Raw genomic sequence first — 56,554 nt, 5'->3', positions numbered from 1 at the left:
GAATTGCGCATGGCGCAAGAGGCGCGCTTCCTGGCCGATGCCGGCCATCCGTGCCTGATCGCCACCCGCAAGTTTCCCGGCAGCGCGGTCTGGCGCGCCCGGCTGGCCGCCGAGGGGCTGCGCTGGACGCCGTTCGCGCCGCCCCTGTTCTTCGAACACTGGGCGTGGCGTCGCGTGAATCGATGGCGGGCCCGCTTGTTCGCCGTGCGCGCCATGCGCCGCCACCGCGCGCAGCTGGTGCATGTGGCCCTGTGCTGGACGAACTATGGCGCCTCGGCCATGTGGCTGGCGCGGCAATGCGGGCTGCCCGTGGTGCTCAGCGTGCATGGGACGTTCGCCATGGACACCATCTCGGCCTGGCATGCGCCCATGCTGCGCGATGCGTTCAGCGCCGTCGCGGGTGTGTATGCCGTGTCCGGGTCGGCCATGCGCCACTTTCTGGCCATCTACCGCGACTATCTGCCGGCGACCGCCCGGCTGGCCGTGATCCCCAATTGTGTCGACACCGAGCGCTTCCAGCCGTGCGCCGATGCCGGCCGCGCCGTGCGTGCGCGTTGGCGATTGCCGCCAGACAGTCTGGTGCTCGGCTGCGTGGCCCGGTTGTCGCCGGAAAAGCGGCCATCGCTGGCCATCGCCTTGCTGGCCCGCCTGCGGCAGCGCCACCCCCGGCTGTATCTGGTGTTCGCCGGAACCGGGCCGCTCGAAGGCGCGCTGCGGAAACAGGCCGAACAATGCGGCATGGGGCCGTACGTCGTCTTCACCGGCTACCTGGAACAGGTCGAGACGGTGATGCCCGGCTTCGACCTGCATCTGTTGATGAGTCGTGGCGAGGGGTTCGGCATCGCCACCATCGAGGCGATGGCGTGCGGCGTGCCGGCCGTGGCGACCGATGTCGCCGGCAGTTCCGACATCCTGCGCGACAGCCAGGGCGGCATGCTGGTGCCGCCCAACGATCTGGACGAGGCCGCCATCCGCATCGGCGACCTGTTGGCCGACGCGCCGCGCCGCGCGGCGATGGGGCGCCAGGCGCGGGCCGAAGCGATCGCGCACTACAGCAGCGCCGTGGTCGGCCGGCAGGTGCGCGATTTCTACCGTGGCCTGATCTGACGGCGGCGGCCCGGCCATGGATGCGACGCGCCGCTCCTTCCTGTACTCGTTCGCCGAGAAGTACACGCTGTTGTTGCTCAGTACAGCGGGCTCGATGGTCATCGCCCGGCTGCTCACGCCGGCAGAGATCGGGGTCTATTCCGTGGGCGCGGTGCTGGTCGGCCTGGCCCAGGTGGTGCGCGATTTCGGCGTGGGGCAGTTCCTGATCCAGGAGCGGGAACTGAGCAAGGACAAACTGCGCGCGGCCCTGACCGTGAGCATCGCCGTGGCCTGGCTGCTGGCCGCGCTGGTGTGGCTGGCCAGCGGGCCGGTGGCCGCGTTCTACCGGGAGCCGCGGCTGCGCATGGTGCTGGCACTGTTGGCATGCAATTTCCTGCTGTTGCCGTTCGGCGCCACGACGGTCGTGTATCTGCGCCGCCAGCTGCGTTTTTCCGCCATCTACGCCATCAACACCGTACACAGCGTGGTGCAACTGGCCTGCACGCTGGGATTCGCGCTGCTCGGATGGAGCGCCTTGAGCCTGGCGGCCGCGGCCGTCGCCGCCACCGCCGCCTCGCTGCTGGCCGGGCTGTGCTTCCGGCCCCGTGAACTACCGTGGCTGCCGGGATGGCGCGGCGTGCGGGCCGTGCTGTCGTTCGGCGCGCTGGCGACGGGCGGCGGCGTGATCGATGAGATCGGTGTGGCCGCGCCCGAGCTTATCATCGGCAAGTTCCTCGGCGTGGCCGACGTCGGCATGTTCGGCAAGGCGATGGGCTTGCTCAACGTGTTCAACCAACTGATCACCAGCGCGATCTCGCCCGTCATCTTCCCCTGGTTTTCCCAGCAAGCGCGGGTCGGGACCGATCTGCGCGCCGCCTACCTCGACACCGTCGGCCATATCACCGTGCTGGCCTGGCCGTTCTTCAGCTTCGTCGCACTGACGGCCGGCAGCCTGCTGCGCTTGCTATACGGGCCGCAATGGGATGCGGCCGGGCCTTTGATCCGCATCATGTGCCTGTCCTCGGCCTGCTATAGCATGTTCAGCATGGCCCGCTATCTGTTTGTCGCGCTGGGGCAGGTTGGCGCGCAGGCCAGGCTGGACGCGCAAGCCGTGCCCGCGCGCATCGTCGCGGTGCTGCTGGCCACGCCGTTCGGGCTGGAAGCGGTCGCATGGGCGGTCGTGTTTGGCGCCTTGTTCCGCAGCTGGCTCACCTGGCGCTGCCTGGTCGCGCTCACTGGTCTGACCCTGGTGCAACTGGCCGCCGCCGTGGGGCGTAGCGCGGCCGTCGCTGTGGCGGCCACGGCCGGCACCGTTGCGTTGCTCTGGTCGTGGCCGGACGATCCGGCCCATCCGCTGCCGCGCCTGTTCGCCGGCGCGATGGCCTGCCTGCTGTGCTGGCTCGCCGCCATCCTGTTGTGCCGCCACCCGCTGGGCATGGAGCTCCGGGGGGCGGGCCGCAAATCCTTGAGCATGTTGACCGGGCAGGGGAGAACGTGATGCGCGTGGGCGTGGTGTCCTATCCAATGTTGTTCCAGCGCGAGGGCGGCTTGCAGATCCAGGTGCGCGAGACCATCGCCGCCCTCAATGGCTATCGCGATGCGCAGGCGGCCGAGCTGGAGGTCCAGCTGCTCGATCCCAACCGCCAGCGCCTCGACGAGTTCGACCTGATCCACGTGTTCGCGGCCATCAACGGCAACCATCGCGTGGTCGAGTCGGCCGACGACATGGGCGTGCCCATCGTGCTGTCGCCGCTGCTGTCGCCGGGCTGGAACCGCGCCAACGGCTGGCGCGCCCGGCTGGCCGACCGCCTCACGGGCCGGCTGACCGCCTGGACGGTGCAGACCAGCTACGCGCAGACCAAGCGCGCGCTGCAGCTGGCGCAGCTGGTGATCGCGCTGGGAAACGCGGAACGGGACGCGATCCGCTCCGCCTTCCGTATCGACCCGGCCAAGATCTGCGTGCTGCCCAACGGCATCAGCAGCCAGTTCTTCCAGGCCGATGGCGCCTTGTTCCGCGCCTGTTCCGGCATCGACCGTCCGTTCGTGCTGATGGTCGGCGCCATATCGCCGTACAAGAATCAGTTGGGGCTGGTGCGCGCGCTGGCGGGGACTGGCCTGCCCATCGTCCTGATCGGCCATGCCCAGCATACCCACCAAGCCTATCTGCAACAGTTGCAGCGCGAGCCGCAAGTGCGCTGGCTGGGCGCGTTCGATCATGGCGATCCCTTGCTGGCCAGCGCCTACGCGGCGGCCTCGGTGCTGGCCTTGCCGAGCCAGGGCGAAGTGTTCCCGCTGGCGGTGCTGGAAGCGCTGGCGACCGGCACCCCGGTGGTGATGACCGAGCAGAGCGCGCTGCGGCTGGCCGGCGGCGAGGCCGCGATCAAACTGTGCCGCTGGGACGACGGCCGGGGCCAGCGGGAGGCGATCACCGGCCTGCTGGCCGCGCCACCCGCGCGGGCCGCCGTGCGCGCGCTGGTGGAAGACTACACCTGGCGCCACGTGGCCAGCCGCATCGCCGCCTGTTATGCGAGCGTGCTGCGCACCCGCAGTGAGGCGACGCATGCTGTTTAACTCGTTCGCCTTCCTGTTCGGCTACCTGCCCGTGGTGCTGGCCGGCTATGCGTGGCTGGGCCGCTATGGGCCACGCGCGGCCATGGCCTGGCTGGCATGGGCCTCGCTGTTCTTCTACGGCTACTGGGATGTCCGTTACTTGCCGTTGTTGCTCGCCTCCATAGGCGGCAATTTCTGGCTGGCGGGGCGCATCGTGGCGGCGGCCGGGCCGGCGCGCAAGCGCTGGCTCTGGGCGGCCCTCGCCGCGAATTTGCTGTTGCTGGGCTATTTCAAGTACATGAATTTCCTGGTGGCGGTGGCCGCCTCCGTCACCGGCGGGCACAGCCGGGGCTGGGCGATCGTGCTGCCGATCGGGATCTCCTTCTTCACGTTCACCCAGGTCGCCTTCCTGGTCGATTGCTACCGTGGCAGCGCGCGCGAGCCGGGCTTGATCGAGTATGGACTGTTCGTCAGCTATTTCCCGCACCTGATCGCGGGGCCGGTGCTGCATCACCGCGAGATGATGCCGCAGTTCACCGACCCGGCCCGGGGCCGGCTGAGCGCGCCCGATGTGGCCGTGGGCTTGTCCGTGTTCGTGGCCGGACTGGCCAAGAAGACGCTGATCGCCGACAACTTGTCCGGCATGGTCGCGCCGGTCTTCGCGGCCGGCGCCCATCCCCAGCTGCTGGAGGCCTGGCTGGCCACGCTGGCCTACACGTTCCAGCTGTATTTCGATTTCTCCGGTTACTCGGACATGGCCATCGGCCTGTCGCGCCTGTTTGGCGTGAAGCTGCCGCTCAATTTCAACTCGCCCTACCAGGCGTCCGACATCAGTGCGTTCTGGCGCCGCTGGCACATGAGCCTGTCGCGCTTCCTGCGCGACTACCTGTATCTGCCATTGGGCGGCAATCGACTGGGGCCGGCCCGGCGCTACGCCAACCTGATGGCGACCATGCTGCTGGGCGGGCTGTGGCATGGCGCCGGCTGGACGTTCGTGTTGTGGGGCGGCTTGCACGGCCTGTATCTGGTGGTCCACCATGCCTGGCGCGGCCTGCACGGTGGCGCGCCGCGCTGGTGGCACCGGCCGCTGACCCTGCTCGCGGTCATGCTCGCCTGGGTGATGTTCCGGGCCCCGGACTGGAACACGGCGGTCGACATCTACCGGGCGCTGGCGGGCGGGGCCGGCGTCAGCTTGCCGCATGCCTTGGCCGCGTTCAGCGCGCAATTCGCCGGCCTGGGCCTGGCGCCGCGCTTCGACGGCTTGCGCTGGATCGATTTCGGCGGACTGGGCCCGCCGACGTTGGCGGTGGCCGCCGTGCTGGCGCTGTGCGCGCCCAACACGCAGGAAATATTCTTTTATTATGAGCCTGTTATTGAAAGAATATTTCAGCCTTCCCGGTGGCGCTGGCTGGACTGGCATCCGCGTCCGGCCTGGGGTGTGGCCATGGTCGCCTTGTTCCTCGGATGCTTGCTCAGCATGAACAAGGTCAGCGAGTTTCTCTACTTCCAGTTCTGATCATGTCCAGCTCTCCCCAACCTGACTGGCGCAACTACCTGACCATCGTGTGCGGCGGCAGCGCCCTGATGATCGGCACGCTGCTGTCCTTGAACTACGTGGTCGATCCCTACCTGATCCACCAGTGGGACACGTCCGAAGTCATGCGCTTGCGGCCCGCGCGCGAGAAGCTCAGCGCCTGGGGCAAGACCTACGCGCTCGCCCGGTTCAATCCATCCGTGCTTTATCTGGGCAATTCGCGCACCGAGTTGGGGATGCCGACCCGGCTGCCCGAGTTCGCGGGCATGGATGTGTTCAACGGCGCCTTGTCCGGCGCCTCGCTGGGCGATACCGTGGCCATGGCGCAGCACGCGTTCGCCGTCAGCCGGCCCGGCACCGTCGTCTGGGGCATCGACGCGCCATCGTTTTCGCTGGAGGTCGGCAATACCGATTTCGACCGCGCCCTCGTCGCCCACGGCCACTTCTATCGCTTGCGCCGAACGCTGCTCGACCTGAAGCGGGGCTTGACGGTGGACATGACGCTCGACTCGCTGAGCCAGCTCATGGGCACTTTCGGCGCCGTCTGCCATTCCAGCCTCGCGTTCCGGGGCCAGCGCGACGAGGTATGCATGCGCCGTTCGCGCATCGGTGGTTGGGCCGGTACGCGGGCCGCCGTGGTGCCGCGCACCCGCGAATTCGTGCGCGGCGCCGGCCCCACGCGGGCCGCGGCCCATGCGCTCGAACAGGCCGTGGACGCCATGTGCGAGGCCGGCGCGCGCGTGCGCCTGTACATCAACCCCACCCATGCCATGATGGCGGACGCGCTGTACTGGGCCGGAAAATGGCAGGCCATGGAGGGTTGGCAGACCGGGCTGGCCGCCATGGCCGAACGTCAGCGCGGCCGGGCCTGCGATGTGCGGGTCTACGACTTCTCAGGCTTTAACAGCGTGACGACCGAGGCCATCCCGCAGGCGACGCGCCGCGAACAGATGATTAATTATTGGGAGCCGTCGCATTACCGCGTCAACGTCGGGCGCATGGTGCTGGGCCGCATGTTCACCGACGCCGGCGCCGCCATTCCCGGCGACTTCGGCACGGAATTGACCCCTGGCGCCATGCCGGCCCATCTGGCCGCCATGCGCGCGGCACGCGAGCGCTACCACGCGCAGCATCCGCTGGAGACGGCCATGGCGCGCGACATCGCCGCCGAGCAACTGGCGCTGGCGCGGGCCGGGCGGTTCGGCCCCTAGCGCGCGCGCCGTTGCAGCACGGCGCATCCCTTTTCGCACAGGCGCGACGAGCGCAACAGGTCGGGATAGTCCTGTTGCCACCGTTGCAGGATGGCTTGCTCGTCCACCCGGTCCGCATCGTCAAGGAACACGGCCGCGCGGTCGGACAGGCGCGGGAACAACAGCGGCCCGGCCGGATAGCGCGCCCGCGCCCGCGTGCCCTGGGGCGGGCCGTCGATCACCAGCATGTCGATGTCGGCGGCCGGCACGTCGCCCAGCCCGTACCAGGGCCAACGCTCACCGTCAAGGTCATGCGGCAGCAAGGGCGCGTACAGCACCTCCGCCCAGCCCTGGAGTCCGTGCAGGAGCAACTGCTGGCGCGTCTGCTCGGCATACTGCAGATCATGCTCCAGGCTGTAGACCTTGCCGGCGCCGTTCAGTTGCATGCAGCGCGCAAGCACCAACGTCGACGTGCCGCTGCTGCATTCAACCACGGTCAACGGGATGGCCGAACGCGCATGGCGCACCAGTTCGAGCAGGAAGTCGGGCGAGGCGGCCCAGCCACGCGTGTCGGGCAGGCTGCGGCGCAGGGCCAGTTCCACGTACAGGCCCTGCAAGGCCTCGAGCTGTCGGAACAGGGTGGCGGGCTGGCGGTGCGCCTGATCATGCACGAGATTGAGCAGCACATGGGCTTCCCGCACTTTGCGCAGGTTGTACAGGCCCAGCAGCAACAGCAGGCAGATCAGGGACACGGTGGCATACGGGAGCATGGGTGGCCTTTCAGGATGTGGCGGCGATATGGCTGACGACGTAGCGGTATTTGCCGGAGGCCTCGGCGGCGATTTCGGCCACTTCGGCGATGTCGATGGCGACCTCGGCGCCGAGCCTGGCCTTGAACTGGGCCACGATCGCGGCGCGCGTCTCGTCGGCCAGCGCCGGCACGCAGACCACCAGCACGCGCGTCAGCAACAGGCTTTCCTGCACGATCTTGAATGCCCGCACCTGGGCAATGTCGCGCAGGATATAGATCAGGGCCAGGCCGTGCATGACCGTGCCGTCGTGGGCGATGACGAAATCGGTGCTGCGGCCTTCCAGGCTCTGCAACAAGGGCAGGCCACGGCCGCAGGGGCAGGGCGCCGTGCCCAGCGCGCCCCGGTCGCCCGTCGCGTAGCGGATGAACGGGAAGTCGCCGCTGGCGAGGTGGGTGACGACGATCGCGCCCGGCGCGCCATCGGGCACCGGCTCGCCATCCGCCCCGACGATCTCGACGATGATGTCCTCCGCGCTCACGTGCATGGCGCCCTCCGGGCATTCGTGGGCGATGAAGCCGGCGTCGCGGCCGCCATAGCCGTTGGCCACCGGGCAGCCGAACGCCGTCGCCAGCAGCGTGCGCTGCTCCTCGTACAGGCGTTCGCCCGTGACGAACACGACGCGCACCCCCAGCGTGTCGAGCGCCACGCGCTGGGCCTGCGCGTGGCGGGCCAGATGGCACAAGGCCGATGGATAGCCGAACACCATGTGCGGGCGCAGGCGCTGCAAGCGCCGCAGGTAACCGTCCAGCCGGGGCGTCGACATGCGGAACGCGGGCAGCAGCGTGGTGCGCAGCAGACGGTCGCGCCAGGCCCGCCAGCGGTCCTGCGCGCCGAGCTCGATGGGCGAGCCCCACAGGACGGCCTCGGGGTCGCCTATGTCCACACCCCACCACCGCGTGGCGCGCCACTTGGCGGCCACGTCGTGGCTGACGCGGGCTCGGCCCAGGTGGAAGATCAACGGCTCGCCGCTGGAGCCGCCGGTATTGCAGCGCTGCAAGGGGCCGGCGATCTCGGAGCGGAACGTCTCGCGCCCGGCGCTGATGTCGGCTTTGCGCAGGATGGGCAGGCAACGCAGGTCGCGCACATCGTGCACGCGCGCGGGATCGAAGCCCAGGCGGGCGAACAGATCGCGGTAATAAGGCACGTGCCGGCCGGCATGGCACAGCAGGGCGCGCAGGCGTTGGACTTGCATGTGCCGCAAGGCGGCGGGCGACAGCCACTGGCTCGCCTCCAACGCGGGGAGCAGCGTCGCGCTGGTATGGTGCTTGAGGCGCTCCTGCAGCAGAAACAGCGGACGGGCGACCAGCCGCGTGTACCAGCCGCCCCGTGGCCGGCGCGACAACCGGCGGTACTGCGCCAGCAGGCGCGGGCCGACGTGCTGCCATGTGTAACGGGCGGCCAGCTCGATGCCGGCCGCGCGCATGCGCTGAGCGGCCACGCTGTCGTGCAGGATGGCGCCCAAATGGCGGGCCATGGCCTCGGCGTCGCCCGGCGCGGTGAGCATCCCGGTCACGCCGTGGTCGAGCAGCCAGCCTATCCCGCCCACGTTGGTGCTGACCACCGGCACGCCGCTGGCCAGCGCTTCAAGGACGGACACGGGCAGGTTGTCGGCCAGGCTGGGGTTGAGGACGGCGTCGGCGCCGTGGTAAAGGCGCGCCATGCCATCCTGGTCCAGTGCCCCGGTGAACGATACGGCATCGGCGACGCCCAGCGCGCCGGCCAGTGCGCGCAGCCGCTCCAGTTCGCCGCCCTCGCCGGCGATCACCATGCGGGCATGGGGCACGTCGTGCCGCAGCAGGTTGAAGGCGCGCAGGGCGGTCGCATGGTCGTACACGGGCTCAAGGTGGCGGCACACGGCGATCACGGGACAGGGGCGCGACACCGGAGGACCGGGAGAGAAGCGCGCCAGGTCCACGACGTTCGGCAGGATCATGGCCGACAAGCCATATTGCCCGAACAGCCGGGCCAGGAAGGCCGACGGCACGACGATCGCGTGGGCCATGCCCATCGTGATGGTCACCACGCGGCCGCGTCGGGCGAGGAAGACCGCCGCCTCGCCGCCGTGGTAGTGCAGCAGCACGGCCTTGCCCCGCAGCCGGCCTATCCAGACGGCCGGCGCCGCGTGCAGATGCCAGGCCCAGCCGGAGTTGGCCATGACGTGGACGATGCCAGCCCGGCCTGCCGCGCGCCACAACGCGCGCAGGTACGGCGGCAGGCGGCAGACTGCCCGCAGTCCGCGCACGGAGGACAGCCAGGCCGGCTGGACCGGCGCGTTGGTGCGCACCAGTTCCACCGTGGCGCCGGATGCCGCCAGCAGTTCGGCCAGATGGGCCATCTGGTTGGCCATGCCGCCGGCCGGCGGGGCGCAAGGGCCGACCAGCGCGACAGACAGCGCGCTCATGTCGATTCCCCCTCGACGAGCGCGCCATAGACGGCCGCGTAGCGGGCCACGCTGCCGGCCCAGGTGCGTTCGCGTTCGATGAAGCGGCGTGCGTTCTGGCGCAATCCGTTCCAGCTGTCGGCATGGCGCGCCAGGTGGATGATGCGCTCGGCGAGGGCTGCGCCGTCGCCGGCCGGGAACAGGACGCCGGTCTTGCCGTCCTCGATCAGCTCGCGGTGACCGCCCACGTCCGAGGCCACCACCAGCCGCCCCTGGGCCATCGCTTCGAGCGGTTTGAGCGGCGTGACCAGCTGGGTCAGGCGCATGGGCAGTCGGGGGTAGACCAGCACGTCGACGATCTGGTAATACTCGTCGATACGCACATGGGCGACCCGGCCCGCGAAACGCACGCGGCGCTCCAGCCCCAGCCGCGCGACCTGGGCCCGCAACTCGGCCTCCTGCGGCCCGCCGCCGACCAGCAGCAGTTGCAGGGAGGGCAGCGCCTGCACGATGCGGGGCAGGGTGTCGATCAGCAGCGCCAGGCCTTCGTAGGCGTAGAAGGAACCGATGAAACCGAGCACGAGGCTGCCGGTCAACCCCAGGCTGTGGGCCAGCATGCCCGACGGCCGGGTCGGCGCGCGCAGATGGGCCGCCTCCACGGCATTGGGGATGACGGTGATCTTGGCGGCCGGGATGCCGCGCGCCACCAGGTCGTCGCGCAGGCCGTCGCAGATGGTGGTGACGGCATCGGCCCTGCGCACGGCGTAACTCTCCAGTGCGCGGCTGAGCCGGTAGCGCAAGCCGCCGGCGCGGCTGGTGCCGTGGTCGGCCGCCGCGTCCTCCCAGAATGCGCGCACTTCATACACGACGGGGATGCCCAGCGCGCGGCCCACGCGCAGCGCGGCCAGCGCGTTCAGCGCGGGGGAATGGGCGTGCAGGATGGTTGGCCTGACCTTGGCGGCCACCTGCCGCAGGCGCCGCGTCAGGCCGCGCACCACGCTCCACTGGCGCAGCAGCGGCAGCGCGTTGTACCAGCGTTGCTGCGGCGCCGTGCGGTAGAAGTGCCAGCCGTCGATCTGCTGTTCGGCGGCGCGCGCCGGATCGGCGGCGGCATGTTTGGCGCTGGTCAGGTGGATCGTCTCCCAGCCGAGCGCCCGCTGCTGTCTGAGGATGGCCAGGGTGCGGAACGTGTAGCCGCTGTGCAGGGGCAGGGAATGGTCGAGGACGTGCAGGATGCGCATGGGGATACCCGGCGGTCTGGCTCAGATGGTCTATGATTCAGACATTTGGCGGCCGACGGTTTGCGCTGGATCAGCTTATCCGGCACCAGGCCTCGCTCCACGCTTGCTGCGCCAGCCGCGCCACGGTGTCGTGTGGGCGGGAACGCAACAGTGCCGGCTGGGGCGGTATCCGCAGCGCGTGCGTCGCGAGCTCGGGGAACACTGTGGTGTGGAACCGGTCGCGGTGCCGGCCGAGGAAGGCGCACAGTTGTTCGTAGCGGCGTATCACGTGGCGCCGGGGCACCGGCAGGCGGCCGCCGCCGCGCTTGCGCACCATCTCAAAACTGTGCAGCACGATGACGAACGCCTGCCAGCCGGCGCGCCAGGCCGATTCCAACGCGTGCGTCAGCTCGCCGCTGGAACAGGCGCACAGCTGGGCGTGCCGGCGATGCCCGGGGAAGTCCTGGAAGGATGAGACGGGGAATTCCCACACGCCCTCGATCAACGTCGGCCCGGTGATCGCCTGACCCCAGCCGCCCAACGGGTAGGCCGGCGAGTAGCTGCTGTCGAAGCGCAGACCTAGCCGCGCCAGCGCGCGCAGGGTGGTGCGGTCGCCGCCGAAGCTGCCGGCGCGGAACGCGTGCAGCGGTCCCGCGCCCGCCGCCCGCAGATTATTGATGGCTTGGCCGATCAGCGTGCTTTGCCGCTCCATGGGCAGTTGGCACAGGTACTGGCACGGCTGCGCATAGGGCCGCTCCACCGCCCATTCCGGATGCAGATGCAATTCCACCTGCTGGCCGGCGCCTTGCACCAGACCGACGATATGGCGCAGCGGCGCCAGGCCCGTTTGCTGCACGCACAAGCCTTCCGTGAAATACGAGGCCCGCAGCCCGTGGTGGCGCAGCACGCCGAGCTGGTAGGGCAGGCCGAAGCCGCCACTGTCGGTGAGGCCGTGGATGTCGGCCGCCAGCTCATCGTCCAACCGGGCGTGCGCGGGCAGCGGATGGTGTGGCCAGCCGGCGGCGTTTGGCCACAGTTCCGTGTCCACGGTCAGCAATACTTGCAGGACATGGTGCGGCGTCATGCGGCGCGCCGCGTGGCGGCCTCCGGCTGGTCCAGCACATTGCGCAGGAAGGCGTCGAACATCAGCAGCGACCACAGCGTCGAAGTGAGCGCGCATTGGCCTGCCACCGGCGCTTCGGTCAGCCGGCGCACGTGCTGCATGTCAAAAGTGCCCGAGTCGGCCAGCGGGCCGTCCTGCGCGCACAGGCGCAGGCGTTGCCGCAGCGGGCCGTCCAGCCACGCCGCCATCGGCACGGCGAAGCCCATCTTGGGACGGTGCAGCACGGCGGCCGGCAGGTGGGCGGCCATGGCCAGCTTGAAGATGTATTTGCCTTCACCGTGGTGCAGCTTGAGTTGCGGCGGCAGGCCGGACAGCCAGCCGACCAGTTCGTGGTCGAGCAAGGGCACCCGCACTTCCAGGCCGTGGGCCATGCTGGCGCGATCCACTTTGGTGAGGATGTCGCCGGGCAGGTAGGTCTTCAGGTCCAGATACTGTACTTGCGACAACGGATCGGGTGCGGGACAGGCGGCCGCGTGCCGGCGCAGCACCTCGATCGCGCGGTAGCCGCCGAAGCTGGTCTTGAAGCTGGCACTGAACAGCCTATTCCGCGCTTCGTCGTCCACCAGCGCGATGCTGTGGAAGTAGCCGCCGATCGCGTCGCGCGCCAGCGACTGCAACGTGGCCCGGGCCCGCAATGGACGCGGCAGCCGTTGGGCGTCTGGATAGGCGCGGCCGAGCGCGCCGCACACATGGCGCCGCAACAGGGCGGGGATGCGGTCGCGCCAGCGCTGTTCCCGCACATGCCAGCGGTAGCGGGCGTAGCCTGCCAGGTTCTCATCGCCGCCGTCGCCCGACAGGGCCACCGTGACGCGCTGCCGCGCCAGTTCGCAGACGCGGTAGGTGGGCAGGGCGGAACTGTCGGCGAACGGTTCGTCGTACAAGGCGGCGAGACGGTCGATCAGGCCGGTGTCGTCGCCATCGACGCGCAAGGCGTGGTGGCGGGTGGCGCAATGGGTGGCGACCATCTGCGCGTAGGCGCTCTCGTCGTACTGCTGCTCGCCGAAACCGATGGCGCAGGTGTTGACCGGTTCGCGCGTGCAGCGCGCCATCATGGCCACCACGGCGCTGGAATCGACGCCGCCCGACAGGAAGGCGCCCAGCGGCACATCGGCCACCAGCCGCATCCGGACGGCCTCGGTAAGGCGGGCCGTCAGTTCGTCAGCCGCCTGCGCCTCGCTGGCGACGGCAACCGCCGTGAACGGCACGTCCCAGTAGGCTTGCGGCGCCGCCAACGGCGCGCCCCGGCGCGCGCACAGCGTGTGCCCGGGCGGCAGCTTGCGGGCCTGGGCCAGGATGGTGCGCGGTTCGGGCACATAGCCATAGGCGAAATAGTCCTCCACCGCCAGCGGATCGAGCGTGCGGCGCAGGGCCGGGTGCGCCAGCAGCGCTTTCAGCTCGGAGGCGAACGCCAGTTGTCCGTTGTCGAGCATGGCGTAGTAGAGCGGCTTGACGCCGAGCCGGTCACGGGCGAGGAACAGGGTCTGCTCGCGCCTGTCCCACAGCGCGAACGCGAACATGCCGCGGAAGCGCTCGACGCAGCGGCGCCCCCATTGTTCCCACGCGTGGACGATCACCTCCGTGTCGCAGTGGGTGCGGAAGCGATGGCCGTATTGCTGCAATTCGCGGGCCAGGGCCTGGAAGTTGTAAATCTCGCCGTTGTAGACCACCACCACGCTGTGGTCCTCGTTATACATGGGCTGGTGGCCGGCCGCCAGGTCGATGACGGACAGCCGGCGGTGGGCCAGACCGAGGCCCGGCTCGCGGTGGCTGCCGTCGCCGTCCGGGCCACGGTGACGCATGGTCGCGTTCATCCGATCGAGCAATCCGGCGTCGATCGCACGCATGTCCTGCAGGTCGAACAGGCCCACTATGGCGCACATGGCATTTCCTTCAGCGTGAACGGGGTTTGGGCGGCGCGGACAGGGCATCGTAGACGGCCAGATAGGCATCGGCCATCGCCAGCAGGCTGTAGTCGGACAGCACCAGCCGCCGGGCGCGGCCGCCATGGCGCTGCGCGAGGCCGGGGATGCGGAGGTAGTCGGCGATGGCGTCGGCCAGCGCTTCCGGCGAGCCGGGCGGCACCAGGGCGCCGCTCCAGCCGGCCTGCACGAGGTCCACGTTGCCGCCCACGGCCGTGGCCACCACCGGCAGGCCCGTGGCCATGGCTTCCAGGATGGCGTTGGAGCTGCCCTCGCTGAGCGACGGCAGGACGAACAGATCCATCGCGCGCAATAGTTGCGGCACATCGTCGCGGGCGCCGGGCAGCCAGGCCAGGCCGGCGTGACCGGCTTCGTACAACAGGTCGAGACACGGTTCGCGGCACGGCCCGTCGCCGATGATCATCAGGCGCAGGCGCGCGCGCGCGCCGGGCTCCGACTCCAGCAGTTGCAGGAAAGCCCGCACCAGCGCCAGATGGTCCTTGATGGGCACCATGCGCCCCACGCTGCCGATGACGAACGCGTCCTCGCACAGGAAGCCGGCCGGGCCGACGGCGGCGGGCGGTCCCAGGCGCGGATGGAAGCGCAGGCTGTCGACGCCGTTGCCGATGTGGGTCACGCGGGCCGGGCGCGCGCCGATGGTGCCGATCAGCCATTGCTCCAGATCCTTGCTGACGGCGATGAAGTGGCCGACCAGTGGCCGCAGCAGCTTGCGCAGCAGTTTGTAACGCGGATTCTGGCCTTGCAGGTCGCCCAGGTCGCGTCCATGTTCGCCATGGATGCGCAGCCGGACGCCGGCCGCCGCAGCCAGCAATTGGCCCTCCAGGCTGGCCAGGTTGCGGGTATGGACCAGGTCCGGGCGCAGCCGCTTCAACACCTGGAACAGCCGCAGGTAGTGACCCCAGTCCTTGCCTTCGCGTTTGTTGACGCAGATCACCTCGACGCCGGCGCGCTCAAGGCGCTCCTGCAGGGGGGCACCACTCTTGAGGCATACGATCACGTGCCGGTAGCGTTCGGGCGGCATGTGGTTGATCAGGTTGATCAGCCCATTCTCCATCCCGCCCACACCGAGCTGGTGGATCAGGTGCACGATCAGCGGCGCCGCAGGGCGGGCCACTGGCTCGGCCAGAGGGGCACCGTCATTGCTCGGCATGGCGCAACCCATCGTCGATGGCGGGCAGCATGGCGCGCAGGAAGCGCTCCAGCACGGACGCGGCCGCGTCGGGCGTGTCGTCGCAGGCGGCGAGCGCGATCACGGCGCCGCTCTCGCGCCGCCGCAGCAAGCGGCTCTTGGCCAGCAGCAGCTTGACGACGATGGGGCTGGCCGTGTCGGCGCCATCCTGGCGATACCAGCGCCAGACCAGCAACCGGCGGGTGCCGTCGCGCAGCTCGGTCTGCTCGACGGCGACACGGCGCCCGCCCACCGCGACGATGCGGGTGGCCGCGACACTGGCGTACCAGGCCGACTGCTCGGGTTGGCGCGGCATCGCGTCGGCGGTGAGCGACTCCGCGCCCCGGGGCTGCCGTTCGTACCAGGCCAGTTGCAGCGTGACGCGTGCCGTGCCGTCATCGAAGGCGGCCGCGTAGGGCAAGGCGGTGGCCGCGCGGGGCAGGCGCCACGCGTGCGCGTCCCAGTCGGCCGGGCGCCACGGTGGCGGCGCGGCGGCGATCGCCAGTGGTCGGACCCGTTCGGCGGCCGGCGCGGGCGCGCGCAAGGCCCACGCCAGCAAGGGCCAGCATGCCGTAATGGCGACGCAGAGCGCGGCGGCGGCCCACGCGGAACGGGGCTTGATGGGCGGCGCAGGACAGGGGGCGGCACCGCCGTCGCGCCCCGGCGCGGTGGCGGGAGCGGCCTCCCGCCACAAGCGTCCGACGCCGAACAACAGCAGGCACACGAGGCCGAAGAACAGCCACCCATAGATCAGGTGGTCGACCCCGACGGCGAGCCGCATATCGCTCACGTAACCGAGCAGCACGATCAGATAGGCGCGCACGCCATTGGCCAGCACCGGCAGCAGCATGGCCACCGCCACGAACAGCAGGCGGCGCGATGTCGTTCGATAGTTGAGTCCTGCATACAATATGCCCAGCGCAACCGACGCGATGACGTAACGCAACCCGCTGCAGGCATCGACGATCGACCAGTTGCCGTTCGGCAGGGTCAGATAATTATTCTCGCGCAGCACGGGAACGCCGCTCAGTTGCAAGGCGCCGACGGTGAAGGCGGCCGTGAAGTGGATCAGCGGCGTGACCAGCACCTCGCCGAACGGGACAGCCAGCAACAAGTAACCGAGCGGAAAGGCAAGCACGCGGGCGCAGGCCGCGCCCGCGACGGCGGCGGCGGTCACGGACAGCATGGCCACCACCATGTATTGCTGCAACGACGGCGCGTTGGCCACGGCGCCCAGCAACCAGCCCGCGCCGAGCAGCGCGAGCCCCACCATCGCCCGCGCCGATGGCATGGGCGCGAGATTGGCAAGCAGGTGGCGCCGTCGCCAGACCAGCCAGGCGCTGACGGGCGCCACCAGGAAGCCATGGGCGTAGGTCTGCGAGCGCCACCACAGTGCGACCATGTCGGCCAGGGTGGCGTAGTGAACCGCCATCACGCCCGCGAGCGCGGCCACGATGCTGGCCACGGCGGCGGGCGGCCACGGCTGGCGCGTGTCGGCGGCGGCGAGCGGGGAGATGGTGAGGGCGCTCATGGCAAGGCCGTTTCCCCGGCCGCGCGCACGCCGAGCAATTCCCCGAGCCGGCCCAGGTTGGCATGCCAGTCGTAGCGTTCGAGCACACACCGGCGCGCGGCCCGGCCCATGGCGGCGGCGCTGGCCGGGTCGAGGGCGCGCTGTATCCGCGCGTCCCACTGCTGGACCCGGTCCGCGCACAGCACCGCCTCCCCGGCTGGCATCTCTATCCCCTGCAGCGCGGCCGTGCTGGCGACCACCGGCAGCCCCATGGCCATCGCTTCCAGCACCTTGTTCTGCACGCCGCGCGCAACCCGCAGCGGCGCGACGGCCACGGCCGCATGTTGCAGATACGGGCGGATGTCCGCCACCGCGCCGCTGACGTGGACCCCGGCGATGCCCGCCAAGGCGCGCACCCTGGCCGCCGGGCGGGCGCCCACGATGTGGAAGTGCAGCGCCGGCCGGGTGGCGCGCAAGGCCGGCAGCACGTGGGCGGCGAACCAGCAAACGGCCTCGACATTGGGCCAGTAGTCCATCGCGCCTGTGAACACGAGCACCGTCTGTTCCGCCGGATATGGATTCGGACGGCCCGGGTCGGGCGCGAAATAGGCGGCGTCCACGCCGTTGGCGAAATGCGTGATCTTGTGCGCGCTGTCGGCTGCCCGCGCCCTGAAGAGCGCCGCCTCGGGGGCGGAGACGAGGGTGGTGTGATCGAACTGGCGCGCGATCTGGCGTTCGTATGCCAGCAGGCAGCGTGCCTCGCGGCGGTAGAGCGCGGCCAGCGGCCAGGGGCGCGAGCTGGCGTAGGCCTGCCATTTCTCCGAGTCCACATCGACCAGGTCCATCACCCGGTGCAAGGGGCCGTTTCCGCCATGGGCAGGGACAAACTGGGCCATCGGGCCGGAGAACGCCAGCGCGGTGCCGATCGGGTAGCCCTCCAGCGTCTGATGCACCCAGCGGCGCAGCGTCGCGCTGCGGTAGAAATGGGCGCTGAGCGGCTCGCCGGTGCCGAGCGCCGTGAGGCTGCGCAGCCGGGCCTGCCAAGGCTGCATCGCGACGAAACAGCTGCTTGCGCACAATGCCCGTAGTTGTTCCACGTGGCGCCAGTCGTCCGGCTGATCGACGAAGGTGCCGAGGTGGACGTGGAAATGGCGGCGCAAATAGTCGAGCACATGCCAGGCCCGGATCTTGTCGCCCTTGTTGGGCGGATAGGGAATCCGGTGGGTGAGGTAGAGCAGGTGGCGCATGATCAGCCCAACTGGCGGACGATGTGGGGGCCAAGCGCGCTGGCCAAGCGCAGCGGCAGCCGCTGCCAGGCCCGGATCAGCCACCGGTAGCGCGGATTGAGCGGATGGTTGGCCGGCGGACGGCGCGCGCGGTGCAGCTGGTACTCGTAGTGCAGCGGCTGGGGTGCGAAACCCCAGTTCTTCTTGAAGTCGTAGGAACCCGTGCCGGCCTTGCTGCGCCCGAAGTCGAACCAGACGCTGCCGCGTTCGCACGCCTGGCGCATCACTTCCCAATACATATAGTCGTTGGCGGCCAGCGCACGGGCGGCCGGGCCGCCGCCAGCGTAATAGGGCAGGATCTCGTCGCGGAACCGGAAACTGAGCACGCCGCTGACGGCGCGCCCGTCGTGCTCGATGCACATCACTTCGCAATCGGCGCCAAATTCCTGCCGCAGCAGGCGCAGGTAGCGACGGCTGAACACGGGCGTGCCGAGCCGGTGGACGCTCGCCGCGTAGAGCGCATGGAAGCGCTCCGTGTCGTCATCGAAACAGCTGCGCAGCCCCGCCGCCGCGCCTTTGCGCACCATGGCGCGCTGCTTGCGGGGGATGGCCAGCAGGTTCGCCTCGGGTTCCGGTCGCAGCCGCTTGCGGAAGGTGTGGTACAGCTGGCTGCGCGGCCAGTCCGGATGACGCGGCGCCAGCTGGCGGTATTCGAGATAGTCGACGCCGAGACGGGCTGCCAGCTGCTGGGCCGCCGCGTCCAGCGCGGCGCCCGCCACGTCGTCCATCGCGGCGATCCCGCCGTACACGCAAAACGGCAGCGAAGCCAGGCTGTTGCCGAACAGGGGACTGCGGATCTGGGCCAGCGGCAGGATGGCCCGCAGCACGCCATCCGATTCGGCGTACAGGAACCACACGGGGTGGCCGAACGCCTGTTCGATCACGTTCTTCCAGCCGGCGCGGTGAAAGAACGTGGCCTCGGGGCAAGCCAGCACAAAGCGGTCCCAGCGTTCGGCGTCGGCCGCGCCCATCAGGCCGACGATGGGCGGCGCGGCTATGTGGGGCGGACGATCCGGTGTCATGGCTGCTCCAGAAAAATGGCATCCATCCTGTCCCAGGTGAAATCGCGCAGCAGGCGGACGATGCGGGCCTCCATGCGTTCCAGGTTCAGATAGTGCCGGAAGCGGGTGGACCAGCCTATCCCGTGCTGGCGGGGCTGGCCGGGGTCCAGCTCCCACGGGTGGAAATAGAATATCCCAGCCTGTCCGTCGCGCGAATTGATGCGCCGCAAAGCCCAGCGCGAACAGCGGTAGGGGTAGAGGCGGAAATAGCCACCGCCGCCGGCAGGCACATTGTGGCCGGCCAGCCGCACCGTGCTGACTGGCAGCTCCAGCAAGCCGGCCGGGCCGTCCGGATGGTGGGCGAAACGCGGCGCGGCGGGACAACCGTAGTGGTCGTGCCGGATCGGATACAGGCTGGAACTGTAGCGGTAGCCGGCCGCCAGCAGGCTGTCGTGGGCCCAGGGGCTGCCGGGGCCGATGGAAAAGCTGGGCGCCCGGTAGCCCAGGACCGGCCGGCCCGTCAGTTGCTCCAGTAAATCCTTGCTGCGGCCGACATCGTGCTTGAATTCGGCCTGGCTCATGCCGCTCACGCGCGCGTGCGCGTAGCCATGGCTGGCCAGCTCGTGTCCGCCGGCGGCGATGCGCCGCACCAGGGCCGGGTAGCGCTCGGCCACCCAGCCCAGGGTGAAGAAGGTGGCGTGGCACGCCGCGCCATCGAGCAGGGCGAGGATGCGGTCCACGTTCGCTTCGACCCGGCACGGCAGACGGTCCCAGCTGTCGCGCGCGATGTGCGCCGCGAAGGCCGAGACATGGAAGTAATCCTCCACGTCGATGGTCAGCGCGTTGCGGCGGGCCGGTGGGGCGGCGCGGGTCACGGGGCACGCTCGCGCCGTTGCGCCAGCCACTGGGCCACGACGGCCGCGATGCGGGGCGCGGCCTGGCCATCCCAGTGGCGCGGCACCCGGCCCGCCTTGCCGCCGTAGTGCAGGATGTCGTCGCACAGGGCCAGGATGACGGCCGGGTCGCGGCCGGCGAGGGCGTTGGTGCCTTCGCTGATGGTGATCGGGCGTTCGGTGTTCTCGCGCAGGGTCAGGCAGGGGATGCCCAGTGCCGTCGTCTCCTCCTGGATGCCGCCGGAATCGGTCAGCACCATGCGCGCGCCGCGCGTCAGGCCCACCATGTCGAGGTAGCCGAGCGGCGGCAGGCAGGCCAGCCGGGGCTGGTCGAGCAGTCCGGCCAGGCCGAATTGTCCGACCCTGGCGCGGGTGCGCGGGTGCAGCGGGAACAGCACGGGCAGCCTGGCGCTCAGACGGCCCGCCGCCTCCAGCAGGGCGCGCAGCCGGCGCGGATCGTCCACGTTGCCGGGCCGGTGCAGCGTCAGCAGCGCGTACGGCGCGCCGGACGGGACGAAGCCGGCCAGGTTGTGGCGGGCCAGCACCTGCTCCAGCCCGGGCGCGGACGGCAACAGGCGCAGCAGCGTGTCTATCATCACGTTGCCGACAAAGTGGATGCGGGTGCCGGCGATGCCTTCACGCAGCAGGTTGTCGGCGGCGCCGGCCTCGGTGGTGAACAGCAGTTCGGACAACTGGTCGGTCAGCACCCGGTTGATCTCCTCGGGCATGGCCCGGTCGAAGCTGCGCAGACCGGCCTCCACGTGCAGCACAGGGATGTTGCGCTTGGCGGCCACGAGCGCGCAGGCCAGCGTGGAGTTGACATCGCCCACCACCACGACGGCGTCCGGCGCCTGTCGTTCCAGCACGGCGTCGAAGCGGCGCATGACCTCGGCCGTCTGCACGGCATGGTTGGCTGACCCCACGTCGAGCGCGATGTCGGGCGGCGGCAAGTCCAGCGCGGCGAAGAACTGGGCGTTCATGTCGGCGTCGTAGTGCTGGCCGGTATGGAGCAGCGTCAGGGTGGGCGGGGGATCGAGCTGGCGCAGGGCGGCCAGCACGGGCGCCATCTTCATCAGGTTGGGCCGGGCGGCGACGACGCACAGCAAGTGCGGCGCGGGTGGCGATGCGACGGGCATGGTGCTCGGCTCCTCTCAGAACAACAGGATCAGCGCCGCGCTGGCGGCGTTCTCGCGGAAGTCGCCGCCGGCGTTGCTGCCATGGCGCGTGTGGCGCACGTCCAGCGTGGCCGTCAGCCTCGGCTGCAACTGGCGCGTCAGATTGAGGTTGACGCTGTCGTTGCGGTCCGTGCGGCCCGTGTCCAGCGCATAGGCGACGCTGCGGCTGCCGGCGAGGCCAAGGCTGTCGCGCGGCGAGATCTGCCAGGTCCAGCCGGCCTGCACGGTGCGCTGGCGCGTGCGTTCGTCCAGCGCGAGCTGGCCGGGCGGCAACAGCGGACTGTCGATCGCGCTGTTGGTCTGGCTGGTGCGGCGGGTGCTGTTCAGCGCGATCGCCAGCGTGCTGCGCGGCCCGGACCAGACCGCCGCGCCGTTCCATTGCTTCTGCAGGAAATACTGGTGGCTGAAGTAGTTGACGCTACCGGCGTACGGTCCCAGCAGTTGAGACAGGCGCAGAAAGGCGGTAACGGTCCGTAGCCGCAACTGGGGATCGGGGATCCGGTTGGCCCACAATTGGTACAGGAAGTTGCCCACCGTGTCGGGCTGCAGGCGCTGGAACTGGGCCGAGGTGGTGGTGATGTCCTCATCGTAATTGAGGGTCCAGACCATGGTGCGCAGACGGTGTTGCAGGGCCAGGCTGTGGGTCTGGCCAAAATAGCGGCGACCGAGGCTGGCCGAGGCGCTGGTGCGCTCCGACGGCTGCCAGCTGGCGCCGACCGACCAGTAACGTCCGCGCGGGGCCGTGTCGAGCGCCTGGTAGTCGGCCCGCTCATAGCCGACCGTGCCGGACATCATCAGCACGGCGTCGAGCGGCACGCGCACGGTGGCGGCCGCGTCATTGTTGGTGACCGGCGTGGTCACCGGGTCGCGGGTGGTGCGGCGGTCCGCGCTGAGCAGCCATTGCGAGCCGCGCCCGCCATTGTCGCCATTCACGGTCAGGCGCAGGTCGCCGCTGTCGACGTCGTACAGGCTGTCGCTGCGCACGTGTTCGCGCGCGTAGCGCAGTTCAGCCGTCGCCAGGCCGCGGAAATAGTGCCGGAGCATGGGGGCGACGCTGTAGGTGCGGGTGGATGTTGCGTTGGCGCTGCGCTGGCCCGGATCCGTGATCTGGGGGCCGAATGCCGAGATGTTCTGCTGGCCGATGGCGGCGCGCGCGTCCATGGACAGCCATTCCGGCCACAGCTCGGCGTGGCCGCCGGCGTCGAGCAGTTGCGTGCGGCGGGCCGGCCCGACCGTGCTGCGCCGTTCCTGCAGCGTATAGTCGAGCCGCAGCGACAGCCGGGGGCCGCTCGCCGCGATCGCGATGCCGGGGGCCAGCTCGCTGGTCCAGGCGGCGCGGGCGGCCGCCTGCGGGCTGAGGTCGACGTTGTCCGAATAGGTCTCGGCCATGCGCAGGCTGGGCGAAATGGTCCAGTCGGCGGGAATGGCGCTGGCCGGGACCACCAGCACCACCACCGCCCACGGCCATGGGCGGCCGCGCCACACGCCGCTAATCATAATAACCATAGTATTGGCCGCCAGGAAATTCCTTGGTCTTGTTGTAGATCAGGTTGACGTGCGGACATTGCTCGACGCGCCGCAGCGCTTCCTGCACCGCGTGCTGGGTGGTGGTTTCCGCCTCCACCACCATCACGATCTGGCCCATCTGGGCCGCCAGCACGCTGGCCTCGGTGGTGATGAGCAGCGGCGGCGAATCGAAGATGACGATCCGGTCCGCGTAGCGTTCGGCGATATCGGTCAGCAGCGCGCTCATGCTGCGGCTGGCCAGCAGTTCCGTCGCGTGCTGATAGGGCCGCCCGGCCGGCAGCAGGCTGAGCGTGGGGACGTTGGTGCGCAGTATCACCTCCGGCAGCCCGAGCTGGTCGTCGCGGAGGATGTCCATCAAGCCTGGCGCCGGCCCCAGCCCCAGCACTTTGAGCACCGATGGACGGGCCACGTCGGCATCGACCAGCAGCACGGTGATGTCCATCTCCATGGCGATGCTCATGGCCAGGTTGACGGCGCAATAGGTCTTGCCCTCGCCGGGCAGGGCGCTGGTGACAATGATCAGGTTGCCATGGCGGATCGCCGCCGCGCCCGATTCCGCGCGGGCGTTGTGCAGCAGGGGGCGCTTGATGATGCGGAAGTCCTCGGCCACGGTGGTGCGGCCGCTGTCCTGGGTGATCATGCCCATCTGGCTCAGGCGGGCGAGGTTGATGTCCACCTGGCGGTGGATGCCGGTGGCGGTGGCGGAGGCGGAGGCGGTGTCGGCGGAGGCGGGGTCGGTGTTCATCATGGCCAGGGTTCCCTTAAATCTTGAGCAGCGTGGCGGCCATCACGCCGCCATAGGCCAGCAGCAGGACGCCCAGCGCGCCGCCGAACACATATTGCTCGCGCCGGCGCTGGCGCTTGCCCGCCTCCGTCCAGTTCATCGACACGGTGCCGAGCACGGGCAGGCCGGTCTGCTGCCGCAGTTCCGCCGGACTGAGGAAGGTGGGCCGGATCTGACTGATCAGCAGCGCCGCCGCGTTGCCCATGAGGATGGCGCCCGCGAGCACGGCGCTGTACAGCAGCACACGGTTGGGGCCGACCGGCGTGACGGGGATGGTGGGCGGGTCGATGATCTTGAAGGTCATCATGTCGGTCGTGGTGCTCAGGTCGCCGGACAGCTTGGCCGCCTCGCGCCGGCCGATCAGCTTTTCATAGTTGTCCTTGTTGATCAGGTAGTCGCGGTTGAGCTGGGCCAGTTGCGACTCCACCTCCGGCACCGCGTTGGCCTGCGATTGCAGCCGGGCGCTGCGGGCCTCATACTCGCGCACCCGGGCCTTGATCGACGCCACGCGCGCCTCGGCGTCCGTCAGCGACACTTTGAGCTGCTGCAGCATGGGGCTGTAGTTCTTGCCGGGGTCGCTGCTGGCCGCGCGCAGCTTGCTCTCCTCGACCTTGCGCGCCTCGAGCTGGGCCACCAGGCGCTTGGCGGCCACGATGTCCGGGTATTGCTCCGTGTATTGCATGCGTAGCGCGTCCAGGTTCTTGTTGAGCACGGCGATCCTGGCGTCGATCTCGGGATTGGCGATGGCGGACGGATCGAGGTCGGCGCCCAGGATGGGCTCGTCGCCACTGATCTGGCTGCTGATGGCGTTGCGCGCCTGTTCCGCCTCGGCCAGCTCCAGCTTGGCGCTGTTGAGCGCGTCGGCCGCCATCAGCAGTTGCGCGCCATAGTCGCCCCCTTCGCGCGGCAGCAGCACGTTGTGCTTGAGCTTGAACTCCTTGACCGAATTCTCCGCCGCCACCAGCTTGTCCTCGTAGGTCTTGATCTGTTCGTCGATGAACTGCACGGCCTTCTGGGACTCGCCCCGTTTGCCGCCCAGACTGCCCTCGACGAAGATCGTCAACAGCGACTGCACCACGTCGCGCACCAGGCGCGGATTCTTGTTGTTGTAGCTGATGGTGTAGATGTCGAAGGTGCCGGTGCCGCCGATCTTGATCCTGCTCATCAACTCGTCGAGTTGCCGCTCATGCTCGCGCGGCGTGCTGGCGCCCAGGTCCAGGTCCACCATGCGCATCACGCGCTCCACGTTGGGCCGGCTCAGCAGCGTGCGGCTCATGATGGCCACTTGCTGTTCCACGTTGGGCACGCTGGTCATGCCGGCCAGCAGCGGCTTCAGGATGCTCTGGGTGTCGACGAACACGCGCGCCGTGGTCTGGTAGTCATCGGGCAGGCTGGCCACCTTGGCCCAGCCCAGCAAGGCCACCAGCCACATGATGACCAACGCCTGCCAGCGATATTTCCATATCCCCTTCAGGCTGGATAGCAGCTGGCTGATCAATTCCTGCATGGTCCAGACTCTCCACGGCGGGTTCGCTTAGGTAAGCGCGGCAAGGCCTTGCTCTTGAGAGCGAATTATAGGGTTGACCCCGCGGCCTGATTTTCGAACCTGCGCCGTGCTTGAGGCACATCAACGGCACAGGGCGGTGTTTTCTGAATCATAGACACGGTGGGGGCGCCGGCTGGTCGGCGCCCCGTCATGAGGAGAAAACTGATGTCCATACGTCTACGCGGCGCCGGCTGGGCGCTGCCGCTTGTGCTGGCCAGCGTGCTCGTCTCGGGCGGCTGCGCGCACCGCCCGCCCGCGCCGCCGGCGGCCGCGCCGGCACTGGGCGACTACGTGATCGGCGCCGGGGACATGCTGAACATCAATGTGTGGCGCAATCCGGAAGTGTCGCTCAGCGTGCCGGTGCGCCCGGACGGCAAGGTCACCACGCCGCTGGTGGAGGACATGCAGGCGGCGGGCAAGACCTCGACCCAGCTGGCGCGCGACGTGGAAAAGGCGCTGGAGAAATACATCCAGCAGCCGATGGTGACCGTCATCGTCACCGGCTTCGTCGGGCCGTACTCGCAGCAGATACGGGTGATAGGACAGGCGGCCAGGCCGCAGGCCTTGCCCTACCGCCAGGGCATGTCGCTGATGGACGTGCTGATCGCCGTCGGCGGCGTGACGGACTTTGCCGCCGGCAACAAGGCCAGCATCATCCGCGTGGTGGATGGGCGACAGACGAGCCTGCCTGTGCGCCTGCAGGACCTGGTGCGCGATGGCGACATCTCGGCCAACGTGGCCATGCGCCCCGGCGACGTGCTGGTGATCCCCGAAAGCCTGTTCTAGGGGGCAATGGGCGCAAGCAAGGATAGAGCGGCGCAGAAATTATTTTGCAGTAGTTGCGGAACTTTTCTTTTGCACAGGCGGTCAGAAGTGTACGAGCCCCCGCTCCACGGACGGGGGCGCACTGACCAAGGGGGATGCCATCGTGCAAGAAGACGACACCATTATTTCCTTCGACGCCATATCCGGTCTGCGTGACCTGGTGGTGGGCGAGGGCCGCGCCAGCGACGCGCCGGACAACCAGATCGACCAGCAGACGTTCCATATCCGCATGGCCAATTCACAGGGCCGGCGCGAAGCGGCCAGCCTGCTATTGCGCAAGATGTACGGATGGCGCGGCTACGCCGTCGATCCTGGCGCCAGCCATGCGCTCAACAAGATCACGCTGTTCGCGGAGACGGAGGGCCAGACGGTGGGCACGATGTCGCTGTGCCTGGACTGCGCCGAGGTCGGGCTGCCCGCCGACGAGAATTTTGGCGATGTGCTCGATGAACTGCGCGCCCAGCAACGGCGCCTGTGCGAACCGTCGCGGCTGGCGATCGACAAAGGGGTGTCCAAGCGCGTGTTCGCCGCGCTGATCCACATCTCCTACATCTACGCCCACAATATCCACGGCTATACCGACTACGTCATCGAAGTCAATCCGCGCCACGTGATGTTCTACAAGCGCATGCTCGGCTTTCGCGATTTTGGCGGCGAACGGCCGTGCACGCGGGTGGGCGCCCCGGCCGTGCTGCTGCGGCTGGATCTGGCCCACATGGGCGAACAGATCCGCAAGTTCGGCGGGCTGATGGAGCAGCCGACCAGCGAGCGCTCGTTCTATCCCTATTTCTTCCCCACCGGGGACGAGCCCGGGATCACGGCCCGCCTCATCCAGGGACGGACCTGATGGCTAGCGATGCGGGCCCGGCCCGCGCAGGTAGTTGACGGGGATGGCATACGTGATCCCGCTCGGCGCCGTGATGGCCGTCTCCTTCAGCCCTTTCACAAACACCATGTTGATGACGCCATAGACGAGGCCCGTCTCGGTGTCGTACAGCGGACTGCCGCTGTTGCCGGGGTAGGCCGTGCCGTCGAGCTGAAAGATCGGGTAGGCTTGCCGTTGCAGATGGCTGGCCAGGCGCGCGTCCAGCTTGCCGGAACTGACGGGCGGCGTGGCCACGGGCGTGATGGCGGACACCATGCCCCGGTGCGTGACGGGATGCAAGCCCAGCACCATGCCCAGCGGGAAGCCGGTGAAGGCAAGCTGCTTCCCCTCCGACACCGTGCTGGAGTCGCCGAGCCGCATGGCCGGCAGCGGCGGGCCGGCCATGCGGAGCTGGGCCAGGTCATGTTCCTGGTCGAGCGTCGTGACGGTGGCGGCGCGGAACTGGGCGCTGTCCGCCTGGCCGACCAGCACGCCCAGGACCTGGCCGGCTTCGGGGTCGCGTAATTCCTGCAGCACGTGGGCCGCCGTGACGACGGTGAGGCCGTCGCCGATCACAAAGCCGGTGCCGACGAAGGTGACGGGCGGCGTGCGCAGCCTGCGGTAGCTGCCGATGCCGACGATGGACGGCTTGGCCTGGGCAATCACTTGCTCCAGTCCCACGCCGCGCGCGCCGGCACAGGCCAGCACCAGACAGACCGACAGCAGCCACCGTCTCATATCGCCCCCAAGGCCGGCTGAGCCGGCCGCAATACCGATGCGCACATGAGCAGCATCGACAACAGCGCGATCCGGGGCACGTCGAGCAGGCTGTCGAACAGGCCGACGGCGTGGAAGGCTGTCAGCGACGCCAGCCAGACCGCCGCCGCGCGCTCGCCCTGCAACATGCGCCGCAGCAAGTCCGCCGCCACCGCCAGCGTCAAAGCGGCGTAGGCGGTCATGCCCAGCGCGCCCAGTTCAAAGTACAGGTTGAGTGCCATATTCTTGATGTGCCAGGGTAGATGGTGGCGGTCGCTGCTGAAGAACCAGTAATCGTTGCCTTCGGTGAAGGAGCCGTTGCGCACTTGCTCGCGCTCGGTGATGGCGTCGCGCACGCTGACGTTGTCGACGTCCAGCGTGCCGTCCTGGCCTTCGGCGGCGATCTCCAGTTGCACCGGCGCGCGCCAATAGGGCGGGCCACGCCCCAGCGGGGCGGAGTTGACGACGAATTGATAATGGCGCCAGCGGTCGCCATGCGGCAGCATGGGCAAGGGCGTGGCCGTGCACTGTTGCGGATACAGCAATTGACGTGCGCACAGGTTGACGTGCAGGTAGGCCGGCGATCCCGGATTGCGCACGTCCAGCTGCACCGCGTACGGGGTCCACGGCTGGACCGCGACCCGTTGCAATATCCGCAGGCGCTCGCCATAGCCATGCGCATAGGCCGGCGCGCGCAATTGCAGGTAGCGGTTGTTGCGCTCGTCCACGTAGCGGTAGCTGGGCGGCTGCTCGCGGCCGGGATTGTGCCAGAAGTAAGTGGCCGGAAAGGTCCCCAGGCCCATCCCGATCCACGGCGCCCATGGATCGGCTTCCATCATGAGCAAGGTGTGGTGCCAGTGCAGCAAGCGCCGCTGGAAATCCCCGCCCGTGCTGCTGAAGCGCGCGCGCACATAGTCGCTGTTAAAGATGGGAACGGCCAATCCGATCAACAGCAGGCCGGCGAGCGCCTGACGCGGCTGAAACGGCGGCATCCGCCGGGCCGGTGCCGGCGCCGCCGGCATGGTCTGCATGCGCGTCAGGCCGGGGTGGCAAGACAGCGCGGTGCCGGCGGCCGCGGCCGCCAACATCAGCGCCAGTCCGCGATAACCGTGTGACAGGAATAGCAGCTGGCACACGCACACCAGCGCGCCCGCGCCGGCCAGCGTGAGGACGAGCCCGCGCCGGCCCAGGGTGCCGCCGCGGCGTGGCGGCCCGGCCAACAATATCAACAGGGCCAGCGCCAGCGCCGCGTACAGGCCGCGCGAAAACGTCGTCAGGCTCGTGTAGGCGGTGCCGGCCAGCAGCGGCAGTGCGATCCACCACGCCTGCCGTCCCCACCGTCGACCAAGGGGGAAGGCGAGCAAGGGCGCGCACATGGCCAGATAGCCATCGAGCGCGGCGCCGCCCGTGTGCATGGCGGAGAACGGCGCGGTGATCCGGTAGTCGCTGGAGAAGTCGGTCAGCCCGGGAAACCACGCGCGCTCGCGCACGGCGGCCAGCACCACGCACGACAGGCCCGCCAGCATGCCCGGAATCAGGTACCGCGTCAGGCCTTGCAAGCGGGCGCCGGCCGTGCGCCGCAACGGCATCCAGAGCAGCAGCGCCCAGCCCCAAGCCTTACCGACACGCACGGCATTGTAGGGGCTGAGGTAGTTATTGAACGCGTTCACGTCCGGCGCAGGCCACGGACGGGCGCCGCGCCAGACGCCAACTGCCCAGGCCAGCGCCAACAGCAGCAGGCAGGCGGTGACACCTGCGGGCAGGCGCGGAAGTGCCCGACGCGTCATGTCGTCCGTTCCAAGGCGTTCGACGCTCGCGTAGCTGACCATGACGGTCAGCAGCAGCAGCAGGTCGCTTTCGTCGAGGAAGAACCAGCCGGTGACGGGCGCCAGATCGACGGCCGGCAGCAGCATCGGCAACAACAGCAGCCACAGGCGGGGACGCCAGCAGAGCGCGGCGCCGTAGCCCAGCAAGATGGGCGCCAGCCAGCTGCGTTCAAGCGGAAAGACGGCGAGCGCCGCCGCCAGGCCGGCACCGGCCAACGCGGCGACCATCCAGTGGGGCCGGAGGCGCACGGGCTACCACCTGGCCAGCAAGGCCTGGACTTCCGGCCTGCGACCGAAGTCCTTGTGGGCCAGCAGCTGCTCAAATTGCGCCCGCGCCTCCTGCCGTCTGCCTGCGCCCGCCAGCACGACCGCATAGTGATAGCGTATCTCGAGCGACGCGGGGGCCGCCGCGGTGGCCTGTTCCAGCAGTGTCAGCGCGCGGGCGGACTGTCCCTGGTCTTTCAGTATCCAGGCCAGCGTATCGAGGACGGCGGCGTTGTGCGGGGCCAGCCGGAAGGCGCGTTCCGCGAACACGGCAGCGCGCGGGTCACGCTGCTGCTGGCAAACCCATGCCAGATTGTTCAGGGCCAGAATGTTGCCGGGGTCTTGCTGGACGACCTGATCGAACTGGGTGAGGGCGCCGGCGTAGTCCTTGTCCGCCAACAAGCCCAGTGCCAGGCGCATGCGCACGGCCTGGTCGCGCGGATGGTCGCGCAGCCAGCTGGTCATGCCGGCCAGGGCTGCGGCCGTGTGGCCGGCCAGGCGTTGGGCGTCGTGGATGGCGATCACCAGCGCGCCCGATGGCGCAAGCGCAAAGCCGCGCTGATAGGCGCGCAAGGCGGCGGCCGCCTGCTTTTGCTGCATCAGCATGTCCCCTTCGAGCCGATAGGACAGGGCCGAGTCGGGATGTTGTCGCCGCATGGCATGGACGACGTCGAGCGCGGCGCCATAGGCTTGCTCACGGATGTGCAGCCCGGCCAGCATGGCCTGGGCCTGCGGAAAGTCCGGTTGCAGTGCGATGGCCCGTTGCAGGCTGCGTATGGCCGGGGCCGTGTGTTGGAGGCCCAGCTCCGCGCTGGCGATGCTGACTTGCACGGCCGCGTTGCGCGGTTGCAGCAGCGCCAGCTTGTTCCAGTTGTCGAGCGCGGCCTGGCCGTCGCCCGCCGCCGCCTGCGCGTCGGCCAGCAAGCGCAGCACGTCGGGCTGGTCGGGAAAGGTGGCCTGCAGCTTCTGCGCGATGAGCAAGCCTTGCTGCGCCGCGCCATATTGCAGATGAAACCGGGCCAGCACGATCGCCGCTTGCGGCCCGTCCGGGGTGGCGCCGGCGGCCCGCTCGAACCAGCCTCGCGCCGCCGCCAGCTGCCCCTCCACCAGCGCCAGCCTGCCCAGCGCCGTCATCAGTCCGGCGTTGTTCTTGTCGCTGGCCAGGGCCGCCTCCAGACGCCGCCGTGCCTGCCCGGGTTGATGCTCATATAAGTCCAGCTGCGTCAGGTTGTCGAGCGCCGCCTGGCTGTGCGGGTCGTGCGACAGGGCGTGCGTGAAGCTGGCGCGCGCGCCCGCCATGTCCTTCCTCGCGAGCAGGACGCCGCCCCTGAGGTTGTCGATCAGCACATTGTCGCCCTGGTGTTGTTCCATCCTCGCGATGGCGGCCAGGGCCAGATCCGTCTTGCCGTCGCGCAGTTGCGCCAGCACCAGCAACAGGCCCGGCCGGGGATTGGCCGCCTCCATGGTGGCAGCACGCTCCAGTTCGCCGAGCGCGGCGGCCGTGTCGCCCTGCGCCATGCGGCTCAGGCCCAGCGCCGCGTGCAATTGCGCGGATTCGGGCGCTAGGGCGCTGGCCCGTTCGTACAAGGCGCTCGCCTTCCCATATTGCTTGAGCTGCGCGTACGCCTCGCCCGCCACGGCCAGCGTAGCCGGATCGTCCTGCGCGGCGCTCAGCACGGGGGCGAGCAGGCGCAGCGCCTCGTCGGCACGGCCGTTGCGCACCGCGATGCCGGCCAGCAGACGCGTCGCGTAGCGCTGGCCGGGATAGGCGTCGAGGAAGCGCCGCAGATGTTGTTCGGCCTGGGGCAGGGCGCCCCGCGCCAGTTCGATCGCGCCCATCAGCAGGATGCTGGGCATGTGGTCGGGCGCTGCGCGCAACACCAGCTGCAACTGCTCCTGGGCCGCGGCCAGCTTACGCTCCCGGAAGTCCAGCAGCGCTTGCTGGTAGGCCAGTTGGGGGCTGCCGGGCGCCATCTTGCGGGCGGCCGCCAGCTCCGTGCGGGCCTGCGCCAGCTGCCCGGATTGCAGGTGGAGCGCGGCGATGTCGATGCGCGCCTGCACCAATTGCGGCCGCAGCTTCGCGGCCTGACGCAAGGCCGTCAGGGCGGCGTCGAAGTTGCCCTGCGCCTGTAGCAGCTCGCCGCGCACGCGGTAGGCATCGGGTTCGTCCGGCGCGGCGGCGATCGCGCGGTCGGCCAGTGACAGGGCCGCCTCGGGCCGGTGTTCGCGCTGGGCGATCCGGGCCAGGCCGAGCAGCGCGGCCGGGTCGGACGGCTGGCGCACCAGCAGTTGTTCGAACACCGCGCGCGCCGGGTCCAGCCGTTGCAGGCCCAGCAAGGCGTCGCCGCGCACCGCCTGCTGGCGTGGCCGCCCCGGCTCGTCGGGCACGCGTTGCAGCGCCTCCTCGTAATGCCCCTGGCCGACCATCGCACGGCCCAGCAGTGGCAACACGTCGCCCGGTGGCATCCGCAGTTGCGCCGCGCGCTGCAATTCCTTCTCGGCGGAGACGGGATCGCCCACTTCCAGATACAAACGCCCCAGCTGCAGGCGGGCCGCGCCGTTGCGCGGATCGTGCTGCAACACGTTCTTAAGCTGGATGATGGCCGACCTGGGTTCGCCCTTAGCCTGGTAGGCGCGGGCCTCCGCCAGCAACGCGGCATCGTCCTTCAGCCGGCCACAGCCGGCCAGGACGGCCGGCAACAGCAGCAGCGCCAGCGGCACAAGCGACACCGCGGCCGCTTTCCTCAGGCGGGATGGCAAACCGGACATGACGATCTCCTGCGGACGTGTCCAGCTAGGGTAGAAAGTTTGACCGCGGCGGTCCTTGAGTGCGCGCAAACGTGCGCGCGATGACGGCGGGCGGCGCCCCCTTGTGCTAGCTCAACGGCAGGTCCGGCCGCGTCCGTACAATCGGAACGTCGCGGCCAATGCCCGCCAAGCGGGCAGGCGGCCGCATCCAGCCCGAGCGGGCGCCGGAGAAGGGGGAAGTCCATGGACGTTGTGGCAGTGGTGGGACTGGGCTATGTGGGCTTGTCGCTGGCCGTCTCGTTCGGCGCGCACCGGCGCACCATCGGCTACGACCTGTCGGAGCGCAAGGTGGCGAGCTACCGCAGCGGTGTCGATCCGGCCGGCGAGGTGTCGCCGGCGCAATTCGCGGCCGCCGAGCGGCTCGAGATGGGATGCGATCCGGCCCGGCTGGCCGCCGCCGACTATATCGTGGTCGCCGTGCCAACGCCGGTCGACACCGCCCATAGCCCCGACTTCAGCGCGCTGGCCGGCGCCAGCGAGAGCGTGGGCCGCCACATGAAGCCGGGCGCGATCGTCATCTATGAGTCGACCGTCTATCCCGGCGCGACCGAGGAGATCTGCATTCCCATCCTCGAACGCTGCTCGGGCATGCGCTGGCGGCGCGACTTCCACGTGGGTTTCTCGCCCGAGCGCATCAATCCCGGCGACCGCGAGCACACGCTCGCCTCGATCCGCAAGGTGGTGGCCGGCGACGACGGCCCGACGCTGGAGCGGGTGGCGGCGTTGTACGAGCTGGTGGTGGCGGCCGGCGTGCACCGCGCGTCGAGCATCAAGGTGGCGGAGGCCGCCAAGGTGATCGAGAACACCCAGCGCGACCTCAACATCGCGCTGATGAATGAGCTGGCCATCATCTTCGACCGGCTCGGCATCGACACGCTGGAAGTGTTGCAGGCGGCGGGCACCAAATGGAATTTCCTGCCGTTCCGTCCCGGCCTTGTCGGTGGCCACTGCATCGGGGTCGATCCCTACTATCTGACGCACAAGGCCGAGATGGTCGGCTACCACCCCCAGGTGATCCTGGCGGGGCGGCGCATCAACGATGGCATGGCCAAGTTCGTCGCGGAGAAGGCGGTCAAGGAGATGGTCCGGGCCGGCTTCAAGCTGAAGGGCTCGTGCGTCAACGTGCTGGGCCTGACCTTCAAGGAGAACTGCCCGGATCTGCGCAACTCCAAGGTGGTGGACATGATCCGCGAGCTGGAGTCGTACGGCCTGCGCGTGCACGTGCACGATCCCGTGGCGGACCCCGAGGAGGCCTTGCACGAATATGGCCTGGAGCTGGAGAGCTGGGAACAGCTGCCGCGCGCGGACGCCCTGATCAGCGCCGTCGCCCACCGCGCGCTGCTGGCCCGGCCGCTGTCCCACTACCGGGACAAGGTCATCGAGGCCGGCTGCTTCATCGACATCAAAGCCCATTTCGACCCGCGCAGCCTGCGCGATAGCGGCCTGAACGTATGGAGACTGTAGGCATCGGCGGCGGCGACGACGGTCTGCCCGAATCGGCATACCAGCGCGCCAGGGAACGGCTGGAGAACGAGCGCCACCACTGGCTGATCACGGGCGTGGCCGGCTTCATCGGATCGCACCTGCTGGAAGCCCTGCTGGAACTGGGCCAGCAGGTGACGGGCATGGACAACTTCCTGACCGGCCACGCGGACAACCTGGAGCAGGTGCGCGACAACGTCGGCCCGCAGGCGTGGCAGCGTTTCCGCTTCCTGCAGGCCGACATCCGCGACGCGCCCGCCTGCCAGCGGGCCTGCGCCGACGTCGATTTCGTGCTGCACCAGGCGGCGCTGGGCTCGGTGCAACGGTCGATAGAACAACCGCAGTTGTGCAACGACATCAACGTCGGCGGCTTCCTGCAGGTGCTCGCGGCGGCCCGCGCGGCGCGCGTGCGGCGCGTGGTGTACGCGGCGTCGAGCGCCACCTATGGCGACCATCCGGCCTTGCCCAAGGTCGAGCACGCCATCGGCCAGCCGCTGTCGCCGTACGCGGTCAGCAAATACGTCAACGAACTGTATGCGGGCGTGTGCGCCCGCTGCTATGGCCAGGAAAGCATCGGACTGCGCTATTTCAACGTCTACGGCCCGCGTCAGGACCCGGCCGGCGCCTACGCCGCCGTGATACCGCAGTGGATCACGGCCATGCTCGCCTGCCGCCCCGTCCGCATCAACGGCGACGGCGAGAGCAGCCGGGACTTCTGCTACGTGGGCAATGTGGTGCAGGCCAACTTGCTGGCCGCCCTGGCCGGCAACGATGCCGCCGTCAACCAGGTCTACAACGTGGCGGTCAACGCCCGCACCAGTCTGAACGAGTTGCACGGCCTGCTGGCCGAACTGCTCGCCGAGCGCCGCCCGGATCTGCCGTCGCTGGCGCCGCTGTACGGACCGTTCCGCGCCGGCGACGTGCGCCATTCGCACGCCGACATCGACAAGGCGGCCCGCCTGCTCGGCTACGTGCCCACGCACGACCTGCGGCGCGGCTTGCGGCTCGCCCTGCGCTGGTATATGCGCCGCTGTCCCGCCCCCGTGTGAAGCCACCCCCGCCGCGCCGCGGCCCGCCGCTATGGACTGTCGGCGCGGTCCCACGGCGGGGTGCCCTGGAGATGCTGGGCCAGAAAGTCGATCAGCACCCGCACCTTCGCGCTCAGATGGCGCCGGCTGGGGTAGACGGCCAGGATGTCGATGTCGGCGACGCGGTAATCGGGCAGCACGGTTTGCAGGCGGCCCGCGCGCACGTCGGCGCCCACCAGGAAGCTGGGCTGGCAGATGATGCCCATGCCGCCGAGCGCTGCCGCGCGCGCCGTGTCGCCGTTATTGGTGTGCATGACGCAGCGCACCTTGACCGTATGCGCGCTGCCGGCCGCGTCGAGCAAGGACCATTGGTCGGCCATCGCCGCGTAGCTGTAGCCGATGCACTGGTGCTGTTGCAGGTCGGCCGGTGTGGCCGGCGCGCCGAACCGGCGCAGGTAGGCCGGCGACGCGCACACGATGTTGCGGCAGGTGGCGAGCTTGCGCGCCACGTGCGTGCCCGAACCGGCGCCGGAGATGCGGATCGCCACGTCGTAGCCCTCATCGACGATGTCGACCACGCGGTCGATCAGCGCCACCTCAAGCTGGACCTCGGGATATTGCTGGTGAAACAGCGGCCACAACGGCGCCAGCTGGAGCACGCCGAAGCTGAGCGGGGCGTTGATGCGCAGCAAGCCGTGCGGCCGCAGCGTGGCGGCCGACACGATCGCTTCCGCCTCGGCCACGTCGTCGAGGATGGACCTGGCCCGCTCGTACAACGCTTCGCCACTGGAGGTCAGCGACATCTTGCGCGAACTGCGATTGAGCAGCCGGGTCCCCAAATGGGCTTCAAGGTCGCCGATATAGCGGGTGACGTTGGCGGGCGAGGTGTCGAGCGCGTCGGCGGCCCGCGCAAAGCCCTCGCGGCGCACCACTTCGACAAACACCTCCAGTGCCCGTAAGCGATCCATCTTCCCACTCCCGTTCACAAATTATGCACGATGGCGCTGTTTGCGACGCCAAACCATTGGGAAGTATAAGGGATAACGCCCTGGAAGGACGCCGGGGCGGCGTCAGGGCAGGGGATCAGTGCAGCGTGTAGTTATTGTTGGTGGCTTCCTTGAGCAGGCGCAGACCGCCCAGTTCGCCGAGGTGGGAAGCGCCGCTCAGCGTCACGCCGTCGGCGTAGGCGTCGTTGAGGCCGCGCACGGCCTGCGCGTCGCCGGCGCGGGCGGCCTGCGTGAGCAGGCGGATGGCTTCGCCTTGCTTGGCGGGATTGGACAGGTAGCGCAGCGCCAGCTCGCGCTGGGCCACCGGCGAACCTTGCGCGGCCCATTCCTCGAGGCGGCGGTTGGCGGCGCCGTCGGTGCCCGGCCCCATGGACTGGACCGCCTGTTCAACCACGGTCGGTGATGGCATGGCATCCTCCTTGGCCTGGCAGGCGATCAGCACGCCCACCAGTACCAACACCGATGCCACCAACACTCCCGACTTGTTGAATAATTCCATGAATAACTACCCTTGATCGAAGCAGGGCCGTTTGGGGCCGATGCTGAAAGTTGATAACGATGCAGTGCACAATTATAACCTACCGGAAACTAATTATCTAATAAATAATATTCCGGCGGTGTCGGCGGCTGCGGTCGTCACCTCGTGTCAGTCTGACACAATGTATTTCGGGCATACTAGCACGAACGGCAAGGCGCACCCGCCGCGGGCCGGAACTTGGCTGTAACAAGTGTAACTATCTGTTAGGCGCTTATCATCGATCACAGGCGGTGCGGCTTTTTCGCAACGCAACATGCCGTCGACCTAGTCTTCCGGCGGTCGTGACGGCAAGTTCCGTTCGATCACGGCCCATAGGATCAGGCCATAGGAGACGAGGCGGACCAGATAGTGGTACGGCGAGTCCTCATGCGCCGCGCCGTCCCACGCCGCGTAGCCGCGATGGACCGCTTCGATCAGGAACGACAGCGAAAAATAGAGGAAGAAGTGCTGCCCCGTGCTGCGCCAGAACCGCAGGAAGAACAGGGCGATCGCGGTGGACGCCATCACAATGGCCCCGGTCAGAAACAGGATCATTCCAACCTCACTTGGTTTCGTAAATCAGACCGAACAGGAGCAGCGACAAGGCGACGAGCGCGCTCAGCAGCCGTAGCGGCAGCAAGTCGATATCGGGAAACACCAGCTTGTCCAGCACCAGCAGCAGGTTGTTGATCGACAACCCGATGAAGCACAAGCCGCTCCAGAAGAGCAGGCGCACCCGCTTGCGCCGGTAAGAGCTGAGCAGCATCCAGGCGCAGGCCAGGGAGGTCAGCGTGCACAATCCGTAGATCAATTGCGGCATCTCAGACGTCCTTTTTCCAGGTGAAGGCGTCGGCAAACTGCTGCGCTTGCCGGTCCATTTGCGAGTGTATCAGCGTGGTGACGGCCACCAGGTTGGTGGAGTACGCCTGCGCCAGACGCTCGATCAGCCGGCCGAGCTCCTCCGGCGCGGGCGCGTAGCGGTAGCGGACCGTGGCACCGGCGTGGATGGCGCTAAGCGCGCCTATCGCGCTCAACTCCTCAAGCACCTTGCGCGCCAGGCGCTCGACGATATAGAGCCGGCGCGCCACGGCGTCGCTGTCCCAATCCTCATCGGGGGCGGCGCGCAACAACAACAGCGCCTCCAGATGGGGCACCGAGGCGATGCTGGTCAAGATGAACCGCCGCAGCTCGTCGGGAACGGGCGCCGCGGCCATCACTTGACCCCGGCGTAGCCTGGCAGCCGCGGCGACTGCTGGCTGAACAGTTCGCTGGCGTGCCTGGCCAGGTCGTTCATGCCATAGCCGGCCGCCAGCTGCGCGGTCAGCCAGCGGGCCTGGCCGCCGTCGCGCAGCAGCTGTTCGATCTGCGCGCGCGCCTTGCCGAAGCCCGGATCATCGGAGACCGGCGCCAGGCGCGCCATGTCGGCGCTGACGACCTCGGCGATGGTGCGGCGCTCGCCCGTCTCGGGGTCGATCCAGGTGCCGGCGACGCCGTCCCGGGCCGCGTTGAAGCGGTTCCACGTGTACAGCTCGGGACCGTCGTTGGTCGGCCAGCGTCCCGGTTGTCCGCTGGCCTCGACGCACAGGGCGCGGGCATAGCAGGCCAGCGCTGCCGCGTAGGAGGGATGGAGGGGGGTGTCGAGCACGCGCAGCTCGATCGTGCCGTACTCCGGTTTCGGCCGCACATCCCAGTAGAAATCCTTGATGCTGCTGACGATGCCCAGCGCCGCCAGCCGCGCGAAGTGCTGTTCGAACTGCTGCCATGAACGGATGTGCGCGGGCATCGTGCCGCTCATGGGAAAGGCGCCGACGACGTTGCTGCGGGCGCTGCAGAATCCCGAGTTCTCGCCCTGCCAGCACGGCGAATTGGCGGACAGCGCGATGAACAAGGGGGCGCGCTGCGTCAGCCAGGCGCACAGCCGCACCGCCTCGTCGCCGCTGGGAACGCCGACATGGACGTGCATGCCGAACACGGTGAACAACTTGGCGAGATAGCCGAATTTCCGGGCCGAGGCGCGATAGCGTTCCTTCGGATAGATGCGCTGATCGCTCCATTGCTGGAACGGATGCGCGCCGCCGCCCGAGATCACGGCCCCCACCTCGAACGCCGCGCGCTCGACGCTGACACGGATCTCCTCGAGTTGCTCGGCGGCCTGATCGTAGTCCTCCAGGATGGCGGTGGCCACCTCCAGCATGGAGGTCGTGATCTCGGGCGTCGCCACCCAGCTTTTCTTTTGCCGGTCCAGCAGCCGCAGGATATCGGGCGCGGCGGGCAACAGGTCGAACGTCAGGCGGTCGAGCACCATCAGTTCGAGCTCGATGCCCATGGTGCCCAGACGCGCCTGGCTGAAGGGCGGCAGATAGGCCGCGCCGGTGCCGGCGACGGCCGCGGCCTGCGCGTCGGCGGAGAGCATGGTGGGCTCAGCCATGGGGATCCTCCTCGTGGTTCTCGCCGGCCAGCCGCAGACCGTACCAGGTCAGGCCGGGGGCGACCAGCACATTCAGGGCCAGCAGCGCCGCCATGATCTGCTGCGCCGGCTCGCTCAGGCCGGGATAGCCGAGCATCGAATTGTCCACCATCAGCGAGCCGAAACTGACGAGCGAACACATCGACAAAGCCAGCGCGTGTTTCTTCTCGCCGGCCCAGGCGGTGGCCGCGACCAGCGCCGCGCGGGTCACCAGCATCCTGGCGGCAAACAAGATCAGCGCCACGACCAAGGCGTGCCAATACAACAGTTGCTGGATCTGCACCAATGAGGCCGACATCATGAACAGCAGCGCGTAACCGATATCCTGCCCGGTGCGCAGCTCGGCCTGGAACACGTTGTCGCGCTTTTCGGCGTTGCGCAGCAGCACCCCCATCAGCAGCAGCGACAACAGGGCGCTGGCCGCGCTCACCGAACACAGGCCAAGGTCCATCAGCAACGCCGCCAGCAGCATGCCGGGGCGCAGGCGCGCGCGCGCGCGGCTGAGGCGCGTCGCCAGCGCGTACAGGCCGTAGCACAGCACCGCGATCAGCAGGCCCCATGCCAGCCGGCTCAATTGCTTGAGCAATTCGGCGCCGTAGTTGCTCAGCTCGCCGTCGGCGCGGGTACGCAGCCATGCGACTGTCGGCACCAGCACGAGCAGGGCGGCGACGTTGGCCAGGCCGATGAAATTGGCCCCCGCGAACACGGTCACACCGCTGGCCTGGGAATCGGACACCATGGACGAATAGATGATCGGACTGGACGCGATCAGCAGCGCCGCCATGAAGCCGGCCTCGGCGGAACTGAGGCCGCTGGCGGCCAGCACGCCCCACACGACCGCCGCCCGCAGCAGGCAGGCGAGCAACAGGCTGGCGCCTTGGCGACGGCTGCGCCACAACCAGGCGAGGTCCATCTTGCGGCCGACCTCGAACAGCACCAGCGCGGTGGCGGCATTGAACAACTCCTGGAACTGGGCGGCCACGGCGGTGTCGATGAGGCCGAGCCCGCTCACGCCGAGCACCAGGCCGGCCGCGACCGCGCCATAGAGTTTCGGCAAGCCACGGCTTTCGAGGATGAGGCCGAGCAGCTGGGCGAGCAACAGGCCGGCGCCCAGCAGCGCCAGCGGCGAGTACAGCCACAGGGGCCACGCGAGCATGTCAGCGTTCATGATCGACCACCCACAGCGCGGCGATGCCGGCCAGTTCACGGTCCAGCGCGGAGAGCGCACGCGCCTCGGCGGGCGAGCCGGGCGCGGCGCTCAGCATGGATTCGATGTGCAGGTGCAGCGCCTTATCGTCCTTCGCCGGCAGCCAGATGTGCCCGATCAGTTGCTGGCCCCGGCGCGCAACGGCGGCATAGGTGGCGCTGCGCTGATGGGGCAGCACGGGGGGCATCAGGTGGAACGCCGCGGGCCAGCTCTGCGCGGCATCGGTGCGCGCCAGCTGAACCTGCATCGCCGCCCGCTGCTCCAGGCGGCTGTCCTCGCGCACATAGGGCAGCGGAATGTCCGGCGCCGCGGACGCTGGCGCCAGCACCAGCTGCATGCACTGGCTGTCTGTCTGCCATACCAGTCCGGTGGCCGATCGTTCGGCCGGCCGATCGCGCAGGTTGCGGTATCCCAGGCCCAGCGGCGAGCGGGGCGCCACGCTGCTGTCGGCGTCGGCCACTGACAGCAGCGCTTGTTTGAGCTGGGTCCAGCGCTGTTGCTCCCAGGCGCGCGTGGCGCGCCGCTCGGGGGCGTCCCAGCGCCAGGTGGTGGCGGTCCAGGCGCCGTCCGGCTCCTGCGCGATGAGCGTGAACACCTCGCTCCGGCCATGGTCGGCCTCGGTTTGCAGGATGACCTGGCGTCGCCAGGCCGCGTCCCATACCGGCGCATTGCCGGCGCCGGGATTGTGCTGCTGTTGCCAATGCCACCAGGCAGCTTGCGGACTCACGCAAGCCGGCGTGGCGCCGTGTTCGAGCACCCATCGTCGCATCGTCAGGCGCCGATGCCAGGCGCATTGCGCGGGGCCGGCGACCGGGCCGGCGGGGGCGGACACCGCCGGCGCGTCGCACGGGACCGGACGGTGACGACTCAGCGCCGCGAACGATCGGACAACGGCAGGCAAAGCGGGGAGGGGCGCCGGCGTGGCGGCCAGCGCCACATCGACCGCGCTGCAGCAGAGCAGGACGGCCGGGATATTGCGCCGCCATACCGCGCCGCTCATCAGGGGAGTAGGTCGATACATTCGGCGAATTATAGGGCATCAAACTGCATTTGTACAAATGTATCAGGCGATGCCGATACGACAACAAGCCTCCCGGGCGCCGGGTCCGGACCGGCCAGGGCGCCGGCGCCGAACCATGCCGGCGGCCGAATGTCAGGGCGATGCGGGGGCGGCGCCGGCGCGCGCCCGGTCGCCATCGTCGCGGGCCAGCCAGTCGCCGGCCTGCTCCAGCACCAGCCGGTATTCCGCCTCGACGGCGGCCAGCAGCGCGCCGATATCGGCCGTGCGTTGTTCGGCCAACGCCTGTTCCAGCGCCAGCGAGGCCGTCACCAGCCGCCGGGCGCCGAGGTTGCCCACCGAGCCCCGCAAACTGTGGAAAATACGGCCGGCGTCGGCCAGCCGCCGCTCGTCGATCGCCCGCCCCGCTTGCAGCAGCGGCGTCATGGCCGGCGCGCAGGCGTCGCGCACGATCTTGGCGACCACGGCGCGCGCCTTGTCGTCGTCGCCCATGTATTTGAGCAGGGTGTCGACGGAAAAAATGGTGTCGGACGAACCGGGAGGGACCAGGGCGGACATACTGTACTCCGAAGCAAAAGACCAGGCAGGGCCTATCATACTCCGCCTGACGGCGCGCTGTCTGTCCGTCCCGCCAACGCGAACGGTCCCCGGTCGCCTATTGCTTGACCAGGTCGATCTGCCAGAAGCCGTTCTTGCCATCGGTCTTGTGGTCGAGGATGGACTGCGGCAATTGCACGCCCAGGCTGGCCACCCGTTGCGGGTCGATCAGGACGGTCGGGTTCTCCTGGCGCAGGATGGGCAGCACGTCCGGCTTGACGCGCCGTTTGAGGATCTTGGCCGCCTGCACGCCGGCCAGACTGCCGACCAGCCCGAAATCGGCGCCCACGTACAGCGCCGCGCCCGGCACGCGCACCATGGCCAGCGTGACGACGGGGATCTTGTGCTCGGTGCCGAAGTCGCCCAGGTCGACGGCCGCCTCGTAATGGCGCAGGCCGTAGTAGGTGTCGAGCGGCACGGCGTACATCTGCACGCCCTTGCCGTCGTCGTACAGTTCCTTCAGCGCGGGGATGATGCTGTCGGTCTTGGCCACCAGGCGCGAGGCGACGCTCATGTTCATGGTGCGCGCGCTGGCCGCCGCCGCCGCCACGTTGGCCACGCCGTTCTCATCGTCCGTGTGGACCATGCCGATCCGGCTCACGTGGGGGAAGATGTCGTGCACCACCTTGAGCGAATGGCCCATGTCCGCGTACAGCGTGGAACCGGTGGCGCCGGGGCCGGCGTCCTCCAGCGACAGGCAACCGACGTCCTCGGGATTGGCGACGGCCGTGAACACCAGCGGGATGTGGGCGTCGGCCAGCATGCCACGGGCGAATTTGGTGGCCGGCGTGCCGATGGTCAGCACCAGGTCCGGTTTGGCCGCCACGATGCGCGCGGCTTCCTGGCGGATGCGCATCAGCACGCCGAGCCGGCTCCAGAAGCCGCCGTTTTCTATGTCGAAGTCGATCTTGACCCGGTTCACCTCCAGGTTCTTGCCCGCCACCAGGTCGTTGCGCTGCAGGGCGGACAGGAAGCCCGCATAGGCCTCCTGGTAGGGCTCGATGTCGGTCACTTGCAGCACTTCCACCCGGAACGTGTGGGTTTCATCCATGGTTTCCGGCGGCAGCGGTTCAAAGGCGAGGGCGGAGCGGCTGAGCAGGCTCAGCGCGAAGACGAGGACGGCATAGGTTTTTGGCATTGTCGATGGCAAGCTGGGCAAAGTCGGACAGGCGGGACGGCGAACCACGCCCGCGAGCGGGCGCGCGCCGCGCCCTTGACAGCCATTAAACCAGAACAACATGCAACTTAGGCAATGAATCGCTAGCCTTGGCGAGCCAAATTGCTCACCTTCCGGGCCAGCCGGGAGCGCTCAGGGCTGGCGCGCCGCCTCGGCGGGATAGCTCGCCCAGCGGGCCATCGCCTCGAAGTCGAGGTGCAGGCTGAGCAGGGCGGCCTTCCATTGCGGGTCGGTGGCCAGCGCCTCGATGGCCAGGTCCAGCGCCTTGAGCAAGCCGGGATTGGCCCGGGAGACGAGGATGTGGCGTGTGAAACACTGCAAGGGCCGGGGTGCGACATGCAGCAAGGGCGCCAGCGCCTGCTCCCCCACGGCGTAGCTGTAGATGGTGTAGGGCACCACGGTCACGTCCACGCGGTGGCGGGCGACCTTGTTCAAGCCGCTGATCTCATCCTGGCTGTCCTCCCGCACCAGTCGGCCCGCGCGGGCCAGGTCGTCGAACACGCTGTAGCGGTAGCCGCGCACGCCGCCAAAGCGCAGACCTTCGAGGTTGGCCGGCCCCTGGTACTCGACCGGGGCGTCGTGCGGCGAGACGACCAGATTGCAGTCCGTGAACAGGGGCCGGGACCACAGGAAGCGGACCCGGGCCGCGTCATCGACGAAGCGCGGGTTGATGAACAGCACCGTGCCGGCGAACGCGTCTCCCTTGCTCAACTCGCTCAAATCGAGCCGGATGCGGGGAATCTGCCGTAGGGCCAGGTGGTAACGCGGCGCCAGCCTGGCGTTGAGGCGCTCCACCAGCGCGCGCGCCAAGCCATGGTCGGCGTCGACGAAGTAGGGCGCCGCGGCATAACTGTTGAAGGCGGTGATGGTCTCCACCGCCACCACCGGCGCCGGCGCCGCCCACAGGCAGGCTGCCGCCGCGACGCAAACCGGCGCCAGGCGCTTCATGACGCGGGGCAGATGCCCGGGCGGGTGTCCATCTCAGTCGAGCCCGTATTTGGTCAGCACCGCCTTCCATGCCGGGTCGCTGTTCATGGCGCCAGCGCCGACCACGAACGGCACCGCCTGGTATGTGTCGTAGGCAGGCGCCGCCAGCTCGGCGGACATGGCGGCGCCGGACCGCAGGGCGGCGAACACGAAGACCGGCAATTTCGACATAAGGGCTCCTCTAGGTCGGCAAGCGGCAAGCCGCGCGGCTCCGGGGCGCCACGATTGTTGCCCCAGGTCACAAATATAGAGCATGGAGGTTGCTCCGCGAACATCGAAACACGCGCGGCACACCGTTTTGCAACATTTCCCGCCGCGGAAGCCGGCTTCACGCCACCGTCGGCTGCGTCTTGCTGGCGTACATGGCGTTGTCCGCGTGGCGCAGCAGTTGCGACGCGTCGGCCCCATGTTCGGGATAATGGGCCATGCCGATGCTGGCCTCCACGCGCAGGCTGCCCCGGTCCGCCAGCGGCACGGGCACGGCCAGCGCCTGGTGGATCTTGTCCCTGACCAGCAGCGCGTGGTCGGGCAGGCCGACGTTCTCCAGGATCACGACGAATTCATCGCCGCCGATGCGCGCCACCGTGTCGCTCTCGCGCACGCACGCCTGGAGTCGCCACGCCACTTCCTTGAGCAGCAAGTCGCCGCAGTCGTGGCCATACTCGTCGTTGATCAGCTTGAATTTGTCGAGGTCGATGAACAGCAGCGACAGCCGGCCCTGCTGCCGCTGGGCGCGCGCGAACGCCGTCTCCAGACGGTCGTGGAACAGACGGCGGTTGGGCAGGCGGGTCAGTTCATCGTGCTGGGCCATGTAGCGCAACTGGGCGTGCATGCGCTTGCGCTGGATCGCCGTCGCCACCTGGGCCGACACGAACAGCAGCAGGTCGCGGTCGGCATCGGTGTAGCCGCATTCGGACAAGCCCTGCAACATCAGCACGCCGATCGTGCCTTGCGAGGTGGTCAGCGGAACGCCCAGCCAGCATGCCGGCGCCAGGCCGGCCGCCGCCCGCAAGGCCTCCGGCAGACCGGCCAGCGTGGCCGCATCGAGCAGCAGCGGGCGCCCGAGCCGGCGCACCTCGTCGCCCAACATGCGTGCCAGCAAGGTCTGGGGCAGCGGGCCTTGCTGGTCGGCGTGGTAGGCGAAGCGCAGCTGCGCGTCGCCCTCGTCGGACAGCGCGACGGCGAAACAGGCGGCCGGCAGCAGGCCGCCGATGATCTGGTGGATGCGCTGGAACAACTGCGGCAAATCCTCGGTCGCGTGGGCCGCCTCGGAGATCGCGTACAAGGCGGCCTGGGTCGCTTCCGCCTGCTTGGCGGCGGTGATGTCGCGCGCCACGGCCACGCGCAATTGATACTGCTCGGACCAGCGCGCCGACCACAGCAGGTGCACCAAGGTGCCATCCTTGCGCACGTAGCGGTTCTCGAAGTGCTGGTTGGGCTGGCCGCGCATGATGTCGTGCGCCGCCGCCAGCGTGCGTTCCCGGTCTTCCGGCGCCACCATGTCGATCATGGCCCGGCCCTGCATCTCCTGCGGCGTGTAGCCGAAGATGCGCTCGCAGGCGGCGCTGGCGAACACGAAGCGGCCCGCCGCGTCCACCATGCAGACCGCGTCGAGCAGCAGGTCGGCGAAATTGGCCACCGGGGCGGGGAAGAATTTTTCCATGTTGCAAATTTCCTGGGTGGGAATGTCGATGCCGCCTACTGTACTACCAAGTGCATCAGACACAAAGCACAAGCTCAGGCGTGGCCCTGCGCGTCGAATTCGCCGCACAGGGCGAGCATGGCCGAGGGTCAGCCGGGATAAGGCCAGTAATAGCACATAAGCGTAAAAGTAATAAACGCGGTAGATTTTCTGCTGAATCGCACATAAAGAAACGTTCAGCCTTTTTGCCGTTGGCAATCAGTGACGCGGCTCTAACTTCAGCAGTGGCTCCAACCTGGCAATCCATGTACGCATTCGCGTGACCGTATCCCTCATGTCGTCCACTATTGTGTCTGCCAGCTCCGGCAGCGTTTCAGCGCCCGTACCCACGGACATACCAGCGCCGTTGATCACCGTATGCGACATCGCGTGCAGACGTAGCACCATCTCCCGCAGACTGTTCTCCCCTCTTGCCGCCGATGCTGCGGCATCGATTTCGTCGACCATGCGCAGCAGCATGCTTGTATCAAAACTGGCCTGCAGTTCATCGAGGGCAGCACTATCGACGAGCCCGTATGCGGTTGAGATCGTATTGGACGCGTTAGTCATGAGGTGTTTCCTGGTTGGTCATTTCGCTTTTTCTCGGATGCTGCGGCCTTAGCCTGTTTCGCCGCCCGCCTGAACTGCGACTCCTTCAGCCACGGCTCAGGTGGACGCTTCATGTCCAGGTGGTAATTGCCGAACCGTTTGACGCCGAAGGTCCCGTACGGACTCATGTATTCGACATCGGCCGCTGAAACGGGCTCGCCGGCGGCGTGCATTTCCTGCATGATCCTCATCATGTCGACCGTATTCTGCAGGATCACGGCCGAGGCGACCAGGTCGATATAGCGCAGCCGCTTCTGCTGCTCGTTAAATTCGTTTTCAGCGATGACGTCGCCGCCAAAATCGAGCCATTTTGTGAAGGCGTGGTAAGACTCGATTTTATTCGTTGTCGCGGTCACTTCCTGCCGCATTTCCTTGCTGGAGATCCAGCGCAACAAGTACACCGTGCGCAGCACCCGGCCCAGTTCGCGCGTCGCCGCAAACAGGCGATTATGCCGGCCTTCGTAACTCAGTTTGCGCAGCAGCATGGGTGACGAAATACGGCCGGTCTGGATCGATATCGCGACCTGCATCAGATCCTGCCAGTGATCGGCGATCCGGTCCCAGTCCACAACATCGGTGAACAGCCGATCGATGTGCTGATATGAGGCGGACTTCGTCGGCCGGTAGAATTTCAAGTCCTTCCAATTACGGATGCGGGGCATCAGCTGGATGCCCAACAAATGCGTGAAGGCAAAGACGGTCTCCGACTGGCCGTGGGTGTCCGAATACACCGTATCGGCCTGCACACTCAATCCCGCCTTCATCAAGCCTTCGATAACGTACAACGCTTCGAACACCCCCGGCGGTATAAAGCTCCTGAAGTTGGCGATGTAGTTGTCCGCCACATGGCGGTAGGCCACGGCGCCTTTTTTCCGGTACCGGAAATGCATGCCGACCAGCATATTCTGCTCGTAGAATTCGTATTGCGTGCCGTCGGCGGCCACCTTCTTGCCTTCGCCCCACAGCTTTGGCAACTCCAGGCGCAGGTATAGCTCGGTGAGGTCGCGACAGGCGTTGTCGAGTTGTTCGAGGCCCATGTGGCGCTGGTTCGAGTAGGACAGCTGGTGGGGTGTCACGCCGTTGGAGAGGTGCCGTGCCGCCTGGGTCGGCCCCAGATTGCAACCCATCGCAAAGACGGTGAGCAAGTAGCGTTCGCGCGCGTTGCGCAGCTTGGGTTCGTCGCCGGAGAGCGGTCCAAAATTGCGCGTAAAGGCGGTCCAATGTTCAATATTGGCCAGGATATCGAGCAGGTTGCGCGGGACGGTGCGAGCCTCGATCGCCGCCTGCAGCGCGATAGCCGAGGCAGGCACTTCGCGCGCGGTGCTGCGTCGCACGGTGGGCTCGCCGTTGCTGCCGATGGTGAAATCTCCGATGTTGGCGGGGAAGCCCTTGTCGACGTCGCCTGCGGTATCCGTCAGCATTTTCTTGAGGCCGTCGACGAAGTCCTTCGCGTTGTCGGTGATGCCGACGCGATCGCAGTATGCGGGCAGCAACACCTGGCACTCGTCCCATGGTAACAACTGCTTGCGGTAATCGGCGAAAGAGCCCGAGCCGTCGATGCACACGTCGCCTGAGCGCAGGTCGCTGCTCAAATGGCTGAATACGCAGACTTCAAGATGGCGGCGGTTCGTGGGATTACCCAAGCCGTGCGACCGCCGCACCAGCTTGCGCCAGCGTTCGGAGGCAAAGCTCAAGGACACTTCGGCCGCAATCCACTCGGTCTTTTTGTGCTCGTTTTCCAGCACGATATCGAGGGCGTCGAGCAGGCTGCGGTCCGCCGTCGCCGCCTGAAAGCGCAAGACCTTGGCCATCCTGAACATGCCGGCCCGCCAGCTGCTGTAAGGCTTCCACAGTAGCGACAAATGATTTCCGCCACTCCAAATCCGAATCGCTTCGCAGTCCGCGCTGAGTTTTTCCAGGTCGCCATTGGGTGCTAACAATTCGCGCACGCGCACACCGGTGGCCGCATCGTCAAGCCCTTCGGCCAGAATCTCCAGCACATGTTCGAGTGTCGCCACCAACTCTTCGCTCATCTCACGCTGGCGGGCCTGTATCGATTGCAATTCCTCGCGTGCGCTTTTGTGCATGGTGCCCACGCGGCGGATGAACATCTCGGCAATATCGTCGCGCGCGCTCACGCGCATCTGGCGAATCAGCGCCAGGATGAATGTGTGGCGCTTGTCGGGCGTGAAGTCCTTCATGTCGCCAGCGTCGAGCGCCGAGGCCATGTCGGCGATATGCTTGAGTTTGGTCGTCGGTACACCATCGAGCAGTACGTCGCTGTCGGGCAGCGATTCGAGCCAGTCGAGCTGGTCCAGTACGGCGTCGAGGTGCTTGCGCGACGTTTTCTTGGCGGACCGCTTGATCTTGTTGTACAGGGTCCTGCGTACAGGCAGCTCCGCATTCAGCAATGAATCGAGCCATTTTCGCTGATCTTCGGAGAGCCGTTTGGCAATGCGCGCATGTAGTTCCAGTTCGGCCGCCGCATATGCCTGCTCTGCGATTTCGTCGATCGTGCGGTACACGGGCAGCTCGTAACCTAGCCGCACCAGCTCGTCGATCGTAATGTTGATGATGTCGGTGCGTGTATCGACCACGGCGGCGGCGGTCTTCGCGATACCGATGGCCAAGGGCCGGGTATGAGCGTCGGTATACGATTTCACACCAAGCAGCGTGCGAATCGCCTTGTGATGACGGTATAGCGCCGTAGGGCTGGGATAGTCGATGGCCTGCGCCGGCGGCATCGCCAAGGTGGCGGACACGTGCTCCACTACATCCGGTGGTATCTCCTCCAGGGCGGGAAAATACCGCAGGAACTGGAAGCACTTGAGCAATACCAACAGCGCTAGGCGCCTATCGGGACTTCGGGAATTTCCTTGCGCCCACTCCGTCTCGTCGGGGCGCGGAGAGAATGATGTCTGGAGATCCTTCAGTGTCAGGGTACGCGGAAATTGCGGATATGCGGTTCTTTCGATGCTCGCCATAGGATCTCACTCCATGAAGGTGCGTTCGCGGGATGTGTCGCACAACAGCAGCAGCTGAGCTGCGCAAGGGGGATTTGGCTCAGCCGATATGAAGCCTTGTGCAGCATCGGAAAGAGCGCGCGGCGTGGATACCGCAAATGCAGTGGTGGGAGGTGCCTCAATTGCCAGCGCTGTCGTCGATGCATCCCTGGAATGGAAAGCTCCAGGCATGGGTAGACGGTTTCAAGCGCGTTCGTCATCGCAAATAAGTCGGCAACGGCCCTGTGAGAAAGTTGTTAAAAATAATGCATCACTTGCAAGTTTTTTGTCAAGCCAAAATCACGGGATTGGACTAATATCGGTGGTGAAAAAATGACAATGGAAATCCGGATGAGTTACGACCCAAACGACGGTGCGATGGACGACATGTACGAGCGGATCTCGGATGAACTCTATCCCGAGCACAAGAGCCAGGCCATCGGCGAGTTTACCGCTGAACGACTTTGTTCTTTTTATGTGGACAATCCCGGCGTCATGCGGCCGGCAGTCGAGGCGTTGCTGGAGGCACAGCGCCTGGCGGACGATGGCCATTTCGCTGCCGCCGTGGTCTTTGCGGTTTCCAGTACCGAACTGCTGCTCAAGGCCGCTATTCTCACGCCGGTGGTCCACGGCCTGGTCCATATCGAAAGCTTGGCCGACGTGGTGGTGGAAAACACGCTCTCGGGACCAGGATACACACGCTATGCGAAGCTGCTTGCCCGCTTGTTCACAGAGTTTGTCGGTATCGACATCCGTTCGCTGCGGCGCCCCGAATCGGCGGCAAAGCTGCTGGCCGAATGCGACACGCAGCGCGGGCTGCGCAACCGGATTGTGCATTCGGGCGCATCCGCCAGCGAGGCGCAGGCGCGCACTGGCGTGGACATCGCCACGGCGGTGCTCAACCTGATCGTCGATCCGATGCTGCATCGGCTGGGATTGACGGTCGTGGACGGCGGCCAGATCCTCTTGCGACAGCTAGGCAATTAAACCCCGCCCACGGTTTCCAACGTTGGAAATTAGCCCGGTACGCCCCTGAGAAGTGGCGCCGATGGACCTGGCATCAGATGCGCTGGATCTGACGGTCGATTGCCTGCCGCGCCTGTTCGTTGCGCTCACTATAGCGGTCAGTGAGATAGGCCGTGCGGCCACGCAGCAGCAGCGTCATTTTGAAAAGCTCCTCCATGACGTCGACCACGCGGTCGTAGTAGCCGGACTGTCGCATGTGGCCGGCCTCATCGAATTCCTTGTAGGCCATCGGCACCGAGGACTGGTTCGGGATCGTGAACATCCGCATCCAGCGTCCCAGCAGGCGGAGCGTGTTGACCACGTTGAAAGACTGCGAACCGCCACAGACCTGCATCACCGCCAGTGTGCGGCCCTGGCTTGGGCGGATCGCCCCCATCTCCAGCGGTATCCAGTCGATCTGGTTTTTCATGACGGCGGTGACGGCGCCATGGCGCTCCGGGCTGCACCAGACTTGGCCTTCAGACCACAGGCACAGCTCACGCAGCGCGACCACCTTCGGGTGGTCCTCCGGCGCGCTGCCAGCCATCGGGAGCTCCATGGGGTTAAAGATTTTGACTTCGGCGCCCAGGTGCTCCAAGATGCGGGCCGCTTCCTCGGTCAGGAAGCGGCTGAACGAGCGCTCGCGCAACGAACCGTAGAGCATCAAAATGCGTGGTGGATGGCTCAAGTCACCCACGGGATCCAGTTTCCCGATCGTGGGGATATCCAGCAACTCGGTCTTGATATTGGGAAGATTCGGAATGGACATGCAATTTCCTTTTACTGTTCCGGTTTAACGGCGAAATCGCCCGGAGGTACGGTGCCGGCCACCGTGGCGTTGGCGGGAATGGCTGGATACAGCCAGCAGAACACGGCCGTCGCTGCGGCCGCGCCCACCAGCTGCGCGACAATAAATCCTGGCGCATCGACAGGACGAATGCCGGCGAAGGTGTTGGTCGCGCTGCGGGCCAGGGTCACGGCTGGATTGGCAAACGATGTAGATGAGGTAAACCAGTACGCCGCCGTGATGTAGGCAGCCACCGCGAACGGCGTGACGGCCGGCCGGCTGCGCGAGCAACCGATGATCACAGCGATCAGGCCGAACGTGGCCACGCACTCGCTCCACCATTGCGCAGCGCCGGTCCTGACGTGCTCCGACGCAAAGAACAGCGGCTCGCCGAACATGCCGTGTGCCGCCGCGACGCCAGCGAAGGCGCCGACGACCTGGATGGCGATGTAGGGGAGCACCTCCCGGCCGGGCAGATTGCCCTGCACGGCCTCAGACAGTGTTACGACGGGGTTGAAGTGCGCGCCTGAGATGGTACCGAACATCAGGATCAGCGCGATCAAGCCGGCGCCGGTGGCGATCGCATTGGCCAGCAGCGCAATCGCTACGTTGCCCCCGGCCAGCCACGGCGGCGAGCACGAAGTATTCTTCGCGCAGGAGCACCCGCCGGGCCGGCTCGGCCTGTCCGACTTCACGCACGCCGCCGTGCTGCAGGTGACGGTGGCCGGGGTGGCGCTGATGCACCTGCTGTATCAGTTCGTGCTGGCCTACTCGGGCTGGCGCTACGTTGAGGTGGTGCTTGGCGGCGAGAGCTTCGCCGCGCTGTCCTCGGGCCTGCAGAACGCGGCATGGATGATGGGCGGCGTGCCGGAAGAGCACCGCACCGACAGCCTGGCGGCGGCGTATAAAAACAAGACGGAGCAGGAATTGCTGACGCGGCGTTATGCGGCGCTGTGCGCCCACTACGGAATGCGGCCGAGCCGAAACAACCTTGGTGTGAGCCATGAGAACGGCTCGATTGAAGCGCGCCAGGGCACGCTCAAGCGCACCATGGAGCAAGCGCTGTTGCTGCGCGGGCACCGCGACTTCAGCGACCTTGACGCCTACCGGCAATTCGTCGCAGAGGTGTTCGGACGGCTCAACGCCCGGGTGGCGCGCAAATTCAACGAAGAGCGCAAGCTGCTCAGAGCCTTGCCGGCGCGGCGCAGCAGCGATTACGAGGAGGTCGACGCCCGCGTCACCAAGTACGGCACGATGACGGTCAAGAAAGTGCTCTACACGGCGCCGTCGCGGTTGGTGGGACACCGCCTGAAGGTGCGCGTCTTCAGCGACAAGCTTGAGTGCTGGCTGGGCAATGTGTGCGTGCTGGAACTGACGCGCGGCCAACCCGACGCGGCAACCGGGCGCGGCAAGGTCGTCGACTACCGTCACCTGCTGCCGGCGCTCAAACGCAAACCCGGCGCGCTGGCGCGCTCTGTGCTGCGCGACGCGCTGTTTCCGCGCACCGAATACCGCCTGATGTGGGCTCAGATCAAGGAGCAACTGCCGGAAGCTCGCGCGTGCCGGCTGATGGTGGGCTTGCTGGACTTGGCCGGCAACGGCGGCTGCGAGGCGGTACTGGCCCAGCGTCTGGCGCTGCTGCTCGCCAGCGGACAATTGCCGGACCTGGAGCAGTTGCGGCTGGAACTGGCGCCGCGCCCCGCGCACTATCAGGACGTGGCCGTGATGCTGCCCGACTTGGCCACCTACGATCAACTGCTGGAGGCCGCGTGACGGACGTGGCGGCGCGCCTGCCGCTGATCCTCACGGAACTGCGCCTGCCCACCATCAAGCGGCTGTGGGGTGCGCTGGCGGCCCAGTCGAACAAGGAAGGATGGCCCGCCGAACGGTTCCTCGCCGCCGTGATGGAGCATGAGCTGGCCGAACGGGAAACGCGGCGCTTGGAGCGGCACCGGCTGGAGTCGCAACTGCTGCCCGGCAAGCTGCTGTCGAGCTTCGACTTCACGACCGTGCCCACCGTGTCGAAAGCCCATGTCACGGCACTGGTCGAGAGTGACGGCTGGATCGAACAAGGCGCGAACTTGCTGCTGTTCGGGCCGCCAGGCGTGGGCAAGAGCCACCTCGTGTGCGCTATCGGCAATGGCCTGATTGATCGCGGCTACCGCGTGCACTTCACGCGCACCAGCGACCTCGTGCAGCGGCTTCAGGTGGCGCGCCGCGAGATGCGGTTGCCAGCCGAGATCGCGAAGCTGGATCGCTTTGACCTGCTGATCCTCGACGACCTGAGCTATGTTCGACGCGACCAGGCAGAAACGTCGGTGCTATTTGAATTGATCGCGGCGCGCTATGAACGCAAGAGCCTGGCCATCACCGCCAACCAACCGTTCTCGGGCTGGGATCAGGTGTTTCCGGAGGTGGCGATGACGCTGGCGGCGGTTGACCGGCTGGTGCATCACTCGACCATCTTCGAGCTCAACGTGGAGAGTTACCGACGGCGCGTAGCCAAGTCCGGGCAGGCCCCGGCCAGTGAAAAATCGACGACCAAGAAGGATTAACAACAACTCGCTTCACCGGCCAAGATAATTGACGCCGACCGGCCAAGATAGTTGACGCGAACCAATTCGCTGCGCCGGGGGTTTGCAAACTGGGCGGCGTCTGATGGCTGGGACGTAAAGAGCCTCATGGAATATGTCGGTTGGCGGGACATCAAGTCGGCGATAAGATATCTGGATGCGTCAGTCTCGTATGCAAGGGGCCGGATGGAGCACAGCATGAGCAGCCGCCCCCACGAGTTAGACAGGTCGTCATCCCAGCGCCCCTGGTTGCCGCCCAAGTCTCTTTTGAGGATATCCGCTATGCCACCTGCAGGCACCAACGCACGCACCTTTTGCTTGCAAACTCCGGCAGACCTATTTCGCAAAATGCAGTTCGAAGCGCACACACTTCGACAGGCGCCGCCCGACGATCTGTCGGAGCGCGCCTATGCCGTGATGAACGCCGTGACCAGCGCGTGGCAGATGAAGGACTGGGTCTATGAGGCCATACGCCAGGCAAGCCAGCTTGACGTGCTGCATCGAGTCGCCGGCCGCAGAATTGCCGGGACGAGGGATTTTGGCAATTTTCTTACGGCGAACAGCCCGTGGATGAACATGAGCTTTCAGCTCGCTACGGCCGCCAAGCATTTTGTGGTGAATGCGGATGCGGGCCCCGAAGTGATCACCATGATCGACTTTCAAATCGACCCCGCATTTGCTGGGCAGCAGCCTGTCGCCGTTCAGGAAATCATGGTCAGGACGCGAAATAATAGTATTTCTGGCCCCGACCTTGTGCTTATGCTGGTATTCGTTTGGGGGCGGCTGCTTTTGGATCTCGGCCTGATCACGGCAGAAGAAGCGACCTAGCCCGCCGGTCGCTGGAACACACCATCCAGGATGCGAAGTTTCAGGATGGGACAGCGGGTGATGTCCCGAGCAAAATAGTAGCGGCAGGAGCCATGGACCGCCCGGCCGTTGATATCGGCGACCTAGTGGAAACCGATCTGCAGGTCCGCGTGTCCCTCCACGAGAGCGATCGTAGGCGATAGCGGAAGGACGCTGTATGCCGAAAAATTGTCTGGGACCAGAAATTCTGCGTCGACTGCCTTCAATATGCCCCATCTCTTGCCCGCCATTCGTTGCCGCTCCCTGCCCATCTCGATCGTAAAGCGCAATCCAGTCATGAAACGGCTAGCGAGAGTATTGTCCGGCGAAGCGAACACATACCCGCGAGCACCGGGTGGGCATCGAGTTTCGCGCCATCACAAAGGGAGGCAGTAGGTTTTTGCGAAATAACCTGGCTCAACGAATCCTGGACCGGTTCAATTTTGTGTCACTGCCAACGTATAACGCCACATTTGTTGTTTTTTTTTAAAATAGTGACATTTTGATAGATTCTTTTCTGTCTTTATTGCTAATATATGATAGTTGTTAAATAATCACATTTAAATAATACTCGATGCTCATTTCACAAATAAAGCAATTGATTTGTTACCAGAGCTCGTTTCGAGCAGACAAGGCAATAATTTGTTTACGGCATTTCGTGAAATATGACGTTTCAGCGAAGATATTTCAAAATTTACTTAAATAACCTTGGTGAATGCAATGAAGATACTCTGCATTAAAATTGCGTTAGCTTTTTTTGTTGTAAAATCGTCCATTTGTTGTGCGAAAGATGTCCTGCGGGCGAATGAGATTTTGCAGAATGATGCATTTATTATCTCGCCAAATGGAATATATTTTTTAGCCATGCAATCAGATGGAAGTTTGGTTATGTACCGCAACGATGGATCTATTCGCTATTCCATGGCTAAACACGGAACCGTTGCGATAATGCAAGGCGACGGGAATTTTGTAGAATATGCGGGAACTACTCCGCTCTGGAATTCAAACACCGCCAATTGCTGTCCATACCCGGCATATTTGCAAATTTATGACAATGGAGATCTTGCAATTAACTGGTCTAATTCCACTGGTAGCTTCTCGGGTAGTGTTTGGGGTATCGGCCCTGATCCTGCACCAAGCGGAACCGGGCCAAGTGGCGTAGATAGTCTTGTTTTAGCAGGTACTCCACCGTCAAGTGTGCCAAATCCATATCTGCCAAACTCCTATGCCAATTGAATTATTAATTGAAACGCTATCTTAGGCAAACTATGAAACGAGTATACTATTTTATTATTATCGGTTGTTTCTATTGCTTGCAATCATCTATGGCTCAGGCGGCTGTCTTCGGTGTGGGAAAATTTAGTCGCGCTTGTAGGTTTGATCAGATTCCGTTTGGAACAAAATACATCGCTGCTAAATTTTTTGTGAAGATGGGTGCAAATCCGGAATTTGGCGACCTTGCCAGCAAATCAGGCGACGAACAAGCGATGTATTGGGTCAATGAAGCATTGACGACTGACTATTTTCAAGTTCGCTATTTTTTGTTTGCAAAGGCAAATGTCTATGCTACAGGCCCCTACGGTAATGCCGACCCCAATCTCTACAATTTGCGGTTTTCGTACGCTAGCAAGTGGTCGGTAGAAGAAGTGAAAAAGGCAATACAGAGCGATCCGCTTTTTGCTCCCAGCTACGCCAATCGAGGCCCAGCTCCTTGGTATAGTGCTCGGGCCGGCGAGTCGGGAATACTCCAGAGATGGTACCTTACGAACTTTCCCAATACCCCCGCCCCGCTAAACACTATTCTTGTTGTCGGGCGACATTTTTATTATGATCCAGTCAATAAAAGTACGGTTGATCTAGGTGAAACAAGAGCCAAAGATTGCAATTTGACAAATCTTGGATTTGGGATATTTGATCGATAATTATGAAAAAAATTTCCGTTACGATATTTCTTGTTTTCTTTGCGTTGGACGGGTATGCTCAGTCTTATAGCAGTGAGCGCAAAATAAACTCGACGAAGTATCCTCTTGAAACGCCTATGTTACGCGAGGATCGGGTGATCAAGAAAGATGATTTGAGCGACGAACAAACTAAATACCTTTGGGAAGGGACTACTGCGGATCGAGATGGCTATATTCGCGTCAAAAGTTCAATTTCCTACATCGAGTTGCTTGATGCATTTATATCCCATCCAGGATTCAAGAAGGGCGAGTCAAGCGAAATTCCGCAAGATCGCAAATATAGTCCACTTCACTTGATAGGTATGTTGCAAGAGGACGAATTTCGATCCAGCAATGTCTACTATTATGGGGATGAAAAAGCAGTGTTTACTATTTGGAGATACAAAAATGCTGGCGCGACTGTTACGACAGAGGAGGAGTTTTTCAATCAAACTGTAGATGGCGTACCAGCTATTTTGGGCTCTATGCCGTTTCCAGTGGAAATTGACATCGGGTACCATGTCGGGTAACGCCATTTCATAGGTTCCAGAATCC

The 56,554-nt window shown here is 66.6% G+C and carries 49 protein-coding genes and 1 pseudogene (1 of these 50 cut by a window edge); 16 read left to right on the top strand and 34 right to left on the bottom strand.

The annotated features are described in order from the left end of the window. The 5 genes in view from AC1RQG_RS18785 to AC1RQG_RS18765 are tightly spaced (at most 16 nt apart) and all read left to right on the top strand, a layout consistent with a single transcriptional unit that may run on beyond the window. On the top strand, positions 1 to 1,107 hold the 3' portion of the coding sequence (locus AC1RQG_RS18785; protein ID WP_493133508.1) for a glycosyltransferase. It extends 957 nt beyond the left edge of the window; 1,107 of the gene's 2,064 nt are visible here — the last part of the coding sequence; its start codon lies beyond the left edge, outside the window; the stop codon is at positions 1,105 to 1,107. Positions 1,108 to 1,123: 16 nt separating this feature from the next. Beyond that, positions 1,124 to 2,584 carry an oligosaccharide flippase family protein gene (locus AC1RQG_RS18780; RefSeq protein WP_493133507.1) on the top strand — a complete coding sequence of 487 codons (1,461 nt, stop codon included), beginning with the start codon at positions 1,124 to 1,126 and terminating at the stop codon, positions 2,582 to 2,584. Continuing rightward, positions 2,584 to 3,657, top strand: a complete 1,074-nt coding sequence (locus tag AC1RQG_RS18775; RefSeq protein WP_493133659.1) for a glycosyltransferase — start codon at positions 2,584 to 2,586, stop codon at positions 3,655 to 3,657. The genes AC1RQG_RS18780 and AC1RQG_RS18775 overlap by 1 nt, the downstream gene beginning before the upstream one ends. Then, entirely contained in the window at positions 3,647 to 5,152 is a 1,506-nt protein-coding gene (locus tag AC1RQG_RS18770) for an MBOAT family O-acyltransferase (protein WP_493133506.1), read from the top strand. Before AC1RQG_RS18775 ends, AC1RQG_RS18770 begins: the two co-directional genes overlap by 11 nt. 2 nt (positions 5,153 to 5,154) lie before the next feature. Beyond that, positions 5,155 to 6,381 (top strand): hypothetical protein, encoded by a 1,227-nt coding sequence (locus tag AC1RQG_RS18765; RefSeq protein ID WP_493133505.1) that lies wholly within the window; start codon positions 5,155 to 5,157, stop codon positions 6,379 to 6,381. On the opposite strand, the gene AC1RQG_RS18760 is transcribed toward AC1RQG_RS18765, so the two are convergent. The 14 genes from AC1RQG_RS18760 to AC1RQG_RS18695 form a co-directional block, all read right to left on the bottom strand. Beyond that, on the bottom strand, positions 6,378 to 7,130 hold the full coding sequence (locus AC1RQG_RS18760; RefSeq protein WP_493133504.1) for a class I SAM-dependent methyltransferase: 753 nt from the start codon (positions 7,128 to 7,130) through the stop codon (positions 6,378 to 6,380). The genes AC1RQG_RS18765 and AC1RQG_RS18760 overlap by 4 nt on opposite strands. Positions 7,131 to 7,140: 10 nt before the next feature. Then, positions 7,141 to 9,573 (bottom strand): glycosyltransferase, encoded by a 2,433-nt coding sequence (locus tag AC1RQG_RS18755; RefSeq protein WP_493133503.1) that lies wholly within the window; start codon positions 9,571 to 9,573, stop codon positions 7,141 to 7,143. After that, positions 9,570 to 10,793 carry a TIGR04063 family PEP-CTERM/XrtA system glycosyltransferase gene (locus AC1RQG_RS18750; RefSeq protein ID WP_493133502.1) on the bottom strand — a complete coding sequence of 408 codons (1,224 nt, stop codon included), beginning with the start codon at positions 10,791 to 10,793 and terminating at the stop codon, positions 9,570 to 9,572. The genes AC1RQG_RS18755 and AC1RQG_RS18750 overlap by 4 nt, the downstream gene beginning before the upstream one ends. Positions 10,794 to 10,863: 70 nt before the next feature. Continuing rightward, positions 10,864 to 11,856, bottom strand: coding sequence for a polysaccharide deacetylase family protein (locus AC1RQG_RS18745; RefSeq protein WP_493133501.1), 993 nt, complete (start codon positions 11,854 to 11,856; stop codon positions 10,864 to 10,866). Further along, a complete protein-coding gene (locus tag AC1RQG_RS18740) occupies positions 11,853 to 13,775 on the bottom strand; it encodes an XrtA/PEP-CTERM system amidotransferase (protein ID WP_493133500.1) in 1,923 nt (640 codons plus the stop codon). The genes AC1RQG_RS18745 and AC1RQG_RS18740 overlap by 4 nt, the downstream gene beginning before the upstream one ends. A 10-nt stretch (positions 13,776 to 13,785) precedes the next feature. Then, positions 13,786 to 14,985, bottom strand: coding sequence for a TIGR03088 family PEP-CTERM/XrtA system glycosyltransferase (locus AC1RQG_RS18735; RefSeq protein WP_493133499.1), 1,200 nt, complete (start codon positions 14,983 to 14,985; stop codon positions 13,786 to 13,788). After that, on the bottom strand, positions 14,972 to 16,534 hold the full coding sequence (gene xrtA, locus AC1RQG_RS18730) for an exosortase A (RefSeq protein ID WP_493133498.1): 1,563 nt from the start codon (positions 16,532 to 16,534) through the stop codon (positions 14,972 to 14,974). The genes AC1RQG_RS18735 and xrtA overlap by 14 nt, the downstream gene beginning before the upstream one ends. Beyond that, positions 16,531 to 17,760 carry a TIGR03087 family PEP-CTERM/XrtA system glycosyltransferase gene (locus AC1RQG_RS18725; protein WP_493133497.1) on the bottom strand — a complete coding sequence of 410 codons (1,230 nt, stop codon included), beginning with the start codon at positions 17,758 to 17,760 and terminating at the stop codon, positions 16,531 to 16,533. The genes xrtA and AC1RQG_RS18725 overlap by 4 nt, the downstream gene beginning before the upstream one ends. Positions 17,761 to 17,762: 2 nt before the next feature. Next, positions 17,763 to 18,821 (bottom strand): FemAB family XrtA/PEP-CTERM system-associated protein, encoded by a 1,059-nt coding sequence (locus tag AC1RQG_RS18720; RefSeq protein ID WP_493133496.1) that lies wholly within the window; start codon positions 18,819 to 18,821, stop codon positions 17,763 to 17,765. After that, positions 18,818 to 19,675 carry an XrtA system polysaccharide deacetylase gene (locus AC1RQG_RS18715; RefSeq protein ID WP_493133495.1) on the bottom strand — a complete coding sequence of 286 codons (858 nt, stop codon included), beginning with the start codon at positions 19,673 to 19,675 and terminating at the stop codon, positions 18,818 to 18,820. The genes AC1RQG_RS18720 and AC1RQG_RS18715 overlap by 4 nt, the downstream gene beginning before the upstream one ends. Next, the gene (gene wecB, locus AC1RQG_RS18710) at positions 19,672 to 20,829 is read right to left on the bottom strand and encodes a non-hydrolyzing UDP-N-acetylglucosamine 2-epimerase (RefSeq protein ID WP_493133494.1); all 1,158 of its coding nucleotides are present in this window, start codon (positions 20,827 to 20,829) and stop codon (positions 19,672 to 19,674) included. The genes AC1RQG_RS18715 and wecB overlap by 4 nt, the downstream gene beginning before the upstream one ends. 15 nt (positions 20,830 to 20,844) lie before the next feature. Beyond that, positions 20,845 to 22,374: a TIGR03016 family PEP-CTERM system-associated outer membrane protein gene (locus AC1RQG_RS18705; RefSeq protein ID WP_493133493.1), complete on the bottom strand. Its 1,530-nt coding sequence runs from the start codon at positions 22,372 to 22,374 to the stop codon at positions 20,845 to 20,847. Then, a complete protein-coding gene (locus AC1RQG_RS18700; RefSeq protein WP_493133492.1) occupies positions 22,358 to 23,143 on the bottom strand; it encodes an XrtA-associated tyrosine autokinase in 786 nt (261 codons plus the stop codon). The genes AC1RQG_RS18705 and AC1RQG_RS18700 overlap by 17 nt, the downstream gene beginning before the upstream one ends. 13 nt (positions 23,144 to 23,156) lie before the next feature. Beyond that, positions 23,157 to 24,686, bottom strand: a complete 1,530-nt coding sequence (locus AC1RQG_RS18695) for an XrtA system polysaccharide chain length determinant (protein ID WP_493133491.1) — start codon at positions 24,684 to 24,686, stop codon at positions 23,157 to 23,159. A gap of 204 nt (positions 24,687 to 24,890) precedes the next feature. On the opposite strand from AC1RQG_RS18695, the gene AC1RQG_RS18690 reads away from it, so the two are divergent. Together AC1RQG_RS18690 and AC1RQG_RS18685 are read left to right on the top strand one after the other, a co-directional pair. Beyond that, a complete protein-coding gene (locus tag AC1RQG_RS18690; protein WP_493133490.1) occupies positions 24,891 to 25,511 on the top strand; it encodes an XrtA/PEP-CTERM system exopolysaccharide export protein in 621 nt (206 codons plus the stop codon). A gap of 142 nt (positions 25,512 to 25,653) precedes the next feature. Continuing rightward, entirely contained in the window at positions 25,654 to 26,397 is a 744-nt protein-coding gene (locus tag AC1RQG_RS18685; RefSeq protein WP_493133489.1) for an N-acyl amino acid synthase FeeM domain-containing protein, read from the top strand. A 3-nt stretch (positions 26,398 to 26,400) separates the two neighbouring features. Here the strand turns inward: AC1RQG_RS18685 and AC1RQG_RS18680 are convergent, their stop codons facing one another. The 3 genes from AC1RQG_RS18680 to prsT are packed head-to-tail and all read right to left on the bottom strand — an operon-like array spanning position 26,401 to position 32,030. Next, entirely contained in the window at positions 26,401 to 27,153 is a 753-nt protein-coding gene (locus tag AC1RQG_RS18680; protein WP_493133488.1) for a S1 family peptidase, read from the bottom strand. After that, positions 27,150 to 29,246, bottom strand: a complete 2,097-nt coding sequence (locus tag AC1RQG_RS18675; protein WP_493133487.1) for a hypothetical protein — start codon at positions 29,244 to 29,246, stop codon at positions 27,150 to 27,152. The genes AC1RQG_RS18680 and AC1RQG_RS18675 overlap by 4 nt, the downstream gene beginning before the upstream one ends. Before the next feature lie 3 nt (positions 29,247 to 29,249). Further along, complete coding sequence (gene prsT, locus AC1RQG_RS18670) at positions 29,250 to 32,030, bottom strand: XrtA/PEP-CTERM system TPR-repeat protein PrsT (protein ID WP_493133486.1); 2,781 nt, start codon at positions 32,028 to 32,030, stop codon at positions 29,250 to 29,252. A 222-nt stretch (positions 32,031 to 32,252) separates the two neighbouring features. Here prsT and AC1RQG_RS18665 point away from each other — a divergent pair, with 222 nt between their 5' ends. After that, positions 32,253 to 33,533: a nucleotide sugar dehydrogenase gene (locus tag AC1RQG_RS18665; RefSeq protein ID WP_493133485.1), complete on the top strand. Its 1,281-nt coding sequence runs from the start codon at positions 32,253 to 32,255 to the stop codon at positions 33,531 to 33,533. Then, positions 33,521 to 34,600 (top strand): NAD-dependent epimerase/dehydratase family protein, encoded by a 1,080-nt coding sequence (locus AC1RQG_RS18660; protein ID WP_493133484.1) that lies wholly within the window; start codon positions 33,521 to 33,523, stop codon positions 34,598 to 34,600. The genes AC1RQG_RS18665 and AC1RQG_RS18660 overlap by 13 nt, the downstream gene beginning before the upstream one ends. 29 nt (positions 34,601 to 34,629) lie before the next feature. Here the strand turns inward: AC1RQG_RS18660 and AC1RQG_RS18655 are convergent, their stop codons facing one another. The 15 genes from AC1RQG_RS18655 to AC1RQG_RS18585 form a co-directional block, all read right to left on the bottom strand. After that, on the bottom strand, positions 34,630 to 35,547 hold the full coding sequence (locus tag AC1RQG_RS18655; RefSeq protein WP_493133483.1) for a LysR family transcriptional regulator: 918 nt from the start codon (positions 35,545 to 35,547) through the stop codon (positions 34,630 to 34,632). A 115-nt stretch (positions 35,548 to 35,662) separates the two neighbouring features. Next, a complete protein-coding gene (locus AC1RQG_RS18650; protein WP_493133482.1) occupies positions 35,663 to 36,085 on the bottom strand; it encodes a hypothetical protein in 423 nt (140 codons plus the stop codon). A gap of 303 nt (positions 36,086 to 36,388) precedes the next feature. After that, the gene (locus AC1RQG_RS18645) at positions 36,389 to 36,658 is read right to left on the bottom strand and encodes a DUF5985 family protein (RefSeq protein WP_493133481.1); all 270 of its coding nucleotides are present in this window, start codon (positions 36,656 to 36,658) and stop codon (positions 36,389 to 36,391) included. A 7-nt stretch (positions 36,659 to 36,665) separates the two neighbouring features. Then, positions 36,666 to 36,923, bottom strand: a complete 258-nt coding sequence (locus tag AC1RQG_RS18640) for a DUF5985 family protein (RefSeq protein ID WP_493133480.1) — start codon at positions 36,921 to 36,923, stop codon at positions 36,666 to 36,668. 1 nt (position 36,924) lies between these two features. Beyond that, positions 36,925 to 37,275, bottom strand: coding sequence for a hypothetical protein (locus AC1RQG_RS18635; RefSeq protein ID WP_493133479.1), 351 nt, complete (start codon positions 37,273 to 37,275; stop codon positions 36,925 to 36,927). 41 nt (positions 37,276 to 37,316) lie between these two features. Continuing rightward, complete coding sequence (locus tag AC1RQG_RS18630) at positions 37,317 to 38,531, bottom strand: YbdK family carboxylate-amine ligase (RefSeq protein WP_493133478.1); 1,215 nt, start codon at positions 38,529 to 38,531, stop codon at positions 37,317 to 37,319. Then, positions 38,524 to 39,726, bottom strand: coding sequence for a cation:proton antiporter domain-containing protein (locus AC1RQG_RS18625; protein WP_493133477.1), 1,203 nt, complete (start codon positions 39,724 to 39,726; stop codon positions 38,524 to 38,526). The genes AC1RQG_RS18630 and AC1RQG_RS18625 overlap by 8 nt, the downstream gene beginning before the upstream one ends. 1 nt (position 39,727) lies before the next feature. Then, positions 39,728 to 40,546, bottom strand: coding sequence for a hypothetical protein (locus tag AC1RQG_RS18620; RefSeq protein ID WP_493133476.1), 819 nt, complete (start codon positions 40,544 to 40,546; stop codon positions 39,728 to 39,730). Positions 40,547 to 40,930: 384 nt separating this feature from the next. Further along, a complete protein-coding gene (locus tag AC1RQG_RS18615) occupies positions 40,931 to 41,353 on the bottom strand; it encodes an Hpt domain-containing protein (protein ID WP_493133475.1) in 423 nt (140 codons plus the stop codon). Positions 41,354 to 41,450: 97 nt separating this feature from the next. Beyond that, a complete protein-coding gene (locus tag AC1RQG_RS18610; protein WP_493133474.1) occupies positions 41,451 to 42,530 on the bottom strand; it encodes an ABC transporter substrate-binding protein in 1,080 nt (359 codons plus the stop codon). Positions 42,531 to 42,701: 171 nt separating this feature from the next. After that, positions 42,702 to 43,517: a substrate-binding periplasmic protein gene (locus AC1RQG_RS18605; RefSeq protein ID WP_493133473.1), complete on the bottom strand. Its 816-nt coding sequence runs from the start codon at positions 43,515 to 43,517 to the stop codon at positions 42,702 to 42,704. 33 nt (positions 43,518 to 43,550) lie between these two features. Beyond that, positions 43,551 to 43,727, bottom strand: coding sequence for a hypothetical protein (locus AC1RQG_RS18600; RefSeq protein ID WP_493133472.1), 177 nt, complete (start codon positions 43,725 to 43,727; stop codon positions 43,551 to 43,553). 157 nt (positions 43,728 to 43,884) lie between these two features. Next, the gene (locus AC1RQG_RS18595; protein ID WP_493133471.1) at positions 43,885 to 45,219 is read right to left on the bottom strand and encodes a sensor domain-containing protein; all 1,335 of its coding nucleotides are present in this window, start codon (positions 45,217 to 45,219) and stop codon (positions 43,885 to 43,887) included. Positions 45,220 to 45,456: 237 nt separating this feature from the next. Then, entirely contained in the window at positions 45,457 to 45,807 is a 351-nt protein-coding gene (gene tnpC, locus AC1RQG_RS18590) for a Tn3 family transposase post-transcriptional regulator TnpC (RefSeq protein ID WP_182167665.1), read from the bottom strand. Next, the gene (locus tag AC1RQG_RS18585; RefSeq protein WP_182167663.1) at positions 45,804 to 48,830 is read right to left on the bottom strand and encodes a Tn3 family transposase; all 3,027 of its coding nucleotides are present in this window, start codon (positions 48,828 to 48,830) and stop codon (positions 45,804 to 45,806) included. Before AC1RQG_RS18585 ends, tnpC begins: the two co-directional genes overlap by 4 nt. A gap of 369 nt (positions 48,831 to 49,199) precedes the next feature. Between AC1RQG_RS18585 and AC1RQG_RS18580 the strand changes: the two genes are divergently transcribed. Further along, positions 49,200 to 49,835, top strand: a complete 636-nt coding sequence (locus AC1RQG_RS18580; RefSeq protein WP_182167661.1) for a hypothetical protein — start codon at positions 49,200 to 49,202, stop codon at positions 49,833 to 49,835. A 73-nt stretch (positions 49,836 to 49,908) separates the two neighbouring features. On the opposite strand, the gene arsH is transcribed toward AC1RQG_RS18580, so the two are convergent. Both arsH and AC1RQG_RS18570 read right to left on the bottom strand, forming a co-directional pair. Next, entirely contained in the window at positions 49,909 to 50,622 is a 714-nt protein-coding gene (gene arsH / locus AC1RQG_RS18575; RefSeq protein ID WP_182167659.1) for an arsenical resistance protein ArsH, read from the bottom strand. An 11-nt stretch (positions 50,623 to 50,633) separates the two neighbouring features. Continuing rightward, positions 50,634 to 51,203: an aquaporin gene (locus AC1RQG_RS18570; protein WP_311197592.1), complete on the bottom strand. Its 570-nt coding sequence runs from the start codon at positions 51,201 to 51,203 to the stop codon at positions 50,634 to 50,636. A 55-nt stretch (positions 51,204 to 51,258) separates the two neighbouring features. Between AC1RQG_RS18570 and AC1RQG_RS18565 the strand changes: the two are divergent. From AC1RQG_RS18565 to AC1RQG_RS18540, 6 genes and pseudogenes are all read left to right on the top strand, one after another. After that, a pseudogene (locus AC1RQG_RS18565) lies at positions 51,259 to 52,413 on the top strand (IS21 family transposase); the annotation flags it as partial. Next, a complete protein-coding gene (gene istB, locus AC1RQG_RS18560) occupies positions 52,410 to 53,195 on the top strand; it encodes an IS21-like element helper ATPase IstB (RefSeq protein ID WP_182167650.1) in 786 nt (261 codons plus the stop codon). The pseudogene AC1RQG_RS18565 and the gene istB, both read left to right, overlap by 4 nt. Before the next feature lie 300 nt (positions 53,196 to 53,495). Next, positions 53,496 to 54,041 (top strand): hypothetical protein, encoded by a 546-nt coding sequence (locus AC1RQG_RS18555; RefSeq protein ID WP_182167648.1) that lies wholly within the window; start codon positions 53,496 to 53,498, stop codon positions 54,039 to 54,041. 738 nt (positions 54,042 to 54,779) lie between these two features. Further along, complete coding sequence (locus AC1RQG_RS18550) at positions 54,780 to 55,295, top strand: hypothetical protein (RefSeq protein ID WP_182167647.1); 516 nt, start codon at positions 54,780 to 54,782, stop codon at positions 55,293 to 55,295. Between the two features lie 32 nt (positions 55,296 to 55,327). After that, positions 55,328 to 55,981, top strand: a complete 654-nt coding sequence (locus tag AC1RQG_RS18545) for a hypothetical protein (RefSeq protein WP_182167645.1) — start codon at positions 55,328 to 55,330, stop codon at positions 55,979 to 55,981. A gap of 2 nt (positions 55,982 to 55,983) precedes the next feature. Next, positions 55,984 to 56,529, top strand: coding sequence for a hypothetical protein (locus AC1RQG_RS18540; protein ID WP_493133470.1), 546 nt, complete (start codon positions 55,984 to 55,986; stop codon positions 56,527 to 56,529). The last annotated feature ends 25 nt before the right edge of the window (positions 56,530 to 56,554 follow it).

Source organism: Rugamonas sp. GW822-FHT03B10 (genome assembly GCF_058801745.1).
The sequence above is the reverse complement of the archived record's forward strand: the minus strand, read 5'-3'. Positions and strand labels throughout refer to the sequence as shown.

Excerpts from the sequence above, each read along its gene's own strand:
- AC1RQG_RS18600 (WP_493133472.1), bottom strand. The coding sequence starts at position 43,727 with ATGTCGAAATTGCCGGTCTTCGTGTTCGCCGCCCTGCGGTCCGGCGCC.
- AC1RQG_RS18780 (WP_493133507.1), top strand. The coding sequence starts at position 1,124 with ATGGATGCGACGCGCCGCTCCTTCCTGTACTCGTTCGCCGAGAAGTAC.
- AC1RQG_RS18705 (WP_493133493.1), bottom strand. The coding sequence starts at position 22,374 with ATGGTTATTATGATTAGCGGCGTGTGGCGCGGCCGCCCATGGCCGTGG.
- AC1RQG_RS18640 (WP_493133480.1), bottom strand. The coding sequence starts at position 36,923 with ATGCCGCAATTGATCTACGGATTGTGCACGCTGACCTCCCTGGCCTGC.
- AC1RQG_RS18605 (WP_493133473.1), bottom strand. The coding sequence starts at position 43,517 with ATGAAGCGCCTGGCGCCGGTTTGCGTCGCGGCGGCAGCCTGCCTGTGG.
- AC1RQG_RS18540 (WP_493133470.1), top strand. The coding sequence starts at position 55,984 with ATGAAAAAAATTTCCGTTACGATATTTCTTGTTTTCTTTGCGTTGGAC.
- AC1RQG_RS18770 (WP_493133506.1), top strand. The coding sequence starts at position 3,647 with ATGCTGTTTAACTCGTTCGCCTTCCTGTTCGGCTACCTGCCCGTGGTG.
- AC1RQG_RS18740 (WP_493133500.1), bottom strand. The coding sequence starts at position 13,775 with ATGTGCGCCATAGTGGGCCTGTTCGACCTGCAGGACATGCGTGCGATC.
- AC1RQG_RS18655 (WP_493133483.1), bottom strand. The coding sequence starts at position 35,547 with ATGGATCGCTTACGGGCACTGGAGGTGTTTGTCGAAGTGGTGCGCCGC.
- AC1RQG_RS18615 (WP_493133475.1), bottom strand. The coding sequence starts at position 41,353 with ATGTCCGCCCTGGTCCCTCCCGGTTCGTCCGACACCATTTTTTCCGTC.
- tnpC (WP_182167665.1), bottom strand. The coding sequence starts at position 45,807 with ATGACTAACGCGTCCAATACGATCTCAACCGCATACGGGCTCGTCGAT.
- AC1RQG_RS18660 (WP_493133484.1), top strand. The coding sequence starts at position 33,521 with ATGGAGACTGTAGGCATCGGCGGCGGCGACGACGGTCTGCCCGAATCG.
- AC1RQG_RS18775 (WP_493133659.1), top strand. The coding sequence starts at position 2,584 with ATGCGCGTGGGCGTGGTGTCCTATCCAATGTTGTTCCAGCGCGAGGGC.
- AC1RQG_RS18695 (WP_493133491.1), bottom strand. The coding sequence starts at position 24,686 with ATGCAGGAATTGATCAGCCAGCTGCTATCCAGCCTGAAGGGGATATGG.
- AC1RQG_RS18550 (WP_182167647.1), top strand. The coding sequence starts at position 54,780 with ATGAAGATACTCTGCATTAAAATTGCGTTAGCTTTTTTTGTTGTAAAA.
- AC1RQG_RS18665 (WP_493133485.1), top strand. The coding sequence starts at position 32,253 with ATGGACGTTGTGGCAGTGGTGGGACTGGGCTATGTGGGCTTGTCGCTG.
- AC1RQG_RS18745 (WP_493133501.1), bottom strand. The coding sequence starts at position 11,856 with ATGACGCCGCACCATGTCCTGCAAGTATTGCTGACCGTGGACACGGAA.
- AC1RQG_RS18680 (WP_493133488.1), bottom strand. The coding sequence starts at position 27,153 with ATGAGACGGTGGCTGCTGTCGGTCTGTCTGGTGCTGGCCTGTGCCGGC.
- AC1RQG_RS18630 (WP_493133478.1), bottom strand. The coding sequence starts at position 38,531 with ATGGCTGAGCCCACCATGCTCTCCGCCGACGCGCAGGCCGCGGCCGTC.
- AC1RQG_RS18760 (WP_493133504.1), bottom strand. The coding sequence starts at position 7,130 with ATGCTCCCGTATGCCACCGTGTCCCTGATCTGCCTGCTGTTGCTGCTG.
- AC1RQG_RS18755 (WP_493133503.1), bottom strand. The coding sequence starts at position 9,573 with ATGAGCGCGCTGTCTGTCGCGCTGGTCGGCCCTTGCGCCCCGCCGGCC.
- AC1RQG_RS18625 (WP_493133477.1), bottom strand. The coding sequence starts at position 39,726 with ATGCTCGCGTGGCCCCTGTGGCTGTACTCGCCGCTGGCGCTGCTGGGC.
- AC1RQG_RS18750 (WP_493133502.1), bottom strand. The coding sequence starts at position 10,793 with ATGCGCATCCTGCACGTCCTCGACCATTCCCTGCCCCTGCACAGCGGC.
- AC1RQG_RS18620 (WP_493133476.1), bottom strand. The coding sequence starts at position 40,546 with ATGCGACGATGGGTGCTCGAACACGGCGCCACGCCGGCTTGCGTGAGT.
- AC1RQG_RS18580 (WP_182167661.1), top strand. The coding sequence starts at position 49,200 with ATGAGTTACGACCCAAACGACGGTGCGATGGACGACATGTACGAGCGG.
- AC1RQG_RS18585 (WP_182167663.1), bottom strand. The coding sequence starts at position 48,830 with ATGGCGAGCATCGAAAGAACCGCATATCCGCAATTTCCGCGTACCCTG.
- xrtA (WP_493133498.1), bottom strand. The coding sequence starts at position 16,534 with ATGAGCGCCCTCACCATCTCCCCGCTCGCCGCCGCCGACACGCGCCAG.
- AC1RQG_RS18610 (WP_493133474.1), bottom strand. The coding sequence starts at position 42,530 with ATGCCAAAAACCTATGCCGTCCTCGTCTTCGCGCTGAGCCTGCTCAGC.
- AC1RQG_RS18595 (WP_493133471.1), bottom strand. The coding sequence starts at position 45,219 with ATGGAAAAATTCTTCCCCGCCCCGGTGGCCAATTTCGCCGACCTGCTG.
- AC1RQG_RS18735 (WP_493133499.1), bottom strand. The coding sequence starts at position 14,985 with ATGCCGAGCAATGACGGTGCCCCTCTGGCCGAGCCAGTGGCCCGCCCT.
- AC1RQG_RS18555 (WP_182167648.1), top strand. The coding sequence starts at position 53,496 with ATGCCACCTGCAGGCACCAACGCACGCACCTTTTGCTTGCAAACTCCG.
- AC1RQG_RS18720 (WP_493133496.1), bottom strand. The coding sequence starts at position 18,821 with ATGACACCGGATCGTCCGCCCCACATAGCCGCGCCGCCCATCGTCGGC.
- AC1RQG_RS18650 (WP_493133482.1), bottom strand. The coding sequence starts at position 36,085 with ATGGAATTATTCAACAAGTCGGGAGTGTTGGTGGCATCGGTGTTGGTA.
- prsT (WP_493133486.1), bottom strand. The coding sequence starts at position 32,030 with ATGTCCGGTTTGCCATCCCGCCTGAGGAAAGCGGCCGCGGTGTCGCTT.
- wecB (WP_493133494.1), bottom strand. The coding sequence starts at position 20,829 with ATGCCCGTCGCATCGCCACCCGCGCCGCACTTGCTGTGCGTCGTCGCC.
- AC1RQG_RS18765 (WP_493133505.1), top strand. The coding sequence starts at position 5,155 with ATGTCCAGCTCTCCCCAACCTGACTGGCGCAACTACCTGACCATCGTG.
- AC1RQG_RS18690 (WP_493133490.1), top strand. The coding sequence starts at position 24,891 with ATGTCCATACGTCTACGCGGCGCCGGCTGGGCGCTGCCGCTTGTGCTG.
- AC1RQG_RS18645 (WP_493133481.1), bottom strand. The coding sequence starts at position 36,658 with ATGATCCTGTTTCTGACCGGGGCCATTGTGATGGCGTCCACCGCGATC.
- AC1RQG_RS18700 (WP_493133492.1), bottom strand. The coding sequence starts at position 23,143 with ATGATGAACACCGACCCCGCCTCCGCCGACACCGCCTCCGCCTCCGCC.
- AC1RQG_RS18545 (WP_182167645.1), top strand. The coding sequence starts at position 55,328 with ATGAAACGAGTATACTATTTTATTATTATCGGTTGTTTCTATTGCTTG.
- AC1RQG_RS18725 (WP_493133497.1), bottom strand. The coding sequence starts at position 17,760 with ATGCGCCACCTGCTCTACCTCACCCACCGGATTCCCTATCCGCCCAAC.
- arsH (WP_182167659.1), bottom strand. The coding sequence starts at position 50,622 with ATGTCCATTCCGAATCTTCCCAATATCAAGACCGAGTTGCTGGATATC.